This window comes from Pseudacidovorax sp. (genome assembly GCF_017991995.1).
Classification (GTDB): Bacteria; Pseudomonadota; Gammaproteobacteria; order Burkholderiales; family Burkholderiaceae_C; genus Xenophilus.
The window spans coordinates 54695-110509 of the sequence record NZ_JAGOPN010000017.1 but is presented as its reverse complement, the minus strand read 5'-3'; the positions used below and the strand labels follow the sequence as shown (position 1 = coordinate 110509).

Annotated in this window: 53 protein-coding genes (1 of these 53 running past the window's edge); 7 read left to right on the top strand and 46 right to left on the bottom strand. The window is 69.6% G+C overall.

Features of this window, described 5'->3' with window-relative positions:
* Positions 1-141: 141 nt before the first annotated feature.
* From KBC94_RS21410 to KBC94_RS21380, 7 genes are all read right to left on the bottom strand, one after another.
* Positions 142-1149 carry a tripartite tricarboxylate transporter substrate binding protein gene (locus KBC94_RS21410; RefSeq protein WP_294374833.1) on the bottom strand — a complete coding sequence of 336 codons (1008 nt, stop codon included), beginning with the start codon at positions 1147-1149 and terminating at the stop codon, positions 142-144.
* 47 nt (positions 1150-1196) lie between these two features.
* Positions 1197-3125, bottom strand: a complete 1929-nt coding sequence (locus KBC94_RS21405) for an acyl-CoA synthetase (RefSeq protein WP_294374831.1) — start codon at positions 3123-3125, stop codon at positions 1197-1199.
* Positions 3125-4117, bottom strand: coding sequence for a tripartite tricarboxylate transporter substrate binding protein (locus KBC94_RS21400; RefSeq protein ID WP_294374829.1), 993 nt, complete (start codon positions 4115-4117; stop codon positions 3125-3127). The genes KBC94_RS21405 and KBC94_RS21400 overlap by 1 nt, the downstream gene beginning before the upstream one ends.
* An 89-nt stretch (positions 4118-4206) precedes the next feature.
* Positions 4207-5406: a CaiB/BaiF CoA-transferase family protein gene (locus KBC94_RS21395; protein WP_294374827.1), complete on the bottom strand. Its 1200-nt coding sequence runs from the start codon at positions 5404-5406 to the stop codon at positions 4207-4209.
* Positions 5403-6545, bottom strand: a complete 1143-nt coding sequence (locus tag KBC94_RS21390) for an acyl-CoA dehydrogenase (RefSeq protein ID WP_294374825.1) — start codon at positions 6543-6545, stop codon at positions 5403-5405. Before KBC94_RS21390 ends, KBC94_RS21395 begins: the two co-directional genes overlap by 4 nt.
* Positions 6542-7738, bottom strand: coding sequence for an acyl-CoA dehydrogenase family protein (locus tag KBC94_RS21385; protein ID WP_294374823.1), 1197 nt, complete (start codon positions 7736-7738; stop codon positions 6542-6544). The genes KBC94_RS21390 and KBC94_RS21385 overlap by 4 nt, the downstream gene beginning before the upstream one ends.
* Before the next feature lie 80 nt (positions 7739-7818).
* Positions 7819-9945 (bottom strand): 3-hydroxyacyl-CoA dehydrogenase NAD-binding domain-containing protein, encoded by a 2127-nt coding sequence (locus tag KBC94_RS21380; protein WP_294374821.1) that lies wholly within the window; start codon positions 9943-9945, stop codon positions 7819-7821.
* 122 nt (positions 9946-10067) lie between these two features.
* Between KBC94_RS21380 and KBC94_RS21375 the strand changes: the two genes are divergently transcribed.
* Positions 10068-10967 carry a LysR family transcriptional regulator gene (locus tag KBC94_RS21375; protein ID WP_294374819.1) on the top strand — a complete coding sequence of 300 codons (900 nt, stop codon included), beginning with the start codon at positions 10068-10070 and terminating at the stop codon, positions 10965-10967.
* A 25-nt stretch (positions 10968-10992) separates the two neighbouring features.
* Here KBC94_RS21375 and KBC94_RS21370 read toward each other — a convergent pair whose 3' ends face one another.
* The 3 genes from KBC94_RS21370 to KBC94_RS21360 form a co-directional block, all read right to left on the bottom strand.
* Positions 10993-11334 (bottom strand): hypothetical protein, encoded by a 342-nt coding sequence (locus KBC94_RS21370; RefSeq protein ID WP_043114793.1) that lies wholly within the window; start codon positions 11332-11334, stop codon positions 10993-10995.
* Between the two features lie 20 nt (positions 11335-11354).
* Positions 11355-12116 carry a 23S rRNA (guanosine(2251)-2'-O)-methyltransferase RlmB gene (gene rlmB, locus KBC94_RS21365; RefSeq protein WP_294374817.1) on the bottom strand — a complete coding sequence of 254 codons (762 nt, stop codon included), beginning with the start codon at positions 12114-12116 and terminating at the stop codon, positions 11355-11357.
* 173 nt (positions 12117-12289) lie between these two features.
* Positions 12290-13933 carry an FAD-dependent monooxygenase gene (locus tag KBC94_RS21360; protein ID WP_294374816.1) on the bottom strand — a complete coding sequence of 548 codons (1644 nt, stop codon included), beginning with the start codon at positions 13931-13933 and terminating at the stop codon, positions 12290-12292.
* A 99-nt stretch (positions 13934-14032) separates the two neighbouring features.
* On the opposite strand from KBC94_RS21360, the gene KBC94_RS21355 reads away from it, so the two are divergent.
* Together KBC94_RS21355 and KBC94_RS21350 are read left to right on the top strand one after the other, a co-directional pair.
* Positions 14033-14932: a LysR family transcriptional regulator gene (locus KBC94_RS21355; protein ID WP_294374814.1), complete on the top strand. Its 900-nt coding sequence runs from the start codon at positions 14033-14035 to the stop codon at positions 14930-14932.
* 173 nt (positions 14933-15105) lie between these two features.
* Positions 15106-16068, top strand: coding sequence for a tripartite tricarboxylate transporter substrate binding protein (locus tag KBC94_RS21350; RefSeq protein WP_294374955.1), 963 nt, complete (start codon positions 15106-15108; stop codon positions 16066-16068).
* A 103-nt stretch (positions 16069-16171) separates the two neighbouring features.
* Here KBC94_RS21350 and fghA read toward each other — a convergent pair whose 3' ends face one another.
* The 4 genes from fghA to KBC94_RS21330 all read right to left on the bottom strand — a co-directional run bounded on the left by fghA (position 16172) and on the right by KBC94_RS21330 (position 19239).
* Positions 16172-17008, bottom strand: a complete 837-nt coding sequence (gene fghA, locus KBC94_RS21345) for an S-formylglutathione hydrolase (RefSeq protein WP_294374951.1) — start codon at positions 17006-17008, stop codon at positions 16172-16174.
* Positions 17009-17021: 13 nt separating this feature from the next.
* Complete coding sequence (locus KBC94_RS21340) at positions 17022-18134, bottom strand: S-(hydroxymethyl)glutathione dehydrogenase/class III alcohol dehydrogenase (RefSeq protein WP_294374811.1); 1113 nt, start codon at positions 18132-18134, stop codon at positions 17022-17024.
* Between the two features lie 45 nt (positions 18135-18179).
* Complete coding sequence (locus KBC94_RS21335; RefSeq protein WP_294374809.1) at positions 18180-18455, bottom strand: metal/formaldehyde-sensitive transcriptional repressor; 276 nt, start codon at positions 18453-18455, stop codon at positions 18180-18182.
* 85 nt (positions 18456-18540) lie between these two features.
* Entirely contained in the window at positions 18541-19239 is a 699-nt protein-coding gene (locus KBC94_RS21330; protein ID WP_294374808.1) for an ATP-binding cassette domain-containing protein, read from the bottom strand.
* 72 nt (positions 19240-19311) lie between these two features.
* On the opposite strand from KBC94_RS21330, the gene KBC94_RS21325 reads away from it, so the two are divergent.
* Entirely contained in the window at positions 19312-19926 is a 615-nt protein-coding gene (locus KBC94_RS21325; RefSeq protein WP_294374948.1) for an arylesterase, read from the top strand.
* Between the two features lie 27 nt (positions 19927-19953).
* On the opposite strand, the gene KBC94_RS21320 is transcribed toward KBC94_RS21325, so the two are convergent.
* The 22 genes from KBC94_RS21320 to KBC94_RS21215 form a co-directional block, all read right to left on the bottom strand.
* On the bottom strand, positions 19954-20157 hold the full coding sequence (locus tag KBC94_RS21320; RefSeq protein WP_294374806.1) for a hypothetical protein: 204 nt from the start codon (positions 20155-20157) through the stop codon (positions 19954-19956).
* 130 nt (positions 20158-20287) lie between these two features.
* The gene (locus KBC94_RS21315; RefSeq protein WP_294374803.1) at positions 20288-21481 is read right to left on the bottom strand and encodes a PLP-dependent transferase; all 1194 of its coding nucleotides are present in this window, start codon (positions 21479-21481) and stop codon (positions 20288-20290) included.
* Positions 21482-21502: 21 nt separating this feature from the next.
* Positions 21503-22027 (bottom strand): phosphoribosyltransferase, encoded by a 525-nt coding sequence (locus KBC94_RS21310; protein WP_017760720.1) that lies wholly within the window; start codon positions 22025-22027, stop codon positions 21503-21505.
* A 22-nt stretch (positions 22028-22049) separates the two neighbouring features.
* Complete coding sequence (locus KBC94_RS21305; protein WP_043114796.1) at positions 22050-23381, bottom strand: adenylosuccinate synthase; 1332 nt, start codon at positions 23379-23381, stop codon at positions 22050-22052.
* A gap of 15 nt (positions 23382-23396) precedes the next feature.
* The gene (locus KBC94_RS21300) at positions 23397-24557 is read right to left on the bottom strand and encodes an ATP phosphoribosyltransferase regulatory subunit (protein WP_294374798.1); all 1161 of its coding nucleotides are present in this window, start codon (positions 24555-24557) and stop codon (positions 23397-23399) included.
* Positions 24558-24676: 119 nt separating this feature from the next.
* Positions 24677-24865 (bottom strand): DUF2065 domain-containing protein, encoded by a 189-nt coding sequence (locus KBC94_RS21295; protein ID WP_294374796.1) that lies wholly within the window; start codon positions 24863-24865, stop codon positions 24677-24679.
* Positions 24865-25764 carry a protease modulator HflC gene (gene hflC / locus KBC94_RS21290; RefSeq protein WP_294374794.1) on the bottom strand — a complete coding sequence of 300 codons (900 nt, stop codon included), beginning with the start codon at positions 25762-25764 and terminating at the stop codon, positions 24865-24867. The genes KBC94_RS21295 and hflC overlap by 1 nt, the downstream gene beginning before the upstream one ends.
* 19 nt (positions 25765-25783) lie before the next feature.
* Positions 25784-27115, bottom strand: a complete 1332-nt coding sequence (gene hflK, locus KBC94_RS21285; RefSeq protein WP_294374793.1) for an FtsH protease activity modulator HflK — start codon at positions 27113-27115, stop codon at positions 25784-25786.
* Between the two features lie 76 nt (positions 27116-27191).
* A complete protein-coding gene (hflX, locus tag KBC94_RS21280) occupies positions 27192-28355 on the bottom strand; it encodes a GTPase HflX (protein WP_294374791.1) in 1164 nt (387 codons plus the stop codon).
* 61 nt (positions 28356-28416) lie between these two features.
* Positions 28417-28677, bottom strand: coding sequence for an RNA chaperone Hfq (gene hfq / locus KBC94_RS21275; RefSeq protein ID WP_196933677.1), 261 nt, complete (start codon positions 28675-28677; stop codon positions 28417-28419).
* 116 nt (positions 28678-28793) lie between these two features.
* Positions 28794-30143, bottom strand: a complete 1350-nt coding sequence (der, locus tag KBC94_RS21270; RefSeq protein WP_234194075.1) for a ribosome biogenesis GTPase Der — start codon at positions 30141-30143, stop codon at positions 28794-28796.
* A 64-nt stretch (positions 30144-30207) separates the two neighbouring features.
* Positions 30208-31356, bottom strand: coding sequence for an outer membrane protein assembly factor BamB (gene bamB, locus KBC94_RS21265; RefSeq protein WP_294374786.1), 1149 nt, complete (start codon positions 31354-31356; stop codon positions 30208-30210).
* A gap of 15 nt (positions 31357-31371) precedes the next feature.
* Positions 31372-32040 carry a tetratricopeptide repeat protein gene (locus KBC94_RS21260; protein WP_294374783.1) on the bottom strand — a complete coding sequence of 223 codons (669 nt, stop codon included), beginning with the start codon at positions 32038-32040 and terminating at the stop codon, positions 31372-31374.
* Between the two features lie 8 nt (positions 32041-32048).
* Positions 32049-33347 (bottom strand): histidine--tRNA ligase, encoded by a 1299-nt coding sequence (gene hisS / locus KBC94_RS21255; protein ID WP_294374781.1) that lies wholly within the window; start codon positions 33345-33347, stop codon positions 32049-32051.
* A 17-nt stretch (positions 33348-33364) separates the two neighbouring features.
* Positions 33365-34660 carry a flavodoxin-dependent (E)-4-hydroxy-3-methylbut-2-enyl-diphosphate synthase gene (gene ispG, locus KBC94_RS21250; protein ID WP_294374779.1) on the bottom strand — a complete coding sequence of 432 codons (1296 nt, stop codon included), beginning with the start codon at positions 34658-34660 and terminating at the stop codon, positions 33365-33367.
* A gap of 61 nt (positions 34661-34721) precedes the next feature.
* Positions 34722-35666 carry a helix-turn-helix domain-containing protein gene (locus KBC94_RS21245; RefSeq protein ID WP_294374776.1) on the bottom strand — a complete coding sequence of 315 codons (945 nt, stop codon included), beginning with the start codon at positions 35664-35666 and terminating at the stop codon, positions 34722-34724.
* Positions 35641-36492 (bottom strand): type IV pilus biogenesis/stability protein PilW, encoded by an 852-nt coding sequence (pilW, locus tag KBC94_RS21240; protein WP_294374775.1) that lies wholly within the window; start codon positions 36490-36492, stop codon positions 35641-35643. Before pilW ends, KBC94_RS21245 begins: the two co-directional genes overlap by 26 nt.
* A complete protein-coding gene (gene rlmN, locus KBC94_RS21235; RefSeq protein WP_294374773.1) occupies positions 36489-37646 on the bottom strand; it encodes a 23S rRNA (adenine(2503)-C(2))-methyltransferase RlmN in 1158 nt (385 codons plus the stop codon). Before rlmN ends, pilW begins: the two co-directional genes overlap by 4 nt.
* A gap of 25 nt (positions 37647-37671) precedes the next feature.
* On the bottom strand, positions 37672-38097 hold the full coding sequence (gene ndk, locus KBC94_RS21230) for a nucleoside-diphosphate kinase (RefSeq protein WP_017759345.1): 426 nt from the start codon (positions 38095-38097) through the stop codon (positions 37672-37674).
* A 240-nt stretch (positions 38098-38337) separates the two neighbouring features.
* Entirely contained in the window at positions 38338-39879 is a 1542-nt protein-coding gene (locus KBC94_RS21225; protein WP_294374771.1) for a pseudouridine synthase, read from the bottom strand.
* Complete coding sequence (gene scpB, locus KBC94_RS21220) at positions 39872-40618, bottom strand: SMC-Scp complex subunit ScpB (protein WP_294374770.1); 747 nt, start codon at positions 40616-40618, stop codon at positions 39872-39874. The genes KBC94_RS21225 and scpB overlap by 8 nt, the downstream gene beginning before the upstream one ends.
* Before the next feature lie 165 nt (positions 40619-40783).
* A complete protein-coding gene (locus KBC94_RS21215; RefSeq protein WP_294374767.1) occupies positions 40784-41773 on the bottom strand; it encodes an RluA family pseudouridine synthase in 990 nt (329 codons plus the stop codon).
* A gap of 48 nt (positions 41774-41821) precedes the next feature.
* Between KBC94_RS21215 and KBC94_RS21210 the strand changes: the two genes are divergently transcribed.
* A complete protein-coding gene (locus KBC94_RS21210; RefSeq protein WP_017760851.1) occupies positions 41822-42634 on the top strand; it encodes an outer membrane protein assembly factor BamD in 813 nt (270 codons plus the stop codon).
* Between the two features lie 135 nt (positions 42635-42769).
* Here KBC94_RS21210 and KBC94_RS21205 read toward each other — a convergent pair whose 3' ends face one another.
* The 4 genes from KBC94_RS21205 to KBC94_RS21190 all read right to left on the bottom strand — a co-directional run bounded on the left by KBC94_RS21205 (position 42770) and on the right by KBC94_RS21190 (position 47806).
* On the bottom strand, positions 42770-43669 hold the full coding sequence (locus KBC94_RS21205; RefSeq protein ID WP_294374764.1) for a DUF3014 domain-containing protein: 900 nt from the start codon (positions 43667-43669) through the stop codon (positions 42770-42772).
* A 148-nt stretch (positions 43670-43817) separates the two neighbouring features.
* A complete protein-coding gene (locus KBC94_RS21200) occupies positions 43818-44870 on the bottom strand; it encodes a nitronate monooxygenase (protein WP_294374760.1) in 1053 nt (350 codons plus the stop codon).
* 48 nt (positions 44871-44918) lie between these two features.
* Positions 44919-46154: a DUF1501 domain-containing protein gene (locus KBC94_RS21195; RefSeq protein WP_294374756.1), complete on the bottom strand. Its 1236-nt coding sequence runs from the start codon at positions 46152-46154 to the stop codon at positions 44919-44921.
* Positions 46155-46255: 101 nt separating this feature from the next.
* The gene (locus KBC94_RS21190) at positions 46256-47806 is read right to left on the bottom strand and encodes a DUF1800 domain-containing protein (protein WP_294374753.1); all 1551 of its coding nucleotides are present in this window, start codon (positions 47804-47806) and stop codon (positions 46256-46258) included.
* Positions 47807-48062: 256 nt separating this feature from the next.
* Here KBC94_RS21190 and opgC point away from each other — a divergent pair, with 256 nt between their 5' ends.
* The gene (gene opgC / locus KBC94_RS21185) at positions 48063-49211 is read left to right on the top strand and encodes an OpgC domain-containing protein (protein WP_294374749.1); all 1149 of its coding nucleotides are present in this window, start codon (positions 48063-48065) and stop codon (positions 49209-49211) included.
* Here opgC and KBC94_RS21180 read toward each other — a convergent pair.
* The 4 genes from KBC94_RS21180 to aroC form a co-directional block, all read right to left on the bottom strand.
* Positions 49165-49845 carry a DsbA family oxidoreductase gene (locus KBC94_RS21180; RefSeq protein WP_294374746.1) on the bottom strand — a complete coding sequence of 227 codons (681 nt, stop codon included), beginning with the start codon at positions 49843-49845 and terminating at the stop codon, positions 49165-49167. The two genes, opgC and KBC94_RS21180, sit on opposite strands and share 47 nt — an antisense overlap.
* A 77-nt stretch (positions 49846-49922) precedes the next feature.
* Positions 49923-51149: an MFS transporter gene (locus tag KBC94_RS21175; protein WP_294374743.1), complete on the bottom strand. Its 1227-nt coding sequence runs from the start codon at positions 51147-51149 to the stop codon at positions 49923-49925.
* Positions 51146-52333: an MFS transporter gene (locus tag KBC94_RS21170; RefSeq protein WP_294374740.1), complete on the bottom strand. Its 1188-nt coding sequence runs from the start codon at positions 52331-52333 to the stop codon at positions 51146-51148. Before KBC94_RS21170 ends, KBC94_RS21175 begins: the two co-directional genes overlap by 4 nt.
* Positions 52333-53469 (bottom strand): chorismate synthase, encoded by a 1137-nt coding sequence (gene aroC, locus KBC94_RS21165; protein ID WP_234194039.1) that lies wholly within the window; start codon positions 53467-53469, stop codon positions 52333-52335. The genes KBC94_RS21170 and aroC overlap by 1 nt, the downstream gene beginning before the upstream one ends.
* A gap of 101 nt (positions 53470-53570) precedes the next feature.
* Here aroC and KBC94_RS21160 point away from each other — a divergent pair, with 101 nt between their 5' ends.
* Positions 53571-53993: a cupin domain-containing protein gene (locus tag KBC94_RS21160; RefSeq protein WP_294374736.1), complete on the top strand. Its 423-nt coding sequence runs from the start codon at positions 53571-53573 to the stop codon at positions 53991-53993.
* 55 nt (positions 53994-54048) lie between these two features.
* Here the strand turns inward: KBC94_RS21160 and KBC94_RS21155 are convergent, their stop codons facing one another.
* Positions 54049-54822: an ABC transporter ATP-binding protein gene (locus tag KBC94_RS21155; RefSeq protein WP_294374734.1), complete on the bottom strand. Its 774-nt coding sequence runs from the start codon at positions 54820-54822 to the stop codon at positions 54049-54051.
* Positions 54819-55815, bottom strand: partial view of a branched-chain amino acid ABC transporter ATP-binding protein/permease gene (locus KBC94_RS21150; protein ID WP_294374732.1) — the 3' portion only. Its footprint extends 866 nt past the window's final position; 997 of the gene's 1863 nt are visible here — the last part of the coding sequence; the start codon falls outside the window, past its right edge; it ends in the stop codon at positions 54819-54821. Before KBC94_RS21150 ends, KBC94_RS21155 begins: the two co-directional genes overlap by 4 nt.

The following is a 55815-nucleotide window of genomic DNA, read 5'->3' as shown; positions in this document are numbered from 1 at the left end:
GGGTCGGAAGTCGTCGGGAAGCCATGGCCGCATTGGACACCAGCCGCTTGACTGCCAGCCGACCTGGGCCCATCGGTCCAGGCGGGTGGAAGGCGCATGCCACCCGCTGGCCGCGATGCGCCTTCGGTCCTGGCCTCCGGCTCAGTCCAGGCTGGCGCCGGACTCCTTCACCAGCGCCTCCCAGGCCGGCGCGTCGCGCCTGTAGGCAGCGGCAAAAGCCTCCGGCGTAGAGGCCGCCACCGAGAAGCCCATGGCCACGATGCGGGCCTTGACCTCGGGCTGCTCGCACAGCTGCTGCACCTCGCGCGACATGCGTTGCACGATCTCCGGCGGCGTGCGCGCCGGGGCCGCCATGCCGACGAAGCCGACGATGCGGTAGGCGTCCTCGCGCATGCCCTGCTCGGCCAGCGTGGGCAACTGCGGCAGGATCTCCATGCGCTGCTCGCCCGTCACGCCGATCAGCCGCAGCCGGCCGGTGTCGGCATGCGGCTTGGCGCCCAGCGCGCTGGCGAAGGCCATCTGGATCTGGCCGCCGATCAGGTCCTGCAGCATCAGGGCCTCGCCCTTGTAGGCCACGTGGGCCATGTCGGCATTCTGGCTGCGGCTCATGAAGGCGCCGCCCAGGTGCGCATAGGAGCCGATGCCCCAGGACCCGTACGACACCTTGCTGCGGTTGGCGCGCACATAGGCCAGCAGCTCCTGCGCGTTCCTGGCCGGCACGCTGGGATGCACGGCCAGCACCACCGGCGCCACCGCGACCTGGGACACCAGCGCCAGGTCCTTCTGGGGGTTATAGGGCAGCTTGCTGTAGAGGAACTGGTTGATCAGCAGCGACGTGCTCAGCGCCACGGTGAAGGTGCTGCCATCCGGCGCGGCCTTGGCCACCATGTCGGTGCCCAGGATGCCGCCGGCGCCGCCACGGTTGTCGACCACGATGGGCTGGCCCAGCTTCGGCGCGAGCTTCTCCGACAGCAGGCGCGCCACGATGTCGGTGGCGCCGCCGGCGTTGAAGGGCACGACGAAGCGGATCGGCTTGTCGGGCCAGCTGGACTGGGCCTGCGCCAGGGGCAGCAGGCCGGCCGCACCCACTGCGGCGGTGGCGCGCAGCAGGTGGCGGCGGGTCAGGCCGAAGGGTTGGATCGAGGTCATGGTCTTGTCTCCTTTTCTTGCTTCCACTTGAAATCGTCGGGCGGTGTTCAGCCGTCCCGCAAGTGCACCTTCACGGGCAGGGGCGCCAGCGCGGCCTTCAGCGCTTCGCGCGCAGCGTCGGTCCAGTCGGCGCCCAGGTACACGGCCACATCGGCCGCGCCCTGGGGTTCGATGCGCACGCGGCCCGCGTCTGCGCCCTGCCCCGCCACGATCTGCCGCACCACCGCCACCGCAGCCATCTGCCGCAGCTCGGGCTTGTAGATCTTGCCCACGTTGGTGGTGGGCAAAGTCGGCAGCACCGCCACCCACTTCGGCCGTGCCGGCGGCTCGTCGACGCGGGCGCTGGCGAAGGCCAGCAGCTCGGCCTCCGTGGCCTCGGCGCCCGACCGCAGGGTGGCGAAGAGCACCGGCAGCTCGCCCGCATAGGCATCGGGCGCACCCACGGCGGCGCAGGTCTGCACGGCGGGATGCGCGCCCAGGGCGTCTTCCAGCATGCCGGGGTCGATGTTGTGGCCGCCGCGGATGATCAGGTCCTTGGCGCGACCGGCCAGGTGCAGCAGGCCCTGTTCATCCAGCCGCCCGAGGTCGCCCGTGGCCAGCCAGCCATCGGGCGTGAAGGCCTTGGCCGTGTCCCGCGGGTCCAGGTAGCCCGGAAAGACGTTGGGCGACTTGAACAGCACCATGCCGGTCTCGCCCGGCGCCACCTCTCGCGCGCTGGCGCCGCCCTGCGCATCGAGCGCGACGATGCGCACCTGCGCGTGCGGCGGCACAAAGCCCACGCAACCGGCCGGCGCATGCACGCCCCTCGGCGTGACGCTGCTGATGCCGGCCATCTCGGTCATGCCGAAGCTCTCGTGCACATGCAGGCCGAACAGCCGCTCGAAGCGCGCGCCCAGTTCCGCCGGCAGCGGCGCCGCGCCGGTGCGGCAATAAGTGATGGAGGAGATGTCGGCGCCGTCCAGCGGCACGTTGGCCAGCGCCGCCAGCATGGTGGGCACGGCGGCCAGCACGGTGGGTCGGTAGCGCTCGACGAGCTTCCAGTAGTTGCGCACCACCTCGCGGTTGCGCATCAGCAGCGTGGTCGGGATCACGATCTCGGCGCCGGCCGAGAGCGAGGCCAGCGCGCCAGGCAGCACGCCCGCCACATGGAACAGCGGAAAGCCCGCGATGCCCACGTCCGCGCTGTTCGTGCCTTGTGTGACCACGCTGGCCCAGGCGGTGAAGACCTGGTTGCCGTGCGTGTGCTGGGCGAGCTTGGGCGCACCCGTCGTGCCGCCGGTGTGGAAGCAGGCCGCCACGTCCTCGGCGGCGATCACGCGACCGCTTACCAGACGGTCGGCCGGCTGGGCCGCCAGCGCCTCATGGAAATGCAGCGCGCCGGGCGGCAGTGCAGGCGCATCCGCCGGCGCCTCGTCCTGCGGCGCCACGCGCAGCACATGCCGCAGGGTGGGCACGCGCGCCTGCAGCCGAATGGCCTTGTCCCAGTAGTCCGCATCCTCGGGCGCGCCGTAGGCGATCAGCGCCTTCGCGCCAGTGGCCTGCAGCAGCGCCACCACCTTGTCCTCGGTCAGCAGCGGATTGAGCGGCTGCACGATGCAGGCCGCCTGACCGCCCCAGTGGGCCAGGTGGTATTCCAGACAGCCGGGCAAAAGCGCCGCCACGGTGTCCGTGGGGCCCAGGCCGAGCGCATGCAGCGCATTGGCCGTCTGGTGCATGCGGGCCAGCAGCTCGGCATAGGTCCAGCGCACCGGCGGCGTGTCGGGGTTGCCGTCGCGCAGGAAGGTGAGCGCAGTCTTGTCGCCGAAGGCCAGTGCCGCGTTGCGGATCAGCTCGTAGGTACTGCGCGCAGGCAGTGACTCGGCCAGCGGCGTGGCCGCCAGGCGCTCGATGTCGGCCCGGCTGCGCACCAGGAACGGCGCGGCGAGCGGCAGATGCTGCGGCGGCCAGGCCTGGGAGGAAGACGCGGCGGCAGCCATCAGTTCACCGCCACCTGCTTGTCGCGGATCACCTTGCCCCACTTGTCGAAGTCGGTGCGCATGCGGTTGGCCATCTGCGCAGGGGCCTGGTACTCGGCGATGGCGCCAGCCTGAATGAGGCGCTTCTCAATGTCGGGCTCCGCCAGGATCGCCTTGACCTCGCGGCTCACGCGGTCGATGACAGGCTGCGGCGTGCCGGCCGGCGCCAGCAGCCCGCCCCAGGACACGGCGTCGAAGCCCTTGAAGCCCTGCTCGGCCACCGTCTTGACGTCCGGCAGTTGCGCGATGCGCTGCGACGAGCCGACGGCGATGGCGCGGAGCTTGCCCGCCTGGATGTGCGGCAGGGCCGCGACCAGGTCGGCATACATCACGGGCACCTGGCCACCCAGCAGGTCGGTCACGGCCGGCGTGCCGCCCTTGTAGGCGATGTGCTGCATGTCGAAGCCGCCCAGGTCCTTGAGCATCTCGGTCGTCAGGTGGCCGAAGCTGCCGGGGCCCGAGCTGGTGTAGTTGAGCTTGCCGCCTTCGGCCTTGGCCTTGGCGATCAGCTCGGGCAGCGTCTTCACGTCGGGCAGCACGGTGGGGTTGACCACCATCACGATGGGCAGGTCGTACACCGTGGCGACGGGCGCGAAGTCCTTGGCCATGTCGTAGCCGGCGCTCTTGTACAGATGCGGCGCCAGCAGCGTCGGCGTGGCCAGCATCATGAGCGTGTACCCGTCCGGCGTGCTCTTGGCGACGAACTGCGCGGCGATGGTGCCGGAGGCGCCTGCGCGGTTCTCCACCACCACCGGCTGCTTCAGGCGCTCGGCCAGCTTCTGGCCGACCAGACGCGAAGCCGTGTCGGTGGGGCCGCCCGGCGGGAAGGGCACGATCAGCTTGATGGGCTTGTCGGGCCAGGCCTGGGCAACGGCCGGAAGTGCGGCCAGGCCGAGGGCGCCGGCCGCGGCGGCGAGAAGAAGGCGGCGGGCGATGGGTGCGCGGTGGGTCATGGGAATGTCTCCGGGTCCTCGTGGGACCGTGTCGTCAAGGCAGCAAAGGCCGGCGGCCAGCCGGGTGGGATGCCGCCGCGGGAAAGAAGTCAAAGGGCGCCGGACTGCCGCAGCGCCGCGATGCGGTCCGCGTCCAGGCCGAGCAGCTCGCCCAGCACGTCGTCGGTATGCTGGGCCAGGCCTGGCGGCACACGGCGCACGGGCACGCGGGCGCCGTCGAGGCGGTAGGGCGGTGCCAGCACGGGCACGTCCTGCGCGTCGCCCTCGGAATAGCGGGTCAGTAGCCCCGCATCCGCGGTGCGCTGGGACTGCAACGCTTCCAGCAGGCCCAGCACCTCGCCACAGGGAATGCCCGCAGCGCGCATGCGTTCGAGCAGCAGCGCACGCGGGCGCTTGGCCAGCTCGGCGCGCAACTCGGGCAGCAGCGTGTGGCGGTTGCGCGAGCGCGCCAGGTTGGTGGCATAGCGCTCGTCGGTGGCCATCTCGGGCCGCTCGATCACGTCGGTGCAGAAGCGCTGGAACTGCGTGTTGTTGCCCACGGTGATCACCACCGGCCCGTCGGCCGCATCGAACACGCCATAGGGCACGATGGACGGATGCGCATTCCCGTACTTGGGCGGATCGCCGCCCTGCAGCAGCGCTTCCATGCCGTAGTAGGCGGTGATCATCAGGCCGCAGTCGTACAGCGCCATCTCCACATGCCGGCCCTGGCCGGTGCGCTGGCGGTCGAACAGCGCAGCGAGGATGGCCTGCGCCGAATACATGCCGGTGAACATGTCCACCGCCGCCACGCCGAACTTGAGCGGGCCCTGCCCTTCCTCGCCGTTCAGTGCCATCAGGCCGGCCTCGCCCTGGACGACCAGGTCGTAGCCGGGGCGCGCCTTCTCGGCACCGCCGCGCTCATAGCCGGTGATGGAGCAGTACACCAGGCCGGGGTTGATCGCGCGCAGTACGTCGTAGCCCAGCCCCATCTTCTCGATGCCGCCGAACTTGAAGTTCTGGATCAGCACGTCGCACTTGGCGGCCAGCTCGCGCGCGAGCTGCTGGCCCTCGGCCGTGCCCAGATCGATGCCGATGGAGCGCTTGTTGCGGTTGGCGCTGTTGAAGTAGCTGGTGTTGCGCGCGCCCACGCGCAGGCCCCAGTCGCGCGTGTCGTCGCCGCGGCCGGGATGCTCGACCTTGATGACCTCCGCCCCCAGGTCGCCCAGGGCCTGGGCGCACATGGGGCCCGCCAGCACACGTGAGAGATCCAGCACGCGCACGCCTTCCAGGGGCAGGCGCATCGTCATGCCGGCACCTCCTGGCCCAGCGCCATGTAGCGCGCCAGGTGGTGGTCCTCGTCGCCGAACTGGTGGTCGATCATGACCAGGCGCTTGGCGTAGTGCGACAGCGGCAGCTCCCAGGTCATGCCGATGCCGCCATGCAGCTGGATGCTCTCTTCCGCCACCTTCGTGCCGATGCGGCCGATGCTGTACTTGGCGGCCGACAGCGCCTTCTCGCGCGCCAGGCGGTCGTCGTCGTCGATGGCTGCAGCGGCATTGATGACGGCCGAGCGGGCCTGCTCCACTTCCAGCAGCAGGTCGGCCATGCGGTGCTGCAGGGCCTGGAAGCTGCCGATGGGCACGCCGAACTGTTTGCGGGTGCGCAGGTATTCGAGCGTGTCGCGCTTGGCGACTTCCATGGCGCCAAGGGCCTCGGCGCACAGGGCCAGCACGCCCCAGCCGGTGGCGCGCTCCAGAATGGCCGCGCCCTCGCCTTCTGCACCCAGCAGTGCATCGGCGGGCAACTGCACGCCGTCGAGCGTCAGCTCGGCCACGCGGCCGCCGTCGATGCGCGGGCAGTCGCGGCGCATCAGGCCGGGCGCATCGCCGGGCACCAGGAAGAGCGAGAGGCCTTGCGCATCGTCGATGGCACCGCCGGTGCGGGCCGAGACCAGCAGCAGGTCGGCCTGCGCGCCGAGCGCCACCACGGCCTTGGCGCCATCGAGGCGCCAGCCCTCGCCCTGCCGCACGGCGCGCGTCGCCACGCGGTGGGCGTCGTAGTGCGAGCCGGGCTCGTCATGCGCCAGCGCGGCGAGGGTGCTGCCATCGACCAGGTCGGCGACGCGGGCCTGCTGCGCCTCGCTGCCCGCGGCGGCCAGCGCCTGGCCCACCACCAACGCGCCGAGGAAGGGCTCGACCACCAGGCCCTTGCCCAGGCTCTCGAACACCACGGCCACATCGAAGCCGGTGCCGCCGAAGCCGCCCACGGCCTCGGGCAGCAACGCGCCGACGGCGCCGATCTCGGCCAGCTGCGCCCAGTGCGCGCGGCTGAAGCCCTCGTCGCTCTTTGCGATGCGGTCGCGCGCCTCGAAGCCGTACTGGTCGGCGATGAAGCGGTCCAGGGAATCCGCCAGCATGCGGCGGTCTTCGGTGTGCTCGAAGTTCATAGGCCGAGGATCATCTTGGAGATGATGTTCTTCTGGATCTCGTTGGAGCCGCCGAAGATCGACAGCTTGCGGTTGTTGAAGTACTGCGCGGCCAGCGGCGCAGCCTCCTCGGGGCCGACGGCGGGCTCGTCCCAGCCTGCGTGCAGCGCGGCCTCGATGAAGGGCTGCGCATAAGGGCCCATGGCGCGGCGCGCCAGCGAGGAGATTTCCTGCCGGATCTCGGTGCCGCGGATCTTGAGCATGGAGCTTTCCGCCCCCGGCACACCGCCACCGGCCACGGCGGCGATCACGCGCAGGTTGGTGGTCTTCATGTTCTCCAGATCGATCTCGACCTTGGCGAGGCGCGCGGCGAAGAGCGGGTCCTGCGCCAACGGCCGGCCGTTGCGCTGCACCTTGGCGGCGATGCGCTTGAGCTTCTCGAGCGCGGCCACCGAGAAGCCCACGCCCGCGATGTTGGTGCGCTCGTAGGTCAGCAGGTACTTGGCATAGGTCCAGCCCTTGTCCTGCTCGCCCACCAGGTTGGCAGCCGGCACGCGCACGTCGGAGAAGAAGACTTCGTTGACCTCGTGTTCGCCGTCCAGCGTGATGATGGGCCGCACCTCCACGCCGGGCGAATCCATGTCCACCAGCAGGAAGCTGATGCCCGACTGGGCCTTGGCCTCGCGGTTGGTGCGCACCAGGCAGAAGATCATGTTGGCGTGGTGGCCCAGCGTGGTCCAGGTCTTCTGACCATTGACCACGTAATGGTCGCCGTCCAGCACGGCCGTGGTCTTGACCGAGGCCAGGTCCGAGCCCGAGCCGGGTTCGGAATAGCCCTGGCACCACCAGTCTTCGCCGCTCAGGATGCGCGGCAGCCAGTACTGCTTCTGCGCCTCGCTGCCGTACTTGATGAGCACCGGCCCGAGCATGTTGACGCCGAAGGGCACGATGCGCGGCGCGCCGGCCAGGGCGCATTCGTTCTCGAAGATGAACTTCTGCACCGCGCCCCAGCCCGGGCCGCCGTACTGCTTGGGCCAGTGGTTGGCCAGCCAGCCGCGCTCGTTGAGGATGCCGTGCCACTCGGCCATGTCCTCGCGCGTCAGGCGCAGCCCGCGCCTGACCTTGTCGGCGATGCGCGCGGGCAGCTTCTCACGCAGGAACTGCAGCACCTCGCTGCGGAAGGCCTCTTCCTCGGCCGTGAATTTCAGGTCCATCGGTGGTCCTTTGGGATGAGCACGGCCCTGCGCCTGCCGGCGCATGAACGCATGCTCGAAAAAAGAAATGAAAGACCGGCTCAGCGCGCCTGGTTCAGGCTCGAGAAGTCGCGGCCCTCGGCCACCAGTTTCTCCAGCAGCGGCGCCGGCTTCCAGAAGAGCGGGTCTTCCTTGGCGAAGCTGCGGATGTCGTCCAGCACTTTCGGCAGGCCGACCATGTCGGCGTACTTCATCGGGCCGCCGCGGAAGCGCGGAAAGCCGTAGCCATAGAGGAAGGTCACGTCCACGTCCAGCGGCCGCAGGGCGATGCCCTCCTCGACCACCTTGGCGCCCTCATTGACCATGGCGGCCATGTAGCGGCGCATGATTTCCTCGGGCGTGAATTTGCGCGGCGTGATGCCCTTCTTCTGCCGTTCGGCGTCCACGATGGCCAGCACTTCGGCGTCCGGCTGGCCGGTGCGGGCGCCTTCGGGGTACAGGTAGAAGCCGCGGCCGGTCTTCTGGCCGAACCAGCCGCGTTCGCACACGCGGTCGGCCACTTCCACATAGCGGGCCTTGGGGTCGCGCGTGGCGGCGCGGCGCTTGCGCGTGGCCCAGCCGATGTCGCCGCCGGCCAGGTCGGTCACCTGGAAGGGGCCCATCGGATAGCCGAAGCCGCGCACCGCCTCGTCGATCTCATAGGGGCTGGCGCCGTCTTCCATGATGTAGTCGGCGGCCTGCTTGTAGACGGCCAGGATGCGGTTGCCGATGAAGCCGTCGCACACGCCCGCGCGCACCGGCACCTTCTTCATCTTCCTGGCCAGCGCGAAGGCGGTGGAGACCACGTCGGCGCTCACCTTGGCCGGCACCACGATCTCCAGCAGCTTCATGATGTTGGCCGGGCTGAAGAAGTGCAGGCCGATGACGTCCTGCGGCCGCGAGACGCTGGCAGCAATGGCATCGATGTCCAGGTACGAGGTGTTGGTGGCCAGCACGGCGCCGGGCTTGCAGACGCGGTCCAGCTCCTTGAAGACGGCCTTCTTGACCTCGATGTCCTCGAACACGGCCTCGATGACCAGGTCCACGTCGGCGAAGGCCGCGTAGTCGGTGCTGCCGCTGAAGCGGGCCATGACGGCCGTCTTGGCCTCGGGCGTCATGCGGCCCTTCTTGATCAGGCCGTCGTAGACCTTTTCGACGTTGGCCTGGCCGCGCGCAATGGACGCATCGTCGCGCTCGACCATCACCACCGGCAGGCCGGCGTCCAGCGCCGACACGGCGATGCCCGCGCCCATGGTGCCGCCGCCGACGATGCCCACCTTGTCCAGCTTGCGCGGCTGCGCGGCCTGGGCCTCGGGCACCTTGACCACTTCGCGTTCGGCGAAGAAGGCATGGATCAGGCCGGCGCGCTGTGGGCTGTCGATGCAGGCCATGAAGGCCTGGCGCTCCAGCGTCATGGCCTCGTCGAAGGGCTTGTCGAGTGCGGTCTGAACGGCCTCGACGATCTTGTGTGGCGAGAACAGGTTCTTCGACTTCTTGGCGGTGTCGGCGCGGGCCGCGTCGATGGCGGCCTGCGCAGCGGCCCGATCGGCCAGTCCCTGGGCGTCGCGGGTGCGGCGAACCGAGGCGTCGGCGGCCAGCAGCGCCTGGACATAGGCCAGACCCGCCGCCACGGCATCTTCACCTTCGGCAATGCGATCCACCAGGCCCAGCGACAGGGCCTCCTTGGCCTTGACGTGACGGCCGCTGAGCATCAGCTCCAACGCAGCCGCGGCACCGATGAGACGGGGCGCCCGCACCGTGCCGCCAGCACCGGGCATCAGGCCCAGTTGCACCTCGGGCAGGCCCAGCTTGGCATCGGGCAGGGCCACCCGGTAGTGAGCGGCGATGGCGATCTCCAGCCCCCCGCCCAGGGCTGCACCGCGCAGCGCGGCGACCACCGGCTTGCTGCAGGCCTCGATGCGGTTGCAGACCTCCGGCAGCGAGGGCGGCTGCGGCGTCTGGCCGAACTCGCGGATGTCGGCACCCGCGATGAAGTTGGCGCCCTGCCCCACGATCAGCACCGCCTTGACGCGCGGTTCGGCGTCCGCGGCCTCGATGGCGGCCAGCAGACCGCGCCGCACCGCGGCCGACAGCGCGTTGACGGGCGGGTTGTCGACGGTGATCTGCAGGATCTCGCCCTGGATCTGGTGGCGGACGGCGTCGGCGGGGGTGGCGGGGGTCGATGTCATGAGGCGGCTGTCTCCGGGAAAGGCACAAGCCGGCATTGCGCCGGCACCTGCGCATTCTTGTCCCGCTCGTCGTGGATGACAATCCGCCGCTTGCTTGACAGACTGTCAAATGGGATTTGACGATGGACCTGAACATGCTCTCCCTGCTGGTGGAGATCATCGAAGCCGGCAACCTGAGCGAGGCAGCACGGCGCCTGCGCATGAGCCGCGCCAACGTGAGCTACAGGCTGGCCCAGTTCGAACGGACCCTGGGCCAGCAGCTGTTGCGCCGCACCACCCGCCGCATCGAGCCCACCGAGATCGGCCAGCGGCTCTACGAGCACGGCCGCGCCATCCGCGACGAATTGCTTGCAGCGCGCGAATCGGTGCAGATGCTGGGCCAGAGCCTGCAGGGCCGCATCCGGCTGTCCGTGCCCAGCGGCTACGGCCAGCAGGTGATGGCCGCCTGGCTGATCGACTTCAAGCGGCAGTACCCCGGCATCGTGCTGGACGTGGTGTTCGAGAACCGGGTGGAAGACCTGCTGCAGGGCGAGGTGGACATCGCCGTGCGCGTGATGTCCGAGCCACCGCAGAACCTGGTGGCGCGCGACCTGGGCCGCGTGCGCTACGTGGCCTGCGCCTCGCCGGCCTATGCGCACGCGCACGGACTGCCACAGTCGCTGGAGGCGCTGCGGCAGTCGCCGCTGATCACCGCCATGGTGATCGGCCGGCAGCTGCGCGTGGCGGCCTACCTGGGCGCCGAGCGGCACGAGGTGCTGCTCGAGCCGACGCTGATCTCGGAGAACTTCGAATTCCTGCGCCAGGCCATCGAGGCCGGCCTGGGCGTGGGCATCGTGCCCGACTACGTGGTGCGCCATGCCGTCGACCGCGGCGAGGTGCTGACCACGCTGGACGAATGGCGCCTGTCGATCTTCGGCAACCACATGTACATGCTGTACATGCCCAACCGCCACCACACCCGGGCGACCACGTTGTTCATCGATTTCCTGCTCGAACGCGTGAAGGAGACGGGCCGGCGCTGATGAGGCGGCCCGTCCGGGCCAGGAATCAGAGACCTTCGGGCCGCATGGGAATGTCGCCCATGGCTTCGTCGTTGCGCACGTCGCCGGCCACCTTGAGCGTGTCGATGGAGAGACCATCGCCCCGGCCGGCGAAGCCCTGGGCGATGCCTTCGAGCGCCGAGGCCAGCGGCTGATTGCCGTCTTCGCGCGCATTCATGCTGATGTTGAGCACGCGCGCTGCCATCTGGCGGTAGCTGACGACGCCGTTGCGCTCCAGCAGCGCCACCAGGTCGAGGTACAGCGCCAGGTTGAGGTCGAACGCCAGCTTGGCGGACGGCTCGAAGCCGGCACCACCCGGCAGGTTGTCGTTGTCGTTGTTGTCGTTCATGGCTTCTTGCTCTTTCTTCATCAGGATGCGGCCGCCGCCTGGCGCTGGCGCATGGCCTCGTACAGGCAGACGCCACTGGCCACGGACACGTTCAGGCTCTCGACCGCGCCAGCCATCGGAATGCTGACCAGCTCATCGCAGGTCTTGCGGGTGAGCTGGCGCATGCCGGCGCCCTCGGCGCCCAGCACCAGGGCCGTGGGGCGGCGCATGTCGCACTGGTAGAGGGTGCCGGGCGCGTCGTCGCTGGTGCCCACGACCCAGATGTCGCGTTCCTTCAGCTCGTTGAGCGTGCGCGCCAGGTTGGTCACCATGAAATAGGGCACCGTCTCGGCCGCGCCGCTGGCCACCTTGGCCACCGTGGCATTGATGCCGGCGGCATGGTCCTTGGGCGCGATCACGGCCTGGGCACCGGCACCGTCGGCCACGCGAAGGCATGCGCCCAGGTTGTGCGGATCGGTCACGCCGTCGAGCACCAGCAGCAGCGGCACGGTGCCCGCGGCGTCGAGCTGGTCGAGCAGCTCGTCGAGGGAATGGGTCTGGGCGACAGGCTCGACGCGGGCGGCGACACCCTGGTGCCCATGGCCGCCGGTCAGGCGGGCCAGCCGCACGCCGTCGGCTTCGATGAGGCGCACGCCGCTTTCCTGGGCGCGGGCGATGAACTGCTTCATGCGGGCATCGCGCCGCGTGGGATCGAACAGCACCTCGAGGACGGAACCCGGCGAGGTCTTCAGCCGCACGCCCACGGCGTGGAAGCCGAAGATCACTTTGGGGGAGGAAGACATATCGCGCGGGATTATCGGCGGCCACCGGCGAGCCGCCCTCCTCCGCATGCCCGGGCCTTGTCGGCCGGCGCCGCATGGGCCTGACGGCCAAGGGCGCCCCCACCCGCGCCCCGCGCCCCGCGGCGCCCATGCGGCGTGCCGGCGCCCCGCGGGGACCGCCTACCGCGCGCCGCTCAGGCGGCGGTGGCCCTGCTGCCCTTTATCGCGTCCATCACCTGCGGCGCCTGCGCGGGGCTTGCAAGGCCGTCGCCGGCCCAGGCGACGAACTGGTCCGGCCGGACCAGCACGAGCGCGGCACCGTAGCGCTGGCGCTCGCCGTCCGCCGTGTCGCGGACCACGGTCAGGGGCAGCTTCACCGCTGCCGCAGCTTCGACCAGGGCTGCGACGTCCGCATCGCTTGCGCCGAAGGCCAGCAGCGTGTAGCCCTCGCCCAGCGCCTCGAAAACGTTGCGGCCGTCGCGCAGGCCGGCCGGCGCCAGGTGATGGCCCGCGCGGGCCCGGAAGCTGTGGCTGCCCACCGCGCTGCATGGTCCGGCCTGGGCGCCGGGAGCGTGCAGCACGACCGGAGATCCTTCGTAATGGGGTTCGAAGGACTGCACCTCGCCCACCGCGCCGCTGCTGCGCGCGTTCCACGCCTGCTCGAAGGCCGCGGGGTCGCGGGCCGGGTCGTGGGCACGCAGGAAGTCGCGGTCGATCTCGATGGAGCGCGCGATGAAGTCGCGCGAGGTGGAGGCGAACACCGGCCGGCGCTCGGCGTCGTAGGAATCGAGCAGCGCCTCGCCGCCCCAGCCCTGCAGCGTGGCAGCGAGCTTCCAGCCCAGGTTGCGCGCATCCTCGAAGCCGGTGTTGACGCCATAGCCGCCATAGGGCGGATGGCTGTGGGCCGCGTCGCCCGCGATGAACACCGGGCCGGCGCGGTAACTGTCGGCGATGGCGAAGCGCAGGTCCCAGAAGCCGATGTGCTGGAAGTCCACCTCGAACTCGGCGCCGACCGCCTCGTGCAGATAGCGCTTGAAGTCGAAGTTGTCGCGCGTGGTGCCGGGCGGCACCGGCGCATGGAAGAACCAGGTGCTGCCCAGGTCGACACGGCCGAAGAACTTCCAGTAGCCGTCCAGCTCGGGCTGCAGCACGTTGTAATAGGACTTCCCGGGGTAACGAGACAGCAGCTGGTGCAGGCCTTCGGAGCGGAAGACCAGCAGCACCATCATGCGGTCGTGGTCCGACAGCGTCTGCGTGATGCCGGCCTGGGCGCGCACCCTGGAGCGGCTGCCATCGCAGCCCACCAGGTAGCGGCCTTCGATGATGCGGTGGCCCTCGCCCCCGGTCTCCGCCACCTCGGCGTAGACGGTGTCGTTGTCCACACGCACGTCCTCGGCCGTCCAGCCGTAGAGCACGCGCACGGTGGGCAACTGGGCGGCGCGGGCACGCAACACCGCCTCGGTGGCGTACTGCGGCAGACGTTCGTTGGCGGTGAAGTAGTAGGGCCGCACCAGTTCGCGCTGCAGCCAGTCGTAGTGGTAGGGGCTCAGCAGCGTGCCATGCGCCGTCAGACCGCCGATGCCGTATTCCGGTGGAATGGTGCGGGCCGCACGCAGGGCGGCTTCGGCACCCCAGAAATGGAAATGCTCCATCGTGCGCTGCGTCAGGTTCTGGCCCTTGGGGATGGGCTGCGGCTCGCGGTGGCGCTCGACCAGCGTGCAGTGGATGCCACGCTGGCCCAGCTCGATGGCCAGTCCGATGCCCACCGGGCCGCCGCCGACGATGACGACCTGTGTCTTCTCGTGCGGAATGCCGGTGCTTGCGTTGTCTGCGGTCATGGTGTGCGGTCTCGATGTCGTGTAGGCGATGGCGGTATTGGGCCGCAGGCCCAGGCATCAGACAAGTTTAGGTATGACATGCACTCATAAAATCAGCATATGAACCTGACCATGCGGCAGATCCGCGCCTTCCTGAGCGTCGCCCAGGCCGGCAGCTTCACCCGGGCGGCCGAGCGGGTGCACATGACCCAGGCCGGTCTCAGCATCCTGGTGCGCGAGGTCGAGAAGCAGCTGGGCGCGCGCCTCTTCGACCGCACCACGCGCGCCGTGCAGCTCACCGAGGCGGGTCGGCGCTTCGCCGCGGTGGCCGAGAACGTGCTGCAGCAGCTGGACGACGCCGGCACCGAGGTCGGCGCGCTGGGCCAGCGCACGCGCCAGCAGTTGCGCATCGCAGCGACGCCGCTGGTGTCTTCGCACCTTCTGCCGCAGATGCTCGCGCGCTTCAGCCAGGCGCAGCCCGAGGTGCGCGTCCAGCTCCTGGACAGCGACCTGCAGGGCGTGCAGGCGCTGGTGGAGTCGGGCGCGGCCGACATCGGGCTGGGCTTCTTCTTCAAGGTGACCTCGGGCCTGGTGCGGCGGCAGATTGCCGAATTCGCATTGATGAAGGTCTCGCCTGCGGCCGAGGCGCCCACGGCCGTCGGCCGGACGGGCTGGACCTCGCTGCGCGGCACGCGCCTGATCACCCTGCCGGCCGAGAACCCGATCCAGCGCAGCATCGACACCCATCTGCATCGCCTGGGCGTGACGCCCGAGGAGACACAACCGGTCAGCTTCATCGCCACCATGATCTCCATGGTGGAAGCCGGCTTCGGCAGCGCCGTGATCCCCACCTTCGCCGTGGCCGCCTGCCGGCGCCACCGTGTGGCCATCGACGTGCTGGGCAGCCCGCAGGTCAAGCTGGGCTTCTACCGGGTCTCGCGGCGCGGTGCGGCGCAGACGGCGGCGATGCAGGCCTTCGACGAAGTGCTGGTCGAACTACTGCCGACGATGTCGCGTTGAGCCTCGGCAGGACGGGGGCCATTCATTGCCATGGCTAATCAATGCATGTGATTCCTGAATTTCACTTCATGGCCGCCCGCTGGCCCAATAGCACGCATCCCGACGCGCCGCCTTGCGCTGGCGCAAACTGAGATTCGACCGCCGCATGAAGCGGCAGGAGTGGAGACATGAAGATGAAGTGGATGCGCTGGCTGCCCCTGGTGGCCGCCGCAATGACGAGTGCGGCCCCCGCCTGGGCCTGGCCCGACCGCCCCATCACGCTGGTCGTGCCCTACACGCCCGGCACGGGCATCGACATCGTGGCCCGCCAGCTGTCGGCCCGCCTGCCGAAGACCCTGGGCCAGCCGGTGGTGGTGGACAACGTGCCCGGCGCCAGCGGCAACATCGGCAGCGAGCGCGTGGCGCGCGCCGCGCCCGACGGCTACACGCTGCTGGTGCAGGTCAACACGCTGGTGATGAACAAGAGCCTGTACAAGTCGCTGCCCTATGACCCCGTCAACGACTTCGCGCCCGTGGCCCTCACGTCGTGGGGCACGCTGCTGCTGGTGACCAACCCGCAGGTGCAGAAGGCGCACACGGCCGCCGAACTGGTGGCCCAGGCCAAGGCCAAGCCCGGCCAGCTCACCTACGGCACGCCCGGCGTGGGCACGCCGCACCATCTGTCGATGGCGCTGCTGACGCAGACCTCGGGCGTCGACATGCTGCATGTGCCCTACAAGGGCACAGCCGGCGCCGTGACCGACCTGCTGGGCGGCCGGCTCGACGCCATGTTCCTGCCGGTGCATGTGGCCCTGCCGCACATCAAGGCCGGCAAGCTGCAGGCACTGGCGGTGGGCAGCGACAAGCGCGTGCCGCAACTGCCGCAGACGCCCACGCTGACCGAGGCCGGTCTCAAGATGGGCAGTGTGGACATGTGGTACGGCGTATTGGCGCCCAAGGGCACGCCGCAGCCGGTGATCGATCGCCTCGACCGGGAGATCGCCGACGTGCTCAAGCAGCCCGAGGTGGCGACCATCTTCGAGGCGCAGGGCATGGTGCCCGCCCAATCGACGCCCGCCGACTTCGGCAAGCTGATTGCCAAGGACGCGACGCGCTGGGCCGAGGTGGTCCGTACCGGCAACATCACCGCCGACTAAGCGTCGGTGCGGCGGGTGGCGCCGTGATGCAGCCTCCGTCTTGCGCAGCCCCTGGCACGAAGGCTGGCCGACGGGCACCGCCCGCCAGCCGGCAGGCTGCAGATCAGGCGCCCTTGAGCGCCGCAGCGTGGTGCGCCACGTGGTCGCCGATGAAGCTGGCGATGAAATAGTAGCTGTGGTCGTAGCTCGGCTGCATGCGCAGCGTGAGCGGATGGCCGGCAGCCTCGCAGGCCTTCTGCAGCAGCTCGGGCCGCAGCTGGCCGGCCAGGAATTCATCGCCCTCGCCCTGGTCCACCAGCAGCGGCAGGCGCTCGGTGGCGGTGCCGATCAGCTCGACCGCGTCATGGGCTGCCCACGCACTGCGGTCCTCGCCCAGGTAGGCCGCGAAGGCCTTCTGGCCCCAGGGCACCTGCGTCGGCGCCACGATGGGCGAGAAGGCCGACACGCTCGCGTAGCGACCCGGATGGCGCAGGGCCAGCGTCAGCGCGCCATGGCCGCCCATCGAATGGCCGGAGATACCGCGCCGCGCGGTGGTGGCGAAGTGCTGCTCCACCAACGCAGGCAGCTCCTGCACCACGTAGTCCTCCATGCGGAAATGCGGCGCCCAGGGCGCCTGTGTGGCATTGAGGTAGAAGCCCGCGCCCTGCCCCAGGTCGTAGGCCGGGTCATTGGCGATGGCCTCGCCGCGCGGGCTGGTGTCGGGCGCCACCAGGATCAACCCGTGCTGCGCTGCATGCTGCTGCGCGCCGGCCTTGGTGATGAAGTTCTGCTCGCTGCAAGTCAGGCCCGACAGCCAGTACAGCACCGGGCAGGCCTCGCCGGCCAGCGCGGCCGGTGGCAAGTAGACGCCCAACTTCATCTCGCAGCCCAGCACTGCGGAGGCGTGCTTCCACACCTCCTGGCGGCCGCCGAAGCTGGCATGTTGTTCGACGCGTTCCATCATGGTCACGCGCTCAGGCGTAGTGCACGACGGAGCGGATCGACTTGCCCTCGTGCATCAGGTCGAAGGCTTCGTTGATGTCCGTCAGCGGCATGGTGTGCGTCACGAAGGGCTCGAGCTGGATGCGGCCGGCCATCGCGTCCTCGACCATGCCCGGCAGCTGCGAGCGGCCCTTGACGCCGCCGAAGGCCGTGCCCAGCCACTTGCGGCCGGTGACCAGCTGGAAGGGCCGCGTCGAGATCTCCTGCCCCGCCCCCGCCACGCCGATGATCACCGACTGGCCCCATCCTCGATGGGCGCACTCCAGAGCGGCACGCATCACATTGACGTTGCCAATGCACTCGAAGCTGTGGTCCACGCCCCAGGTCGTCATCTCGACGATCACCTGCTGGATCGGCTTGTCGAAGTCCTTGGGGTTGATGCAGTCGGTGGCGCCGAAGGTCCTGGCCAGCTCGAACTTGGACGGGTTGGTGTCGATGGCGATGATGCGGCCGGCCTTGGCCAGCTTGGCCCCCTGGATCACCGCCAGGCCGATGCCGCCCAGGCCGAAGACCGCGACGGAATCGCCCTCCTGCACCTTGGCCGTGTTCTTGACGGCACCCAGGCCCGTGGTCACGCCGCAGCCCAGCAGGCAGACCTGCTCGGGATTGGCATCGGGGCTGATCTTGGCCAGCGACACCTCGGCCACCACGGTGTACTCGCTGAAGGTCGAGCAGCCCATGTAGTGGTAGACCGGCTGGCCGTTGTAGCTGAAGCGGGTGGTGCCGTCGGGCATCACGCCCTTGCCCTGGGTGGCGCGCACGGCCACGCACAGGTTGGTCTTGCCGCTCTTGCAGAACAGGCATTCGCCGCATTCGGCGGTGTAGAGCGGAATGACATGGTCGCCCGGCTTGACGCTGGTGACGCCCTCGCCCACCTCGAGCACGATGCCGGCGCCTTCATGGCCCAGCACGGCGGGGAACAGGCCTTCCGGATCGTCGCCGCTCAGGGTGAAGGCGTCGGTGTGGCAGACGCCCGTGTGGGTGATCTTGACCAGCACTTCGCCCTTCTTCGGCGGGGCCACGTCGAGCTCAACGATCTGCAGGGGTTCTCCGGCCTTGAAGGCAACGGCGGCGCGGGATTTCATGGTCGGTTCTCCTGATGATGGATGGGTAGGGAAACGAAGAAGGTCTCAGCGCAGGTAGCTGCGCACGATGCGCATCACCTGCTCGATCTCTGCCTGGGTATCGGCCGGCTTTTCGCCGGCGGTGCCGAAGGTTTCGCGAAGGTGGCTGTCGAGCACCTCGGCCATCAGGCCGGTGGCGGCGCCACGCAGCGCCGACAGCTGCTGCAGCAATGCGCCGCAGTCGGTGCCGGCCTCCACCGCACGCTCCAGCGCCTCCGTCTGGCCACGGATGCGGCGCAAGCGGGTGATGACGCGCTTCTTCTCTTCGGCGGAATGGGGCAAAGGCGCTCCTCGGATACTCCCGGGGAGTATAAGAGTAGCGTCGTGCCGCGTCGAGTGGCGACGCGCTCGACAGTCGTCGTCCGGGTCAGGCGGCCAATGGCGCCGACGTCGATTCGTCCTGCGCGACCCGGCCGGCGGCAATGGTGATACGCCGCTCGCAGCGTTGCGCAATGGCGCGGTCGTGCGTCACCAGCAGCAGCGTCGTGCCCAACTCGCGGTTGAGATCAAACATGAGTTGCATCACCTGCTCGCCGGTGGCGAAGTCCAGGCTGCCAGTGGGCTCGTCGGCCAGCAGCAGCCGCGGCTGCACCACGAAGGCGCGGGCCAACGCCACCCGCTGCTGCTCGCCCCCGGACAGCAGCTTGGGATAGTGGCCCAGGCGCTGCCCCAGTCCGACGCGGCCCAGCATCTCGGTGGCGGCGGCGCGGGCATCGCTGCGGCCGGCGAGTTCGAGCGGCAGCATCACGTTCTCCAGCGCCGTCAGGTTGCCCAGCAACTGGAAGCTCTGGAACACGAAGCCGACCTGGCGTGCGCGCAGTGCGGCGCGGTCGTCCTCGTCCACCGCGAAGAGGTCCTCGCCCGCCAGCCTGACCGTGCCGCGGGTGGGAACGTCCAGCCCCGCGATGATGGACAGCAAGGTGCTCTTGCCGGAGCCCGACGCACCGACGATGGCGGCGGTCTCCCGCGCGCCGAGGGTGAAATGGATGTCTTGCAGAATGTCCAGCGTGCCTGTGGAATCGGCGACGGACTTGTAGACGTGTTCGACGGCGACGATGGCTTCCACGGTGTTGGACATGAATTGGAAAGGACTCGCGTGCTGATTCGACGTCACTTTATCCTGCGCACCGCGCTGGCCCTGTCGGCGGCGGGCCCGTGGGGTCTTTCGGCCCTGGCGCAGCCGGCGCCGGCCAAGACACCCGTGATCCTGGTGGTCGGCGACTCGCTGTCGGCCGAGTACGGCCTCAAGCGCGGCGAAGGCTGGGTGGCGCTGATGGAGAAGCGGCTCGCCGAGCAGAAGATCGCCGCCAAGGTCATCAACGCCAGCATCAGCGGCGACACGACCTCCGGCGGCCGGGCGAGATTGCCCGCCCTGCTGGCCCAGCACAAGCCCACGCACGTCATCCTGGAACTGGGCGCCAACGACGCCCTGCGGGGCCTGCCGCTGGCATCGACCGAGGACAACCTGATGCAGATGGCAAAGGCCAGCCAGGCGGCCGGTGCCAAGGTGCTGGTGGTGGGGATACAGGTGCCGCCCAACTACGGGACGGACTACACGCGGCGCTTCGGGGAGATCTTCGGCCGCGTGGGAAAGGCGACCCAGTCCGACGTGGTGCCCTTCTTGCTGAAGAACGTGGCGGACGGGCCGGATGCGGCTTCGATGTTCCAGGCGGACCGAATTCATCCGCTGGCCATCGCGCATCCGCGCATTCTCGAGAACGTCTGGCCCGCCGTGCGCAGGATGCTGCGCTGAAGGGGCGAGCCTGGCCGGCGGAGGGGCTCAGCCGTCCTTGGTGGGCGTGTCGGGCACGGTGGGCGCGTCGTGCTCGAGCGAGGCGACATCCGTTTCGGGATCGCCAGGCGCGAGGCCCGGGCTGCTCGGGGGGATCTTGCGCTCCGCCTTGGCCCGCAGCTTCTCTTCCTTCTTCTGCCTCTTGGCCAGTTCCCGCTGCCTTTTCTCGTAACCGTAATTGGGTGTGGCCACGCGCACGCCTCCTTGTCGATGCCGCCGCCCCGGGGCTCGGGGCAGCCTCCGCCCCAATGTAAGCGATATCGCAGGACGTGCCTACGGCGCGCCAGGCGCTAGCGAGTCCGGCGCGAAGCCGAAGCCGCGCTCAGAGCCGGGCGAGCGCCTGCGCCAGGTCAGCCTGCAGGTCCTCCACCCGCTCCAGCCCCACCGAGAAGCGCACCAGCGTGCCCTTGTGGGGCCAGCGGCTCACGGAAGGGTCGCGCATCAGGCCGATGTCGTAGGGCACGACGAGGCTGATGGGTCCGCCCCACGAGTAGCCCAGCTTGAACAGCTTCAGACTGTCGCAGAAGCGGTCGATGGCCTCGACGGCAAAGCGGCCATCGAAAACCACCGAGAAGAGCCCGGCCGCCAGGTCGCTGGCGCCGCACAACGTCTGCCAGTGCGCATGACCGGGCGAGCCGGGCAGCGCCGGGTGCAACACCTGCGCAATTTCCTCCCGCTCGCCCAGCCAAGTGGCCAGGGTGCGCGCCGCGCGGTCGTGCGCGGCATAGCGCAGATGCACGCTGGGCAGCGCCCGCAGCAGCGTCTCGGCGTCGTTGGCACCGACACCGATGCCCAGGCGCATGTGCGTGAGCTTGAGCTTGAGGTGCAGGGCCTCATCGCGGGTGACCACGCTGCCCATCAGCACATCGCCACCGCCGCTCGGGTACTTGGTGAGCGCATGGACGGAGATGTCCACGCCCTGCCCGTCGCCCACGAGGTCGAAGGGATTGAAGGCCAGCCCTGCGCCCCAGGTGTTGTCGAGTGCGCTGACCACGCTCCGCGCGCGGCAGGCCGCGACCAGCGCGGGCAGGTCGGGAAACTCCATCGTGACCGAGCCCGGCGCCTCGATCCAGACAAGTCGGGTGCGCTCGGAAATCTTGGCGGCGAGGTCCGCGGGGTCCATCGCGTCGTACAACCGGTGGGTGATGCCATAGTTGGCGAGCTCACCGGTGGCCAGGGCCTTGTTGGGGCCGTAGGCGTTGTCGGGGATCAGCACCTCGTCGCCACGGCTGAGCAGCGAGAGCGCCACCAGCGAGATGGCGGCCAACCCGCTCGGCGCCAGCAGGCACTGGCTGCCGCCTTCGAGGGCTGCCAGCCGTTCCTCGAGCAGGAAGGTGGTGGGGGTGCCGTGAAGGCCGTAGGTGTAGCCGGCCTTGCTCTTCCAGTCGCGCGCACGCATCGCGGCGACGTTGGGGAAGAAGACCGTCGAGGCCTTGAAGATGCCCGGCTGTGGGGCTTCGAAACTCGACGGGGGAAGGTAGGGGTGGTGGATCAGGTCGGTGGCAGATGCGCTCATGCCACCGATGCTAGCCCCTCTTCAGACGGACCACTTCTTAAGCAGCTTCTCCGGTCGCATCGTGTCGTAGCCCTCGAAGGGCTGGTGGATCCAGGGATTGGTCTCCAGGTACTCCACCGAGTAGTCGGGCGTGAACACCGACAGCTGCTTGGTCCAGAGCACCGCGCTGCGCAACTCGGTGATGGGGGCGTACTTGGTGCGCAGCAGTTCCACCACGGCCTGCAGCGTGTGTCCGGAATCGGCCAGATCGTCCACCAGCAACACGCGGCCGGCGATCTCGCCTTTGGGTGTGGTGATGTAGTGGGCGATGTCCAGGTGGCCCTGGATAGTGCCGCCCTCGGAGCGGTACGAGCTGGTGGACATGATGGCCAGCGGCTTGTCGAAGATGCGCGACAGCACATCGCCGGGCCGCATACCGCCGCGGGCCAGGCACAGGATGTTGTCGAACTCCCAGCCGGACTGGTGGATCTTGAGCGCGAGCTTCTCGATGAGGTTGTGGTACTCGTCGTAGCTGACGTACAGGTGCTTGCCGTCTTCGGTCAACATGGGTCGTGGGCTCCTGGCGTGTTCAATCGGCGAGGTAGGGATGGCGCATCATGATCGTGTGGTCACGATCCGGGCTGGTCGAGATCATGGCGATGGGCACGCCCGTCACCTGCTCGATGCGCTGCAGGTACAGCCGGGCATTGACCGGCAGCTTGTCGTACTGCGTCACACCCACGGTGCTGTCGGACCAGCCTTCCATCGTCTCGTACACCGGCACGCAGCGCTCGATCTCGTCGGCACCCAGCGGCAGGATGTCGATGTGCTCGCCGTCCAGCTCGTAGCCGGTGCACAGCTTGAGTTCCTCGATGCCGTCCAGCACGTCGAGCTTGGTGATGCACAGCCCCGACAGGCCGTTGACCTGGGCCGAGCGCTTGAGCAGCGCGGCGTCGAACCAGCCGCAGCGGCGCGAACGGCCGGTGGTCACGCCCTTCTCGGCACCCACGGTCGACAGGTGGTAGCCCACGGTGCCGGGCTTCTCCCAGTCCAGCTCGGTGGGGAACGGGCCGCCGCCCACGCGGGTGCAGTAGGCCTTGGTGATGCCGAGCACGTAGTGCAGCATGCCCGGGCCCACGCCCGAGCCGGCGGCCGCATTGCCGGCCACGCAGTTGCTGGAGGTGACGTACGGATAGGTGCCGTGGTCGACATCAAGCAGCGTGCCCTGCGCGCCTTCGAACAGCAGGTTGGCGCCGTTGCGGTGGGCCTCGTTCAGTTCACGTGACACGTCGGCGATCATGGGCTTGAGCACCTCGGCGTGCTTCATCGCCTCGCTGTAGACAGCATCGAAGTCGATGGGCTCGGCACCCAGCACCTGCGTCAGCACATGGTTGTGCAGGTCGAGCAGCACGCGCAGCTTCTGCGCGAAGCGCTCGGGGTGCTTCAAGTCCTGCACGCGCAGCGCGCGGCGGGCGATCTTGTCTTCGTAGGCCGGGCCGATGCCGCGGCCGGTGGTCCCGATCTTCTCGATGCCGCCCTTTTCGCGATAAGCCTCGCGCGCCACGTCCAGCGCGGCGTGGAAGGGCAGGATCAGCGGGCAGGCCTCGGACACGCGCAGGCGCGAACGCACCTCCACCCCCGCTTTCTCCAGCCCTTCGATCTCTTCGAACAGTTTGGCGCACGACAGCACCACGCCGTTGCCGATGTAGCAGGTCACGCCCGGGCGCATGATGCCGCTGGGAATGAGGTGCAGCGCCGTCTTGACGCCGTTGATGACCAGCGTGTGGCCCGCGTTGTGGCCGCCCTGGAAGCGCACCACACCCTGGGCGCTTTCCGTCAGCCAATCGACCAGCTTGCCCTTGCCCTCGTCGCCCCACTGGGTGCCGACGACGACCACGTTACGTCCGGTTGTCACGCTCATGAATGTTCTCGTTGATCAGATGGCTTGCACTTCCCACCGGCCGCCGACGCAGTTCAGCGTGCGGTCGCAGTGGAATTCGTCGATTTCGCTCTCATGGCCCGGCAGCACGCAGACCACCGTCTCGCCGCCGGCGCGCAGCGCCGCAATGGCACTGCGCAGGCCAGCGTCGGTGTCGCTCCAGGGTGCACGGATGGCCGCGCGCAGGGGCGGCCGCGGCACCACGGCCACCAGGCTGCGTACGTCCAGGCTGAAGCCCACGGCTGGCCGGTTGCGGCCGAAGACCGCACCCACCTCGTCATAACGGCCGCCCCGCGCCAGCGAGTCGTTGGCACCCTCAGCGTAGATCGCAAACCGGGCACCGCTGTAGTAGGCATAGCCCTGAAGGTCGGCCAGGTCGAAGCTCACGCGGGCGGTGCCCAGTTCGGCCAACTGGGCCGACAGCCAGCGCAGGCCCGCCACGGCCGACAGGGCGTCAGGGAAGGCAGCCAAGACGCGTTCGGCTTCGTCCAGCACCAAGCGGTCGCCGTACAGCTCGGGCAGGACGCGCAGCGCATCGCGCACAGGCGCCGGGAATCCGCGTGTGAGTTCAACCAGCGTGCTCGCATCCTTGGCGGCCAGGGCCGCATGCACGCGCTCCAGGATGTCGCGGGGCGCCTGGGCGCCGGCCAGCAGGGCACGCACGATGCGCACGTCCGCCAGATCCACGAGCGCATCGCGCACATCCGCGGCACGCAGCGCGGCGAGAGCGAGTTCGAGCGCTTCGAGGTCCGCCTCGCGGCCGGCATGGCCGTAGATCTCGGCACCGAACTGCAGCGGCTCGCGGGTGGCGTTGGGACCGTCGGGCCGCGCATGCAGCACGGGCCCGCAGTAGCACAAGCGTGCCACGCCTTCGCGATTGAGCAGGTGCGCATCGATACGGGCGACCTGCGGCGTGGTGTCGGCACGCAGGCCCATGCTGCGGCCGGAGAGTTGGTCGACGAGCTTGAAGGTCTGCAGGTCCAGCGCCTCGCCGGTGCCCGAGAGCAGCGATTCCAGATGCTCGATGAGCGGCGGCATCACCAGCTCGTAGCCGTAGCTGCGGGCGGTGTCGAGGAGTTGGCGTCGGAGTTCTTCGATGTGGCGCGCCTCGGAGGGCAGCACATCGGCAATGTGATCCGGGAGGACCCAGGCGGACATGGCGTGTAGGCCGTGGTTAAAACGGGATTCTAACGGCCCTCGACAACGCCCCGGAGACGGCCGCGGCGGGCCGTCGCCTCAAGGACGCACGTGGAAGGCCTTCGGCAAGACGAAGGGATTCAGCTCGCCAGCCAGAAGAGCAGCACGCCGACGGCCACGCTGCACAGGGCAAAGAAGCGCAGTTGGCCGTCGCGCAGCTGGAGCAGCTGGCTGAACGCACGACGCCAGCCACCCGGCGAGAGCAGCGGAAACAGCCCCTCGATCACCAGCACGAGCGCCAGCGCCTGCCAGAGGCTGTCGCCGCTCATCAGCGCTGGGGCGAGGTGGTACTGCCGCTGCTGCGCATCGCGCGGAAGAAGTCGGTGGCGGCAGGATCCACCACCAGCACGTCGCTCTTCTTGTTGAAGCTTTGCTTGTAGGCCTCGAGGCTGCGGTAGAACTGCGCGAACTGCGGATCGCGGCCGAAGGCATCGGCATAGGCGGACGCCGCCTGCGCATCGCCCTCGCCCTTGATCTTCTGGGCGTCGCGGTAGGCGTTGGCCACCGTGACCTCGCGCTGACGGTCGGCGTCGGCGCGGATCTTCTCGCCCTCGGCCTGGCCGGTCGAACGCAACTCGTTGGCCACACGCTTGCGCTCGGCCTCCATGCGACGGTAGACCGACTCGGTGATGGCCTCGACATAGTCGATGCGCGTCACACGGACATCCACGATGTCGATGCCCCAGGCGTTGCCGCCCTGCACCACACTCAGCACCTCGCGGCGGACGTCGTTCATCACGTCCTCGCGGCGCGCGGAGATCAGGTCGCGCACGGTGCGCTTGTTAATGTTCTCCTGGAAGGCATTGCGGACCACGCGGTTGAGCTGCACAGCACCGGCGCTCTCATCGAGGCCGACGTTGCGGATGTAGGCCGACGGATCCACGATGCGCCAGCGCACGTACCAGTCGATCACAACGCGCTGTTTCTCGGCCGTCAGCATGGGTTCGGTGTCCATGCTCGACAGCGTCAGCAGGCGCTTGTCGATGTACGAGACGTTCTGCACGGGCGGGGGCAACTTGAACTTGAGGCCCGGCTCGGTGATGACTTCCTTGATCTGGCCTAGCTGGTAGACCACGCCGAACTGGCGCTGGTCCACCACGAAAAGCATGGAGCTGGCGAGCACCAGCAGGATGAGCAGCGAGGCGCCGATGAATCCGATTCTGTTCATGTTCTTGTTCTCCCCGGTTTCAGCGGACGTCACGCTCGCGCGAGCGAGCGTCGCGGGCGCGCGAATCACCCGAAGGAGCGACCGGGATGGCCGAGGATTGCGGCACGGCGGTGCCCGCCACCGCCGGCGGTGCGCCGTCGGCCGGCGCGGGCGTATTCTGCGATCCGCTCTGCTGCATCAACTTGTCCAGCGGCAGGTACAGCAGGTTCGAGCCCTGACGGCTTTCGACCAGCACCTTGCTGGTGTTGGCATAGATCTGCTGCATGGTGTCGGTGTACATGCGGTCACGCGTGACCTGCGGCGCCTTCTGGTACTCGGCCAGCACCTGGCCGAAGCGCTGCGCATCACCCTGGGCCTGCGCCGCCACACGGGCCTTGTACGCCTCGGCCTCTTCCTTCAGGCGCGAAGCCGTACCCACGGCACGCGGCACCACGTCATTGGCATAGGCCTGGGCCTCGTTCTTCGCGCGCTCGCGCTCCTGGCCGGCCTTGAGCACATCATCGAAGGCGGACTGCACCTGCTCGGGCGGACGCACGCCGCCCTGCTGCAGGTTGATGCCGACGACTTCCACGCCCACCTTGTAGCGGTCGAGGATGGTCTGCATCAGCTGGCGCACCCGCGGAGAGATCTGGTCGCGCTCCTCGGCGAGTGCGGCGTCCATCTTCATCTTGCCCACGACCTCGCGCACGGCGGTCTCGGCCACCTGCACCACGGTCTCGGACGGGCTCTTGCTTTCGAACAGCCAGGCCCGTGCGTCGGACAAGCGGTACTGCACCGCAAACTTGATCTCGACGATGTTCTCGTCCTCGGTCAGCATGGCCGACTCGCGCAGGCCAGTCGAACGCACGATGGCGTCACGACCGACATCGGCCGAACGGATCTGCGTGACCACCACGATCTCGTGGCGCTGGATCGGATAGGGAAGGCGCCAGTTGAAGCCGGCACCCACGGTCTGCTTGTAGCGACCGAACTGGGTGATCACCGCCTGCTGGCCTTCGTTGACGATGAAAAAGCCGGTGCCCAGCCAGATCAGCAACGCGACGCCGATGACGGCACCGATGCCGAAGCCCGCATTCTTCATGTCAGGCTTGCCGCCGCCGAAATTGGGCGGACGCGGACCACCGCCATTGCCACCGCGACCGCCGAACAGGCCGCCGAGCTTGCGATTGAAGTCGCGCCAGAGTTCGTCGAGATCCGGCGGCCCCTGGTTGGGACCCGGATTCCTCGGACGGGGGTTGGAAGGCGGCACGGGCGGCTCGCCCTCCGGCCGGCTCGTGGACGGGCGGTCGCCCTCGGAGGAGGACGACGCATCGTCGCCCCGACCCCAACGGCCATCGTTCAGGTTGAACATTCCCTGAACCCGTCTCCACACAGGCATTGACTTCATTCGGTGATTAGGTGTGATTGGCGCGGGCTATTGTGCCCAATCAGTGCTCGGCACTCTGCAATTCGGACTGCGACCATGGGGTGATCGCGGCCGCTTCGGCACGCTGGGCCAGCGCCCCACGCAGCGCGGGCAGGCCCTCGCCCGTGTGGGCACTCACGAAGAGGCGCGGGACGGCCTGGCCATCCAGCTCCATCTCATCGGCGAGCTTGAGCGGACGCCGCTCCTCGGGCAGGGCGTCCAGCTTGTTGAAGACCAGCAGTTGCGGCACGTCGGTCGCGCCGATGTCGGCCAGCACCTGCTGCACCTCCGCGATCTGCTCGGGATGGTGAGGATTGGCGGCATCCACCACGTGCAGAAGCAGGTCGGCATCCACCGCCTCCTGCAGCGTGGCCTTGAAGGCATCCACCAGGCCGTGGGGCAGTTCGCGAATGAAACCGACCGTGTCCGAGATCGACACGCGCCGACCCACATCGCCGAGGTAGAGATGGCGGGTGGTGGTGTCCAGCGTGGCAAAGAGCTGGTCGGCCGCATAGGCACGCGCCTTGACCAGCGCGTTGAACAGCGAGGACTTGCCGGCGTTGGTGTAGCCGACCAGCGAGATGTTGAAGGTGTCGCGCCGCTCGCGCTGCCGCCGCTGCGTACCACGCTGCTTCTGCACCTTGGCCAGACGCTCGCGGGTGCGCTTGATCGACGAATCGATCATCCGGCGGTCGAGTTCGATCTGCTTCTCACCTGGGCCGCCCCGCACACCGGCACCGCCCGTCTGGCGCTCCAGGTGGGACCAGCGCCGCACGAGGCGCGTGCTGAGGTATTGCAGCCGGGCCAGCTCAACCTGAAGCTTGCCCTCGTGGCTGCGCGCCCGCTGGGCAAAGATCTCGAGAATGAGGAAGGTGCGGTCGTACACGGCCACGCCCAACTCGCGTTCGAGGTTGCGCTGCTGGGCGGGCGACAGAGCCTGATCGAAGATCACCTCGCTGGCGCGGTGCATCAGCGCCAGTTCGCGGATCTCCTCCGCCTTGCCGCTGCCGACGAACAGCGCCGCGTCGGGTGCCTTGCGTTTGCAGCTCAGGCGGGCGACCGGGTCGAGCCCGGCAGTCTGGGCGAGAAGGCCGAGTTCTTCGAGCTCGCCATCGAAATGGGGAAGGCCAAAGTCGACGCCGACCAGAACGGCCGCGCCTTCTTGGCGGGGGATGGATTCAGACAAATGCGGGGGAGCCTGATGCATGTTGGACGGGTTGACGGTTCGCCAACCCGTCCCATGCCACTCAGGCGCTGGCGTCGCTCTCGGTGACCGAGAAATTGACGGCCCGGCCGGGCACGATGGTCGAGATGGCGTGCTTGTAGACCATTTGCGTCACCGTGTTGCGAAGCAGCACGACGTACTGGTCGAAAGACTCGATCTGGCCCTGCAGCTTGATGCCGTTGACCAGATAGATCGAGACAGGAACATGCTCGCGGCGCAGCGTGTTCAGGAACGGGTCTTGTAGAAGTTGCCCTTTGTTGCTCACGATATTCTCCGTGTTCAGAAGAAGAGTTGTTGGACCGGGCACCTTAACACAGGGTTTCCGCACTGCAACATTCGCGTGCGAAAGCCGTCGTAAAAAGAGCGGCTACTGCCCGGAGGGGACGCCATGATGACGGATCACGATCCGTCCTTGTCGGCATAGGGGTTATGCGAAGTCTTGAACTCGATGCGCAGCGGCGTGCCGATCAGGTCGAACTCCTTGCGGAAGCGCGTCTCCAGGAATCGGCGATAGCTGTCGCTCACATGTTCCAGCGAATTCCCGTGGATGACGATCACCGGTGGATTCATGCCGCCCTGGTGCGCATAGCGCAACTTGGGCCGGTACATGCCGCTCTTCTTGGGCGCCTGGAACTGCACCGACTCCAGCAGCACGCGCGTGAGCACGGGCGTCGCCATCTTGCGCGTGGCCGAACGGTGGGCCTGGATGATCGACTGCCACACCGGCCCCACGCCCAGCCGCTTCTTCGCCGAGATGAAGTGCAGCGCGGCGAACTTGAGAAAGGGCAGCCGGTTCTCGATCTGCCGCTGCAGTTGCTCGCGCTGGTAGCTGTCGACGGCATCCCATTTGTTGACGGCGATGACCACCGCCCGGCCCGCCTCCAGGATGAAGCCGGCGATGTGCGCGTCCTGATCGGTGACGCCCTGTGTGGCATCGATCAGCAGCAGCACGACGTTGGCCGACTCGATGGCCTGCAGCGTCTTGACCACCGAGAACTTCTCGATGGCCTCGAACACGCGCCCCTTGCGGCGCAGACCGGCGGTATCGATCAGCTCGAAGCGCTGCCCATTACGCTCCAGCGGGACCGAGATGGCGTCGCGCGTGGTGCCAGGCATGTCGAAGGCCACCAGTCGCTCTTCGCCGAGCCAGGTGTTGATCAGCGTCGACTTGCCCACGTTGGGGCGACCGGCCACCGCCAGACGGATAGGGCGCACGCCCTCCTCGTCCTGCGCATCGGCGTCGTCCTCCTCGACGGGCGGCAGCATGTCGAGGGCCAGATCGACCAGCGTGCGCACGCCCTGGCCGTGTGCCGACGAGACGGCATGCACGTCTCCGAGCCCCAGCTCGTAGAACTCGGCCAGGCGTCCGCTGTCCTTCATGCCCTCGGCCTTGTTGGCAGCGAGGACGCAGGGCTTGCCGAGCCGGCGCAGTTCGCCGGCGATGTCGTGATCCTGGGCCGACAGGCCCTCGCGCGCATCCACGACGAAGACGATCACATCGGCCTCGGCCACGGCCTGCCGCGTCTGCTTGGCCATCTCCTGGTAGATGCCGCTGCCGGCATCGGGCTCGAAGCCGCCGGTGTCGATGACGATGAACTCGCGCGGCCCCGCCCGGCCGCTGCCGTAGTGCCGGTCACGGGTCAGGCCGGCAAAGTCGGCCACGATGGCGTCGCGCGTGCCCGTCAGGCGGTTGAACAGGGTCGACTTGCCGACGTTGGGGCGCCCTACGAGCGCGAGAACCGGCTTCATGCAAACCTTCGTTCAGAGAGCGGATCATTGAAAAAACGGCCGGCAGGCGCCGGCCATGCGGGAATCAGTCGGGCCGGTAGCCGAACACGCCGCCGTTGCGGGTGACGATCACGACCGTGTCGGCAGCGACCGTCGGCGCGGCAGCCACGGCAGAACCGTCGGGCACCAGGCGGTTGAGCACGGCGCCATCCTGGCGCGAGAGGAAGTGCACGGTGCCCGTGTCCTCGCCGATGACCAGGGTGCGGCCCACGGCCAGCGGTGCCGTCAGATTGCGCAGGCGCAGGCGCTCCATGCTCCAGGCGCGCTGGCCGTCGGCACGACGCCAGGCCTGGACGGTGCCGTTGCTTTCCACGCCGTACACCAGGGTGTCGTCGCCGGAGACGCCTTCAGAGCCGACGGCCGGCTGGGTCCACGTCAGCGCGCCACGCTGGGCATCCACACAGCCGACGGCCGCGTAGTAGGCCCGCGCACAGATGCTGTCGCCCACACGGCTGACGGTGCCGGTCAGGTCGACCAGCCGTTCCACATCGTTCGTCCCACGCGGGGACGCGACGGGCACCTCCCAACGCGAGTTGCCATTGGCCGGGTTCATGCCCACCAGACGTGCCCCGATGCCGGTGACCAGCGTGTCACCGAAAGGCAGCAGCACGCCCGGCTTGCGCAGCACCAGGGAATCGGCGCCAGCCCGGCTCTGCTGCCAGAGCCGACGGCCGCTCTGGCCATCGAAGGCTGCCGTGGTGCGATCGGCCGTCTGCACGAAGACCCGGCGGCCAGCCACCAGCGGCGGCGTGAAGGTCTCGGCGGGAAGGCGCTCCTTCCAGATGACCTTGCCGGCCTCGATCGCGACGAGTTCGTTGTTGCGGGTCACGACCGCGGCGAGCTGGCCGTCGCTGCCCACGCCTGCCGACAGCGGCGCGCCCACCTGGGTGCGCCACAGCTCGCGGCCCTGACGGGCGTCGATGGCCACCACGGTGCCGTCCGAAGCTGCCACGGTCACGCGGTCGCCGCTGACCGCCGCGCGCAGCGGAAAGCTCACCGACGGCATCTTGACGCTCCAGGCCTGGCTCACGCCGAGCGTGGCCGGATTCGCCGGCAGCTCCTCCGGCTTCAGCTTGGGCGCGCCTGAGCAGGCGGCCAGCGCTGCCACGAGGAGGCCGGCACAGGTGGCCCGCAGGGCGGAGACAGTGGACGTGGAAAGCTTCGACAGGGTCATGAATCGGATCCGTTTTCAGGAAGTGGCCTTGGCCGAGAGCGAAGCCGGGTCGACGCCCACGGCGTTGAGCTTGACCTCCACCAGCCTGCGATAAGCCGCGTCCTGGGCCAGGGCGGCCCATGCCTTCTTGTATTCGGCCTGCGCCTCGTTGCGCTTGCCCTGCGCCAGCAGCACATCGCCACGGCGGTCGGCCACCAGGCCCTTGAATTCCTCAGGGAAGCTGCCGTCGAGCTGCTTGAGGGCCTCGTCGTAGGCCTTGGTCTCCATCAGCGCCGCAGCCAGGCGCAGCCGCGCGACAGCGCGATAGCCGGGATCGCTGCCCTTGTCCGCCACCCAGGTCAGCGCCGCGCGGCTGGCATCGGCCTGGCCCTTGTCGGCCAGCGTCTTGCTGGCCAGCAGGCCCGCCTGCTGGGCATAGACCGTGCCGCCGAAGCGGCTGGTCATGTCGTCGAAAGCCCGCTGGACCTTGGCCGGATCGCCGGCCTGCGCCGCACGATCGAGCTCGTCGTAAAGCGCGGCGGCTTGCGTGGACTGGCGCTGCTGCCAGTACTGCCAGCCGTTCCAGCCCAGCACTGCCACCGCGGCCAGGATCACGACACCGGTGATCAGATTGCCGTAGAGATTCCAGAAGTGCTTGAGGCGGTCGAGCTGTTCCTGCTCTTCGAGATCGAGATGGGTCGCCATACGGAGGGTCAGTCTTGGGAAGCGGCGGATTGTAGGCTGGGGGCCCAGGCGGCCACGTCGTCGAGCGGACGCGCGATCTGGGCGCCCGTGCCGTCGCGCAAGGATTTCACGGTGACCTCGCCACGGGCCAGTTCATCGGCGCCGAAGATGAGCGCAAACCGCGCGCCGCTGGCGTCGGCCCGCTTGAACTGCGACTTGAAACTGCCCTGGCCATCGGGCCCGGCCGCGTGCATCTGCACCTGCACGCCCTGCGCCCGCAACTGGGTCAAGGTGCGCAACACGACCGGCATGGCCGCGGCGTCGGGCACCACGGCGAACACGTCTGCAGCCGGCGTCGGGAATTCGGCGCCCTGCTCTTCCAGCAGCGCCAGCACGCGCTCCACGCCCATCGCCCAGCCCACGGCCGGCGCGGGCTTCCCGCCAATCTGAGCGATGAGATCGTCATAGCGGCCGCCGGCGCACACCGTGCCCTGGGCACCCAGACGATCGGTGACGAACTCGAACACCGACAGGTTGTAGTAGTCCAGGCCGCGGACCAGCCGCGGGTTGATGGTGTAAGCAATGCCGTTGGCATCGAGGATGGCGCGCAGGCCATCGAAGTGCGCCAGCGAGTCCTCGCCCAGGAAGTCGAGCAGCTTCGGCGCCGCCTCGACCACGTCCTTCATCGCCGGGTTCTTGGTATCGAGGATGCGCAGCGGATTGCTGTGCAGGCGGCGCTTGCCGTCCTCGTCCAGCTTGTCGGCATGCTGCTCGAAGTGGGCAATGAGCTGGGCGCGGTGTGCGGCGCGCTCGGCCGGCTGGCCCAGGCTGTTGATCTCCAGCCGCACGTCGGTCAGGCCCAGCGCCTTCCATAGCGAAGCGGCCAGCAAGATGAGTTCCGCATCGACATCGGGGCCGGCAAAGCCCAGTGCCTCGGCGCCGATCTGGTGGAACTGCCGGTAGCGTCCGCGCTGCGGCCGCTCGTGGCGGAACATGGGGCCGGTGTACCAGAGCCGCTTGGGCCCGTCATAGAGAAATGAATGCTCCGTCACCGCTCGCACCACGCTGGCGGTGTTCTCCGGGCGCAGCGTCAGATGCTCGCCATTGAGGCGGTCCTCGAAGGAGTACATCTCCTTCTCGACGATGTCGGTCACCTCGCCGATGCCGCGCACGAACAGCGCGGTGTGCTCCAGGATCGGGGTGCGGATGTTGCGGTAGGCATGGCGCGCCATCTGTTCGCGCACGATGCCTTCGAGCCATTCCCAGCGCGCCGATTCCGGCGGCAGGATGTCGTTCATGCCTTTGACGGCACTGATCTTTTCAGCCATGGGTGACGGGGGGTCGATCAGGCGCCTGCGGTGGCCGTGGCCTGGCCGAAGCGCTTCTCGATGTAGTTTTCGACGATCTGGTGGAATTCGGCGGCGATGTTCTCGCCGCGCAGGGTCAGCGCCTTCTCGCCGTCGATGAAGACGGGCGCGGCCGGCGCCTCCCCGGTGCCGGGCAGGCTGATGCCGATGTCCGCATGTTTGCTCTCGCCCGGGCCGTTGACGATGCAGCCCATGACGGCCACCTTCAGCGCCTCCACGCCCGGGTACCGATTGCGCCAGACGGGCATCTGCATGCGCAGGTAGTCGTCGATCTGCTTGGCCAGCTCCTGGAAGGTGGTGCTGGTGGTGCGGCCGCAGCCGGGGCACGCCGTGACGCTGGGCACGAACACACGCAGGCCCAGAGCCTGCAGGATCTCGGCAGCGATCACGACCTCCTGCGTGCGGGCCTCGCCGGGCTGGGGCGTCAGGCTCACACGGATGGTGTCGCCGATGCCTTCCTGCAGCAGGATCGACAGCGCGGTGGCCGAGGCGACCGTGCCCTTGGTCGCCATGCCGGCCTCGGTCAGGCCCAGGTGCAGCGCGTAGTCGCAGCGGCGGGCCAGTTCGCGGTAGACGGAGATCAGGTCCTGCACACCGCTCACCTTGCAGCTGAGGATGATCTGGTCGCCGTTCATGCCCATCGATTCGGCCAGGCGGGCGGAGTCGATGGCCGAGCTCACCAGCGCCTCGTACATCACGGCCTTGGCGTCCCAGGGCTGGGCGCGGCGGCTGTTGGCGTCCATCAGGCCGGCCAGCAGTTCCTGGTCCAGGCTGCCCCAGTTCACGCCGATGCGCACCACCTTGTTCCAGCGCATGGCGGCTTCGATCATCTGGCCGAACTGGCGGTCCTTCTTGTCGCCCTTGCCGACGTTGCCGGGGTTGATGCGGTACTTGGACAGCGCCTCGGCACAGGCCGGAAAGTCGGTCAGCAGCCGGTGGCCGTTGTAGTGGAAGTCGCCCACCAGCGGCACGTCCACCCCCATACGGTCGAGTTGCTCGCGGATGTAGGGCACCTGGGCCGCCGCCTCGGGCGTGTTGACGGTGATGCGGACCATCTCGGAGCCGGCCTGCGCCAGCTCCTTGACCTGGATGGCGGTGCCGATGGCGTCCACCGTGTCGGTGTTGGTCATGGACTGCACGCGCACCGGCGCGTCGCCGCCCACCGTGACCACGCGCGGGCCCCAGACCACGCGGGCCTGGCGCGAGCGGCGCCCTGCCGGTGAGGCCGCCGCAATGGGCAAGGCGGCGGGGTCGAGGATGCGGTCGAAGCTCATCGTGCGGACTCCTGCGCGAAGACAGCCCGGAGGCTGCCGCGCGAACGGCGCAGGCGCCGGTTCACGGCGCCTCCGCCTTGACTTCGAAGCGGGCGACGCCGCCGCCCCGGGCGATGGGCGTCAGGTCGAAAGGCTTGCCGTGCACCAATACGTCCACCGCGGACGCGCGGCCGATGATCACCGCCAGCGGCAGCTTGCCGGAGAGCGCCAGCGTCTCGCCATTGGCCAGCGTGCGCTGCTGCAGCAACCGGCCGCCCGCCTCGGACACCGACACCCAGGCCTCGCCCTTGGCCGTGATCTGGATCGCCTCCGACGACGCAGGCGCGGCCGCTGGAGCGGCGGCCGGCGCTTCGGCGACCGCAGGCTGCGACGCCGCGGTCGCTGGCACAGGCGCCGCCGGCGTGGCTTGACCGATGGCCGCAGCCTCAGGCGTCCCGCTGGTCGGTGCGTCGGCCGTGGTCGTGGATTCGCCCTGCGCGGATGGCGAGCGCCCGCCCTGCGGAGCCAGGGCTGCCGTCACCTTGTCGATGGCGCTCTGCGGCACCCAGAACAGCAAGGCCGCCGCACCCAGCAGCAGCGCCACCACAGCGATCAATGGGCGCGACAGGCCCTGCGTCGTCCGCCCGAGTCCCGCGTTGCGATGCGAAGTGGATTTGATGGCGCCGCCGACCGCACGGTCGGATTCGGCCAGGGAGGCCCGGGGCGCACCCGGCAGCCGCGCCAGCACCGGTGCAGGATCGACGCGCAAGGCGCGGCAGACACTGGCCGCCAGCGCGCGCGCGAACACGGGATCGGGCAGGAGCGCCAGATCGTCGGCCTCCAGCGCGGCGAGCTTCTGGACGGGCACCTTCAGCGCCGCGGCGACAACCTCGAGATGGAGGCCGTGCATCTCGCGCGCCTCCCGCAGCAATTGCCCTGCAGTCGGCTGGGCAGGGTTGGATGCCGGGGCGCCGCCCTGGACGGCCGCGTCGCTCGCCTGATCAGTCATTGAAATTTCCACGCTCATAGGCCAGCGTCTCGCGCGCGTCCGGGAAGCGGCGACGCAGCTGAATTCCCAGTTGGGAGACCGCCTCCGCATTGCCGAGCCGGCGCTCGATGCGCATGCCGAGCCAGAGCGACTCTGCATTCGCGGACGGGCCGTTGTTCACGCGCCGGATGTAGAACTGGGCGCGCACGTCGTCGCGGCGCTGGTAGAGCAACAGCGCCAGGTTGTAGCCGACCACCGGATTGGCACTGTCGAGCTCGTAGGCCTGCATCAGCGAGCGCTGCGCCCCTGCGCTGTCGCCGGCCTGCATCTGGCACACGCCCTGGGTCATCCAGGTGCGTGCCGCGTCGCGGTAGCCCGGCACGGCCAGGGCAGCGCCAAAACGCTGGACGGCATCGGCATAGCGCTTCTGCTGGCACATCAGCCAGCCGTAGTTGTGCAGCGCGTCGCCGTCCCGCGGATTGAGCGCCACCGCCCGGCGGAAGCTGTCCTCGGCCTGCGCCGGATCGTCCAGGCGCATGTAGACCAGACCGCGCAGGTTGTACGCCGCCCCCAGCGACGGATCGGCCGCCAGGGCATTGCCGATCTCCTCGAGCGCGACCTGGTTCTGGCCCTGCTCGAAGTAGCCCAGCGCCAGTTGCAGGCGCAGTTGCGCCCTGCGCTTGGCCTGCACGGCCGGATCGACCGGCTCCACCTGCAGCGGCGCGTTGCCCGCCGGCGGCGGCGGCGTCACCACCGCCGGCGCCGTGCTCTTGCACGCCGAAACCAGTGCCGCCATGCAGAGCACCGGAACGAGCGCCAGAAGACGCCCCTGGGCGGAATGGAAGCGCGGCCAGCGCAGGCTCATCGTGCGGCTTCTCCAACAGGCTGGCGATCCGGCGGCGGAGACTCGGCCTTGCGCATCATCACGACGCGCCGCTCGGCCATACGCTCGGCGGCCCGCGTGCGATCCTTGACGTCACCGGCCAACTGGCCGCAGGCGGCGTCGATGTCGTCACCCCGCGTCTTGCGCACCGTGGTGACGATGCCCGCGTCGGCCAGCAGGCGCGCAAAGGCCTGCACGCGCGGCGCGGGCGAGCGCAGCAGGCCGGAAGCGGGGAAGGGATTGAAGGGGATCAGGTTGAACTTGCAGGAGACGCCACTCGTGCGCACCAGCTCAATCAGCTGACGGGCATGCTCGGGCTGGTCGTTGACGCCATCCAGCATGCAGTATTCGAAGGTGATGAAGTCGCGCGGGGCGGGCTCTAGGTAGCGCTTGCAGGCGCTCATGAGCTCGGCCAGCGGGTACTTGCGGTTCAGCGGCACCAGGTCGTCGCGCAAGGCATCGTTGGGTGCATGCAGCGACACCGCCAGGGCCACGGGGCAGTCGGCGCCCAGGCGATCCATCATGGGCACCACACCAGACGTGGACACCGTCACGCGCCGACGCGAGAGGCCGTAGGCGTTGTCGTCCAGCATGGTCCGAAGCGCCGGCACCAGCGCGCCGTAGTTCTGCAGCGGCTCGCCCATGCCCATCATCACCACGTTGGAGATGACGCGCTCGTCGCGCCCCAGATGGCGGCGCAGGAAATGTTCGGCAAACCAGAGCTGCGCGACGATCTCGCCGGTGCTCAGGTTGCGGCTGAAACCCTGGTGCCCTGTGGAGCAGAAGCGGCAGCCCACGGCGCAACCCGCCTGCGAGGACACGCACAGCGTGCCGCGGTCGTCTTCAGGAATGAACACGGCCTCGACGGCATCGCCGTTGCCGACATCGAACAGCCATTTGATGGTGCCGTCGGCCGACTCCTGCTGCGTCAGCACCGGTAGGCCGGTGACGGTGGCGCAGCCGGCCAGCTTGCCGCGCAGCGACTTCGCCAGATCGCTCATCTGCTCGAAATCGCTGGCGCCACGCTGGTGGATCCAGCGGAACAGTTGCGTGGCGCGAAAACGCTTTTCGCCCAGGCCCTCGCAGAACGCGGCCAGCCCTTCCAGATCGAGATCGAGCAGGTTGGTGGCAGTCATGGCGCGGGCTCGGGCTGGTTCAGCCTCAGCGGCTGTAGACGTTCATCGAGGGGAAGAAGAAGGCGACTTCGTTGGCCGCCGTCTCGGGGGCGTCGGAGCCGTGCACGGCGTTGGCGTCAATGCTCTCGGCGAAGTCGGCGCGGATGGTGCCGGCAGCGGCCTTCTTGGGGTCGGTGGCGCCCATCAGGTCGCGGTTCTTGGCGATGGCGTCTTCGCCTTCGAGGACCTGCACGAACACGGGGCCGGAGATCATGAAGTCGACCAAGTCCTTGAAGAAAGGACGCTCCTTGTGCACGCCGTAGAACTGCTCGGCTTCGGCGCGCGAGAGGTGCACCAGCTTGGCGGCAGCGATCTTCAGGCCGGCGGCCTCGAAACGGGAGACGATCTTGCCGATCACGTTCTTGGCGACAGCGTCAGGCTTGATGATGGACAGGGTGCGTTCGATGGCCATGGGCTTTTTTCTCTGAGGTTGAATGGAGGAAACACGTTTGCCAGAGGTTCCCGCGCAGTGCGGACGGGAGACCACACTCCCGGCCACGATGGGCGCCTCTCGGCAAAGCTCTCGATTTTATCCGCGCGTCAGGGTTGCCACGCAGTGTTCGAAGGTATTACTTCAACAAAGCCGGGCGACAGCCTTGTGAAAAGAGGCCGGCGCGGCACCTGGAAGGCGCCTGCGCCGGCCCGCGATGCGTCAGCGGCCCCGCTTGCGGCCAAAGCCGCCGCCGCCACCGCCCGGCCCGCCATTGCCGCGCCGCGCATCCTTGCGCTGGCGGGTGAAGCTGTCGGCGCCGATGTAGCCGAGCGAGGTCTTCATCGGATCGGGCTGGCTGCCACCGGTATTCTTGCCACCGCCGTCCTTGCGGCCGCCGCCCTGCCCGCCCTTGTTGCCCTTGCCGGGCCCGTTGCCTTCCTTGCCGAAAGACGATGGAGCCGGGCCGCGCGGGCCACCGTTGCGGCTGACGCCATTGCGCTTACCGCCGCCATTGCGTCCCGGTCCTCCGCCTCGCCGATCGTCGGCCTGAGGCCGCGGCATCTCGGCGCCGGCGGCACGCGTGAGCGCACGGATGTCCTGCTCGTCAAGCTCCATCCAGGCGCCGCGCTTGAGGCCGCGCGGCAGCACCATCGCACCGTAGCGGATGCGGATCAGCCGGCTCACGGCATGGCCGACAGCCTCGAACAGCCGGCGCACTTCGCGGTTGCGGCCCTCGGAGATCGTGACGCGGTACCAGCAGTTGGAGCCTTCGCCCCCGCCGTCCTCGATGGTGCCGAACTGGGCGACACCATCGTCCAGGCGAACACCGTCGAGCAGCTTCTGCTTCTCTTCGTTCGACAGCGCGCCCAGCACGCGGACCGCATATTCGCGCTCCAGGCCGAAACGCGGATGCATCAGGCGGTTGGCCAGCTCGCCCGAACTGGTGAACAGCAGCAGGCCTTCGGTGTTCAGGTCCAGCCGTCCCACGGACTGCCACTTGCCCTGGTGCAGCCGCGGCAGCTTGCGGAACACCGTCGGCCGGTTCTGCGGATCGTCGTGCGTGACGACCTCGCCCACCGGCTTGTGGTAGGCGATGACACGGGCGGGCGGCGGCGCAATGCGGTAGCGGATCGGCTTGCCGTTGACCTTGACCTGGTCGCCGTACTGGATGCGCTGGCCGATGTGGGCCGGCTCGTTGTTGACCGAGATGCGGCCCTCCAGGATCAGCCGCTCCATCTCCAGCCGCGAGCCGAGGCCGGCCTGGGCCAGCACCTTGTGCAGCTTGGGAGCGTCCGCCTGGGGCAGCAGCACCCGCTTGGCGACGGCGCCGGCAGCCTCTTCTTCCTGCGCGTCGAAGTCGCCGGAGATCACATCCGCGAACTGGATCGGCTGGGCCGCCGGCGCACGCTCGCGGGCACCCTCGGAGGAATCGTCCACCTCGTCCGCCTCGTCGTCATCGACGGGGTCGTCCCCAGCGCCCTCGCCTTCGCGCTCGGCCGCATCTGCGCGCCCGGCCACGGTGGCCGGCACCGGCTCTGCCGCTTCCGCCGTGCCCGGCTCCTGCTCTGCGGTCATTGGGGCCGTGGTCTGGGTCTCGGAGGGTTCGGCGGCAAGCTCGCGCTTCCCACGCGGACGGCGCGTGCGAGCGGGCGTGCTGACGCCCTCCTCGCCGCCGGCCGGCTGCGGCACCGCCACCGACTCGGCATCGGCAGCAACGGGAGCGCCGGCGGGCAGGCCCTGTTCGGGATCGGATTCAGTCATGAGGGGCTTCCGGGAAAGTGTTCGTGTCGGGGGATGCCGCAGCGGGCGGCGGGGGAGCGGGCGCTGTCGGCTCGGCGTCGGGCGTGATGGCCGACCCCGTGGCGGCGGCCTCGGCGGAAGGCGCCTGCGGCTCGGGCACCGGCACCGTCTCCATCGGCAAGGCGGGCTGCCCGGCTTCCGGCGGCAAGCCGCGGCCCGCCAGGGCCTGGGCCATGTCGCCGGGCTGGTGCGGCGCCTCGATGGCCGGCAGTTGGTCAAGCGAGGCCAGGCCCAGGTCGTCCAGGAACTGCCGCGTGGTGGCGTAGAGGGCCGGACGGCCCACGGTCTCGCGGTGACCGATCACCTCGACCCAGCCGCGGTCCTCAAGCTGCTTGAGGATCAGCGAGTTGATCGTGACGCCGCGGATGTCCTCCATGTCGCCGCGGGTGACCGGCTGGCGATAGGCAATGATGGCCAGCGTCTCGAGCGCAGCGCGGGTGTAGCGCGGCGGCTTCTCGGGATGGAGGCGGTCGAGGAAGTCGCGCATCTCGGGCCGGCTCTGGAAGCGCCAGCCGCTGGCAACGCCCACCAGCTCCATGCCCCGCTGCGCCCACTCGTCCTGCATCTGGGCGAGCAGCGACTTGAGCGTGTCGGTGCCCACCTCTTCATCGAAGAGCACACGCATGTCGCGCAGCGTCAGCGGCTGCGACGAACACATCAGGGCGGTTTCGAGAATGCGCTTGGCATCCGCCGTATTCATGGTGGCGAGGTTCCAGGCAAGGAGCGCGCGGAGCGCGCCGGGACAGAAGAGCCGAGAGAGAAGAAGGCGCCGACGTCTGCGGCTGTGCGCCAGGACGGGCCGCCGTCCTGAAGGCGCGAACGGCCAGTCGAGAAGATGGCCGCCGGAGGTCGCGCCGCGAGGCGCTCAGCCGCGATTGTAGTCGAGCCCCCAGGCCCGGGCGGCGTCGGCAATGTCGGACGGCAGGGCCGAGCGCAGGTCCAGCGCCTGGCCGGTCACCGGGTGCGCGAAGGCCAGCCGGAAGGCATGCAGCGCCTGCCGGTGCAGGCCGGCCGCCGGTGCGCCGCCGTAGGTCTCGTCGCCCACCAGCGGATGGCCGATGGAGGCCATGTGCACGCGGATCTGGTGCGTGCGGCCGGTGTCCAGCGTGCAGCGCACCAGGCAACCGCGGTCGTGGCCGTCGAGGAACTCGAAGCGAGTGCGGGCCGGCTTGCCGGGATGCTGCCCCAGGTCGACCACGGCCATGCGCAGGCGGTTGCGCGGGTCGCGGCCGATGGCACCTTCCACCGAACGGCTGGCGGGACCGGACCACGCGCGATGGCCCATGGCCAGGTACTGCCGGGAAACCTCCCGCGCCGCGATCATGCGTACGAGCGCGTCCATGGTCTGGCGTGTGCGGGCCACCACCATCAGGCCGCTGGTGTCGCGGTCCAGCCGGTGCACGATGCCGGCCCGCGGCAGGGTGGCCGCCCTGGCGTCGCGCGCCAGCAGGCCATTGAGCAGGGTGCCGCTCCAGTGCCCGGGCGCCGGGTGGACCACCAGGCCCGCGGGCTTGTCGATGACGACGAGGTGCTCATCCTCGTGCACCACCTGCAGCGGCATGGCCTCGGGCCGGAAGGCCTGGCTTTGCGGCGTGGGGCGCAATTCGATCTCGCCAGCCTGGCCGGCCTGGACCGCCGTCGCCGACTTGCGGATCGCGCGGCCCTGCAGTTGGACCGCGCCCTCCTCCACCAGTTGCTGCAGGTAGCTGCGGGAGAACTCGGGGATCAGTTGCGCCAGGGCCCGGTCCAGGCGCTGGCCATGCAGGGCCTTGGGAATGGAAAAGGCCCGTCGCTCGCTCTCGTCGAGGTGGTCCGAGGGTTCGTCGGCCTCGGCATCGGGCCCGGGCTGGGCCAAGGGGGGGGTCGATATAATCCCGGGGGTTTGACTCACGAAAGCTTGCCTGTGACGTTTCGCACCCGATTATCGGCGGTCCCCTCGTGGCTCGCCCTCTGCGCCGCCGGGTTCCTGCTGGCGGGCTGCTCCTCCACCAAGACCGATCCGACGGCCAACTGGAGCCCGAACAAGATCTACTCCGAGGCGAAGGACGAAGCCGATGGCGGCGCCTACGACAAGGCAGTGCCGCTGTTCGAGAAGCTGGAAGGCCGGGCCGCAGGCACGCCGCTGGCCCAGCAGGCCCAGATCGACAAGGCCTATGCCCAGTACCGCGCCGGCGACAAGGCCCAGGCCCTCGCCACGCTGGACCGGTTCATGAAGCTGCATCCGGCCAGCCCCGCCATCGACTACGCCCTCTACCTCAAGGGCACGATCAATTTCAACGACGACCTGGGCATGTTCGCCTGGCTGACGCGGCAGGACTTGTCCGAGCGCGACCAGAAGGCCGCCAAGGAGTCGTTCGAGTCCTTCCGCGAGCTCGTCACGCGCTTCCCCGACTCGCGCTATGCCAACGATGCGCGCCAGCGCATGAACTACATCGTGAACTCGCTCGCGCAGTACGAGGTTCACGTGGCCCGCTACTACTACAAGCGCGGCGCCTACCTGGCCGCCATCAACCGGGCTCAGATTGCGCTGGCGGACTACCGCGAGGTGCCAGCGCTGGAAGAGGCGCTCTACATCATGGTGCTGTCGTACGACGCCCTGGGCATGAACGACCTGCGCGATGACACCAAGCGTGTGCTCACCACCAACTACCCGCAGAGCCGCTATCTGGCGCAGGGCTTCAAGACCAAGGACGATCCGTGGTGGAAGCTGTGGTGAGCGGCACCTGAGCCTGCATCGCCCTGCGTCGAAGGCCGCCATGTGCGGCCTTCTTCTTTGGGGCGCCAGTTCCGCGCTGCGGGGCAGGTCAGGATGCCCAGGCCCTCATGGCTCGGAAGCCGCGGCGCTGCATCCTCAGGGCTTCTTCGCGCCGGCCGAAGCCGGCACCGCCGTCGCCACCTGCGTCCGCAGTTCGCGCAGCTTGGCCTTCAGCCGACGCTCGTTGACCAGCCCCACCCGCACCATGAGCTTCTGGCCCGCCGACAGCGACTGCAGGCGCTCGTCGGCGTATTCGTAGCGCACCCAGGGCCGATCGCCGGGCGTGTCGCCCTTGACCTCCACCACGCGGATCTGCAAGGGCCCGGCGGGTTCGGGCGCGGCCAGCAGATGGTCGATCACCGCGACCAACCTGTCGTTGAAGTAGCGGCCGGGATAGCCCAGTTCCTCGTACGCCTGCTGGAAGAGCGGATAGAGCCGCGCATACACGCCCGCGACTCGCGCCGCGTCCAGGCTTTCGGCCAGCAGCACGAAGGGCGTGTAGCGCGCGGCGTTGTCGGGGGCGACGGTGCGCAGCTCGCCCTGTCCCTGGAGCTGGAAGCGGCCGTCGGTGGGCCGCACGGGCCAGCGCTGCACCGGGGCATGTTCGCGCGGGAGGTTGTCGATGGTGGCGACGCCACGGCGGACGAAGTCGTCCATCTGCAGGAACTGGCCCACGGCCTTGCTGCCCAGCAATTCGACCAGCGCCGACCGCATGCGGGCATCGGACTCGCCCAGCGCCGGCAGGTTCTTGTCGGGCTCGGCGATGGCCACCACCTGGTTCTGCGGCGTCGTGGGCGCAGGCGGCGTGGCGGCCAGCGGTGGCGGCGCATCGGGCGGCGTGGGCGGGCTGGCCACGGGCGCCGTGGGCGGCGGTGGCATCTGCCGTTGCTGCCACCACTGCCAGCCGAACCAGCCGGCGGCGGCCAGCGCGATGACGAGGGCGATGATCAGGCCGACAGGACGATCGGCACGGGGACGGAAATCGGGCTCGGACATGCGGGTCTCTCCTGGACTTCGGCGACAGGCCCATTGTGGGCGGCGCCCTGCCCGGGCCGGAGACGGCGCGGTAAGCCGTTGTGACAGGGCAGGTCGCTGATGGCGCGCTGGCGGTGCGAATCGCGCCGGGGCACGAGGTTCCCCGCGATCAGCGGACGCCCAGGCCTTCGGCGAGGGTGCGCGTGAGCTCGCCGGCCGGCACCGGACGGCAGCCCGCGGCGTTCTGCCCGGACCACAGGGGCGTGAAGTCGCCACGGCCTGCCGCCTCGGCCTTTGCGCGCAGGGGTGCGATGGCCGCCGTGGCTAGCGGGAAGGCAGGCGCATCCGGACTCATCGGCCCAAGTTCGCGCATGACCCGGTTGACGATGCCGCGGGCCGGCCGGCCGGTGAACAGCCGCGTGAGCGCCGTGTGCCGCGCCGCCTCGGACTGCAGCGCCGCCCGGTGCAAGGCACTGGTCGTGGCCTCCGGGCACAGCAGATAGGCCGTGCCCACCTGCACGCCCGCGGCACCCAGCGCCATGGCCGCCGACACGCCGGCTGCATCGGCGATGCCGCCGGCGGCGATCACCGGCACCTCCAGCGCGGTCACCAGCTGCGGCAGCAGCGCGAACAGGCCGCTCTGCCGGCTCAGGTCGTCCGACAGGAAGTGGCCGCGGTGGCCGCCGGCCTCCAGCCCCTGCGCGATCACGGCATCGGCGCCCTGGGCCTGCAGCCGCAGGCCTTCCTCCACGGTCGTGGCGCTGGCCAGCACACGGGCGCCCCAGCCCTTGACGCGGGCCAGCAACTCTGGCGACGGCAGGCCGAAATGGAAGCTCATCACCGGCGGACGCAGCGGCTCCACCAGGTCGCACAGCGCGGCGCTGAAGGGCTGGCGGCCGGCACCCGCACCGATGCCGGCCGGGTCGATGCCGTACTCCGCGTAGTACGGGGCCAGCCGCTCGCGCCAGCACGCCTCGTGGGCGGCGTCCGGCTCGGGCGGCACGTGGCAGAAGAAGTTGAGGTTGAAGGGCCGGTCGGTCGCGGCGCGGATGGCGGCCACCTCGCCCGCGATCGCGTCGGGCGCCAGCATGGCACAGGGCAGCGAGCCCAGCCCGCCGGCCTGCGACACCGCGATGGCCAGGGCACTGCCCTGCACGCCCGCCATGGGGGCCTGGATGATGGGAAGCGCGGTGCCCAGCAGGGCGGCGAGGTCGAGGCGCATGCGTCGGTGTCCTGGGGATGCGGAACCGCCGATTGTGCGCAAGGTGCCTCAGACCAGCTTCAAGTCGCGCGCCGCCACGCCCGGAAAGACCCGCGCCACCTGCTGGGGCGACAGCCCGTACATGCGCTGGAACAGCCCGCCGAGCACCGCGCGGTATTCGTTGAGCACCGGCCAGTCGCGGTTCTGGAACAGCGTCTGCGCCGTCAGCGCCTGCTGCGTGCCGACGATGTGCCCACCCGCCGAAGCCGCCAGTCCGCCACCGAGCACCCAGTAGACCGTGCCGTGGCCATGGTCCGTGCCCTTGTTGCCGTTCTCGCGGAAGGTGCGGCCGAATTCGCTGATGACCACCACCACGGTCTCGCGCCAGGCGTCCTCGCCGAGTTCCTCGGCAAAGCCATTCACGCCCCGGCCCAGTTCCTCCAGCCGGTTGGCCAGGTAGCCCGTGCTGCCGCCCTGGTTGACGTGCGTGTCCCAGCCGCCCACATCCACGAAGCCCAGGTCGAAGCGCTCGCGCATCAGACGCGCCATGCGGCGCGCGACCAGCTCGAAACCCTTGGCGCTGATGGCATTGCGGCTGGCCTGGTCCATCTCGGCCTGGATGCTGCGGCGCAACTCGGCCTGCAGCGCGAAGCCCTCGGAGACCGCACTCTGCAGCGGGCTTTTCGCATACATGCCGGCGATGTCCTCGACCTGCCGCGCACCCAGGCCCTGCCCGCCCGGGTTGCCCATGCCGATGTTGCCCACGCGCACCGTGCCGCGCAGCGAAAGCGGCAACTGGTCGGTGAAGGCGATGGGCGTGACCTCCTGGAGCGGTCCGCCGCCCAGCACCTGCGCCAGCCGGTTGAGAAAGCCGGAGCCGTAGTCGCGCCGCCCCGTCAGGGCCTGGCCCAGCTCGATGCCGTCCTGCGTCTCGAAATGGCTGCGCGTCAGGTCGTCGGTGCCGGCAAAGGGGATGAAGGCGGCCTGGCCACGCTGGAACAACGGCATCAGGCTGCCCGCCAGGGCCGGGTGCAGGCCCCAGTCCGCATCGAGCGCCAGGGCGCCGCCCGCCTGCCCCGGCCGGGGCACGGCGATGGACGGCCGGCTCTGGTAGTAGAAGTCGCTGCCCGTGGGCACGAGGAAGTTGCAGCAGTCGTAGGCCCCGCGCAGGAACACCACCAGCAGGCGAGTGCCTTCAGCAGCGGGTGCGGCGAGCAGACGGCCGACGGGTGCTGCCAGGGAGAGCGCGGCCCCCGCCTGCAGCAGGCGTCGGCGGGACGGCGATGAGGGTGCGGAGATGGGCATTGAAGGACTCCTTCTTCAGGCTGGGACAGGCCGCGGTACTCTCGCCCCGCAGGGCGTCCGGGCGGCGGCCAGACGCGGCCCGGCTTGCGGTGCCGGGCAGTTCATCGGTACATCCGTTCCGGCGACGCGAGCAGGTAGGTGTTCCAGTCCTGCGCGGACGCCGCCTTCGCCAGCGCCTGCCGGGTGGTGGCACCCAGCGTGGGTTCGATGCGGCGCACGGCCTCGGCCTGCGCCATGGCGGGATAGGGCGGCTTCTCCAGCGGCGCGCGCGGCTCGGCGCGGAACAGCACCGCGCCATTGCTGCCCAGCGAACGGGCAACGTCGAAGCGCGCATTCATCTGGCCGGCGCTGGCCCAATCCTGCTGCCGGAGGGGATAGCCATCGGGCGTGTCGTGCGCGTGGGGCGCCTCGCCCAGGCGATTGACCCAGCCCATGAGCGGCCCGATGTCGCTGGCCACCCGATCACCGTAGGCCAGCCGCACGCTGCCGATGGCGTACTGCAGCGGATCGCGGAACTTGCGGCCCAGCGAAGCCGTGAATTCGGGTGAGCCCAGCATGGTGCGCATGACGGCGGCGATGTCGCCATCGGTGCGCTCGAAGGTCCGGGTCATGCGCTCGACCAGGGCGGGCGGCGGATCGTCCGCGACGAAGTAGGTGGCCAGCTTGCGGGAGATGTGCCGGGCGGTGGCAGGCGCGCGGGCCAGCCGGTCCAGCGCCTCGTCGACCTCCGCCAGGCCGCTGGCGTGAAGTGGCGCGCCCAGCAGCGTCTTGGGGTTGCGGTCATGGCGGGCGGGGTTGAACTCGAAGACGCCGCGGCGCACCCACTGCCCGGCCAGCGCCGGCGGCAGGCGCGGCGGCGGCGCGTCCAGCGGCTGCAGGTTGGTGCCCAGCCCAGTGAGCACGCGCGCCATCTCCTGTACATCGCCCTGGGTGTAGCCGCCATCCACGCCCAGCGTGTGCAGCTCCATCATCTCGCGCGCCAGGTTCTCGTTGATGCGGCCGGCGGCGTTCTGCGGGTTGTCCAGGTACACCAGCATGGCCGGGTGCAGCTCGACCGCACCGAGCAGGTCGCGGAAGCGACCCAGCGCATGCGGCCGGATGGCGCTGTCCTCGTAGTCGGCGAGCAGCGCCCGCGTCTTCTGCACGCTGACATAGAAGTGGTTGGCCCAGAACCAGCTCATCACCTCGCGCAGCTGGTCGGGGCTGTAGAGGGCGCGCAGCAGGAAGCGCTGCTGCGTCTCGCGTCCCGCCTGGCCCAGGGCCTGCTGCCACGCCTGGCGCGCCGCGAGGCGCTCGCCCTCCTCCGGCAGCGCGTCGGCGGCGCGGCGCTGGGCGTCCAGCCTCAGCGCCAGGGCACCGCCCGGCTCGGCGCTGATGCTCATGGCGTCGATCTTCTGCTGGGCCGCGGGCGGCAGCGGCGCACCTGCGACATCCGGACGCAGCTGGTCATCGATCCAGCGGGCCAGGCCCAGGCGGTCGACCCGGGCCACGGTGTCGCTGCTGACGCCCCAGCTCAGGCGATCGATCCAGGCCAGTTGGGCGACAGGCGCAGACGGCACCGGCAGGGAGCGGCCGGGCGACGCGCAGCCCCACAGCAGCACGGCCGCACACAGCGCCGCGCCACAGGCACGAAGACGGGAAAAGCGCTGCATGGGATCTCCTGACGAGGTGGCCTGCACGATGCCGGATCAACCCGCGCGATGCCGCTGGCGTTGACGCGCCGCCACCGCAACAAATGTAAAGATCTGGGAACAGGCGAACCTGACCGGCCGGCACTCCTCACACACAGGCAGGCCCGGCACGGCGAGCGGTGGCGCGCGCCCCATGTCCTACACCGGCCGGGGGCCCCGGCGCACCGCGGCCCGACCCGGGCCTTGCGATGCTCGCCGCCTTTCAACCGGATCCACCATGCGCCGCCTCTGGGAAATCGACGCGCTGCGCGGGCTGATGCTCGTGCTGATGACCGTCACGCACCTGCCGTCGCGGCTCACCGACCCGTTGGGCCAGCCCTTCGGCTTCGTCTCGGCGGCCGAGGGTTTCGTGCTGCTGTCGGCCTTCGTGTGCGGCCTGGTGTACGGTGGCATCGGCCACCAGAAGGGCGTGGCGGCCATGCGGCAGGCCTTCTGGCGGCGCGCGGTGACGGTCTATCTGTGCCAGGCGGCGCTGCTGCTGTTCCTCTTTTTCGTGATCGCAGGGCTGGGCCTGCGGGCCGATCAGCCGGCGGTGCACGAACGGGTGCGCTACTTCATCGCCTATCCGCACCAGGCCTTCGTCTGGGCACTGGCGTTGGTGCACGAGCCGGCCCTTCTCGACATCCTGCCCATGTACATCCTGTTCATGCTGGCCAGCCCCTGGGTCATGGCCTACGGCATGCGCCATGGCTGGAAGCGGCCGCTGATGGTGAGCGCCGGCCTTTGGCTGCTGGCGCAATTCGGCTTCACCAACCTTCTGTACCGCGCGGCGCAGGCACTGCTCGGCATTCCAGTGCCCATCGACGAGACGGGCTCCTTCGATTCGCTGGCCTGGCAGTTCCTGTGGTTCGCCGGGCTATGGTTGGGCTGCAGCCGGCACGATGCGCTGCCCCCGAAGCTCGAATTCCCGGCGGGCGTCGTGCGCGCGGCCGTGGTCACGGTCATCGTGGTGATGCTGTGGCGCCATCTGGGCCCCACCGGCCAGGCGCCCTTCGGCAGCCACGATACGCTCAACGAGTGGTTCGACAAGTGGCGACTGGCGCCGCTGCGCCTGCTGAACCTGGTGGCCATCGGCATCGTGGTCCTGCGCTACGGACCCACCTGGCTGAAGCACCTGCCCCGCCCGCGCGTGCTGGAGACGCTGGGCAGTGCCTCCCTCTCCGTGTTCTGCGCCCACCTGGTCGCCGTGTTCGTGGTCCTGGTGGTCTGGGGTGGCGACTTCCACGTCCGGCCCTGGTGGGGCGATGCGCTGATGCTGGGCGTGGTCTTCGGCGCCCTCTATGGGGTGGCCATCGGCGTGGCCCGATGGGAGGCGCGGGTCAAGCCTCCATCACGGAAGAAGGCTGCGCGCCCGCAATCTGCCTGAGCGCCCGCTCGAACACCTCGGGCGGCTGGCCGCCGGAGATCAGGTGCTGCCGGTTGAGGATGATGGCCGGCACCGAATGGATGCCCGCCTGTGTGAACATGCGTTCGGTCGCACGCACCTCGTCGGTGAACTCGTCGCTGGCCAGGAGGGCCCGGGCACGCTCGGCGTCGAGGCCCGCCTCGGCCGCCAGCCGCACCAGCAGTTCATGATCGGCCGGGCTCAGGCCGTCGAGGAAGTAGGCCTTGAACAGCGCCTTCTTCAAGGCCAGCTGCTTGTCCGAGCCTTCCAGCTCGGCCCAGTGCAGCAGGCGATGGGCATCGAAGGTGTTCCACACCCGCTTGCGCATGTCGAGGTTGAAGGGAAAGCCCACCGCCTCGCCGCGCTGGCGCAGCACCTCGCCGTTGGCACGCACCTGGGTCTCGTCGATGCCGTACTTGCGCATCAGGTGCTCGATGGAATCCTCGCCCTCGGCCACCATGTCCGGATTGAGTTCGAAAGGCTGGAAATGCAGGTCGACCTGGACGTCCGGCGCCACGCGCGCCATGGCGGTCTGGAGCGAAGCCAGGCCGACGGCGCACCAGGGGCAGGACACATCGGAGACGAAATCAATGCGCAGGGTGTTCATGCGCGCCATTCTGCGTTCGGCCGGCCACACCTGCACCGTCCAGGCCTTTGGGTCATCCTGCCTGAGGACGCGGCCAGGCCAGGCGTTCAGCTGCGCCGGGTGCGCTGCAGGCGAGGCAGCCAGCCATAGGCGATGCCGACCAGCGCCGCCCCCGCCAGCAGCAGTGGCAGCACCATCGGCCAGGCTCCCGCCGAATAGCGCGCATCCACGAACAGCGCCGCCGTCTGCCCGGCGCAGAAGGCCACCAGCATCATCAGGAAGCCCGACCACGACACGGCCCGTCCCGCCAGGTGCGGCAGGTCGCCCACCGCGCCCGCCTGGCCGCAGGGCTGGTGGATGCCATGGCCCATCACATACACCGCATGTCCGGCCAGCAGCGGCAAGGGCGAATGCGGCAGCAGCAGGCAGCCGAGCGCCTGGATGCTCGCACCGGTCAGGCTGAGCACCGAGCCGATCTGCACCGTGCGCACCGGCCCCACCCGGGACAGCAGCCGCCGGCACAGCAGCGTGCTGCTGATGTAGACGACGGAACCGCCCGCCGGCACCCAGCCGTACATGACTGGCGACATGCCGAGGTAGCCGATGTAGACCATGGGCGACAGCAGCAGGAAGCAGAACAGCCCGCCATAGGTGCAGGCCGCCAGCGAGGCCCAGGCGCGGAAAGGCCGGTTGCGCCAGACCTCCCGCGCGCTGCCACGGGGCGCGGAGGCATCGGGTGCGTCCAGGGCGCCGGCCAGCATCGGCCGGTGCGTCTCGGCGAAGGAATGCCAGCACAGCCCCAGCAGCACCAGCGCGTAGATCGCCATGCCCACCAGCACCCAGCGCCAGCCCAGGGCCTCCACGCCCCAGGCGCCCAGCAGCGGTGACATCAGCGCCACCACGCCAAGGCCCGTCAGCCCGCGGGCCATCACCTGCGGCCCCTGGTGGGCGGGGTACAGGTCGCGCACCGCGGCCCGCGAGCACACCAGGATGGCGGCCATGGCAAAGCCCTGCACCGCCCGGCCGGCCGCCAGCAGCAGCACGCTGCCCGCCAGCGCGCAGCCCAGGGCCGCGACGGCATAGGCGCCCAGGCCCGCCAGCAGCACCGGCCGCCGGCCGAAGCGGTCGGCCAGCGGGCCGCACAGCAATTGCGCCACGCCGAAGGCCAGGATGAAGACCGTCAGGCTGCTGCTGGCCGAGCCCAGGTCGCGCGCGATCTCGGGCAGCGCGGGCAGGTAGCTGTCGGTGGCCACCGGCTGCGCGGCCAGCAGCAGCGGCAGCAGCATGGCGAAGGCGATGCCGCGGCGCGGGCGATCCGGGGCAGCGTCACTCATGCGCGGCCCTCCTCGACCTTCGCGCGCCACGCGCACAGGCTGCCGATGACCGCCAGGGCCGTCGCCGCCCAGAACATGACCACATAACCCATCTGCTGCGCCACCGCCCCGCCGGCCAGCATGCCCAGCACGCCACCCAGGCCGTAGCCGATCACGGTGAACAGCGCCTGCCCCCGCCCGCGCAGCCGCCCCGGAAAGTGCTCCGTCACCATCGCGATGCAGGTGGTGTGGTGCGCCGCGAAGCTCAGGGCATGCAGCATCTGCCCCAGCACCAGCGCCCAGACCCACTGGCCCAGCCCGGCGGTCAGGCCCAAGCGCAGCACGGCGGCCACGCCGCACAGCAGCAGCCACTGCGGCATGCGCAGCCGCCGCACCACTCGGCCCTGCAGCCCGAACCAGGCCACTTCGGCCGCCACCGACAGCGCCCAGAGCGCGCCGATGGCCGCCTTGTCGTAGCCGATCGAATCGAGGTAGAGCGAGAAGAAGCCGTAGATGGCGAAGTGCGCCGTGACATGAAAGAACAGCGAGGCGAAGAACCAGCGCACCACCGGCCGCTGCAGCACCGGCCCGACCGGCTCGTGCACTCCGCCGCGGGCAGCCACGGGCTCGCGGTGATCGGGCAGCCTGAGCGTGGCGAAGAGCACCAGCCCCAGCGTGACCAGCGCCCAGCCCGGGAAGTGCCCCATGCCGAAGCGGTCGAACCAGGCCCCGGCCAGGAACACGGTCACCAGAAAGCCCGCCGAACCGCACAGCCGGATGCGTCCATAGCGGCCCCAGTCCCCCGCCACCAGGTGCGCCAGCGCCGCCTCGGTGAGCGACATCATCGAGCTGGTGTGGGTGAACATGACCAGCAGCACCAGCGCGATCCACCAGTGCCCGCCACTCCACCAGAGCCCCAGCGATGCCGCCATGGCGACCGCCGCACTGATGCGCAGCAGCTTCACGCGCTCGCCCGTGCGGTCCGACAGCGTGCCCCAGGCATAGGGCGCGAACACCCGGGTGAAGGACTGCACCGAGGTCAGCAGGCTGATGGTGAAGATCGGCAGCCCCAGGCTCTGCAGCCACAGCGGCAGGTAGGGATTGAAGAAGCCGATGTGGGCGAAATAGCTGGCCGACAGCCCCGCGAAGGCGAGCAGCGGACGCCGGCTGGCGGCGGCAGAGGGCGTGGTGGCCGGGTCGGCCACTACAGGAAGGAGGCCTGCAGGCCCTCCGGTCGGTCGGCCTGGGCCTTGTCGCCTCGCACCACAGGAAAGGCCGCGCCCGGCTCGCCGCACTGGGCGCGCTGGCGCAAGGCGTGTTCCATCACCACCAGCGCCAGCATGGCCTCGGCGATGGGCGTGGCGCGGATGCCCACGCACGGATCGTGGCGGCCCTTGGTCACCACCTCGACCGGCCGGCCGTCCACGTCCACCGAAGTACGGGGCGTGGTGATCGAGCTGGTCGGCTTGATGGCGATGGCCACCTCCAGGTCCTGCCCCGTGCTGATGCCGCCCAGCACGCCGCCCGCGTTGTTGCTGTCGAAGCCGTCGGGCCGCATGGCGTCGCCGTGCATGCTGCCGCGCTGCGTCACGCTGGCGAAACCGGCGCCGATCTCCACGCCCTTGACGGCGTTGATGCCCATCATGGCGTAGGCGATGTCGGCATCGAGCTTGTCGAACAGCGGCTGGCCCAGGCCGGCAGGCATGCCGGTGGCCACCACGCGCAGGCGGGCGCCGCAGGAGTCCTGCGCCTTGCGCAGCGCGTCCATGTAGGCCTCCAGGGCCGAAACGTCGGCCACGGGCGCGAAGAAGGGGTTGTTGGGCACGTGGTCCCAGCTCTCGAAGCCGATCACCTGCTCGCCGATCTGCGTCATGCAGCCGCGGAACTCGGTGCCGTACTGCTCGCGCAGCCACTTCTTGGCCACCGCGCCGGCCGCCACCATCGGCGCCGTGAGGCGGGCCGACGAACGGCCGCCCCCGCGCGGATCGCGGATGCCGTACTTCTTGAAGTAGCTGAAGTCGGCATGGCCGGGGCGGAACTGGCGCGCAATCTCGCCGTAGTCCTTGCTGCGCTGGTCGGTGTTCTGGATCAGCAGCGCAATGGGTGTGCCGGTGGTCTTGCCTTCGTACACGCCGGAGAGGATCTGCACCGCATCGGGCTCGTTGCGCTGCGTGACGTGCCGGCTGGTGCCGGGCCGCCGGCGGTCCAGGTCGGGCTGGATGTCTGCCTCCGAAAGGGCCATGCCGGGGGGGCAGCCGTCGATGACGCAGCCGATCGCGGGGCCGTGGGATTCGCCGAAGTTGGTCACCGCGAACAGGGTGCCGAAGGTGTTGCCGCTCATAGGCGCCCGATTATCGGTGCGTGTCGATACCGGGGCGTCCTGCTGCGGGAACGCTTTATGCATGTTGCGGCGCAGCACCCACCCAGGAAGGAGCGCGCCCCATGTTGGATCGGACCACCACGGAGTTCTCGCACGTCAAGCCCGGCGACACCGACTACCAGTCGGGCGGGCTGCGGGACTTTTTCCTCTACCGGGACCTCGGCATCGCCGAGGCCACCCATGGCAAGGTGATCGCGCACCTGGTCAAGGCAAACATGGCGCCCGAAACGGGCACGGGCTGGCACCGTCACGAGGCGGACTTCCAGATCGTCATCATGGTCAAGGGCTGGGCCCGCTTCATGTACGAGGACAAGGAAACGCTGGTGGAGGCCGGCGACGTGGTGCACCAGCGCCCGGGCATCCGCCACTACCTGTTCGACTACTCGCCGGACATGGAGTACCTGGAGATCGTCTCGCCGGCCGACTTCAAGAGCGTGGACGTCGAGCCCGTCTGCGAGGTGCCGACCCCCACGCCCTGGAAGTAGCCATCTGCCGGCACGTCGTCGGTGACCACGGGCACGAGCCCCAGGGCCAGCCCATTCACGCGCCGCGCTGCCCCAGGCCCAGGTAGGTGTCGATGATGCGGCGGTCATGCAGCAGCGCGTCGGCCGGGCCTTGCAGCGCCACGCGGCCGGTCTCCAGCACATAGCCGCGGTCGGCCACCTGCAGGGCGGCGCGTGCGTTCTGCTCCACCAGCAGCACCGACACGCCCTGCGACCGCAACGCCCCCACCACCTGCAGCACCTCGCGCACGATCAGCGGCGCCAAGCCCAGGGAGGGCTCGTCCAGCATCAGCAGTCGGGGGCGCGCCATCAGGGCACGGCCGATGGCGAGCATCTGGCGCTCGCCGCCCGAGAGCGTGCTGGCCCACTGGGTCCGCCGCTCCTGAAGCCGCGGAAAGATGGCGAACACCTCGGCCATGCGGGCGCGCTGGTCCCGGCGGCCCGTGCGCCAGCGGTAGAAGCCGCCGAGCAGCAGGTTGTCCTCGACCGACATCTCGCCGAAGAGCTCGCGCCGCTCGGGCACCAGCGCCACGCCGCGCGCCACCATGGCCTCGACGCTGGGCCGCGGGATCAGCTCGCCGGCCAGCCGCAGCCGGCCGCGCGAAGGCAGCAGCCCCATGGCCGCCGCCAGCAGCGTGGTCTTGCCCGCGCCGTTGGGCCCGATGACGGTGACGATCTCGCCCTCGTCGATGTGCAGGGCCACGCCGTGCACGGCCTCGACGGAGCCGTAGGCGACGTGAAAGTCCTCCAGCGCGAGCACGGGCCGGGCGGCACCGGGCCGGGCCTCGGCGGCGGCCAGCCGGGCGCTCATGCGGCCGGCTCCAGCACCGCGGAGGCCGCGGGGGCCGAGGTCGGAGGCGCGGCCGGTTCCGCACCGCCCAGATAGGCATCCAGCACGCGCGGATTGCGCTGCACCGCGTCCGGCGTTCCCTCGGCGATGACGGTGCCGAACTCCAGCACCGTCACGCGGTCGGCCAGGTTCATCACGAACTCCATGTCATGTTCCACCACCAGGATGCCCAGGCCCTCGCCGCGCAGTTGCGCCAGCAGGCCGGCCAGTGCCTGTTTCTCCAGGTGGCGCAGGCCGGCGGCGGGCTCGTCCAGCAGCAGCGCCACCGGGTTGCCCGCCAGGGCGCGTGCGATCTCGACCACCCGCTGCTGGCCCAGCGCCAGCGAGGCCGCCGGCCGGTCGGCGAAGGCCCCCAGGCCGCAGCGCTCGATCTGCCGGCGGGCCTCGGCCAGCAGGGCCGCCTCTTCGGCCCGGTCCAGCCGCAGCATCGCAGCCCACCAGCCGCGCCGGCCGCGCAGGTGGGCGCCCAGCGCCACGTTCTCGAGCACGCTGCGCTCGCCCAGCAGGCGCACATGCTGGAAGGTGCGGCCCAGCCCGCGGGCCGCGAACTCGCGCGAGGGCCGGCCCTGCATGGGCGCGTCCAGCAGGCGCACCTCGCCCTCGCTCGGGTCGTCCACGCCCGACACCATGTTGAAGAAGGTGCTCTTGCCCGCGCCATTGGGGCCGATCAGCGCATGCACCTCCCCGGCCCGCAGCGTCAGGTCGACGGCGCTGTTGGCCACCAGGCCGCCGAAGCGCTTGGTGACGGCACGCGCCTCCAGCAGCAGCGCGCCCGCCGGCTGCATGGCCCGCGCCGGCAATGCGCGAGCCGGCGCCGCGGCGGGCCCTTCGCGTTCGGGCCGAAGCCAGCGTCCGCCCCACCGCGCCAGCGTGGGCCACAGGCCCTCGGCGAAGCGCTGCAGCACCAGCACCATCAGCAGGCCGAAGACGATCTGCTCGAAGTTGCCGCTGGCG

Excerpts from the sequence above, each read along its gene's own strand:
- KBC94_RS21305 (WP_043114796.1), bottom strand. The coding sequence starts at position 23,381 with ATGAGCGTGACAACCGGACGTAACGTGGTCGTCGTCGGCACCCAGTGG.
- KBC94_RS21375 (WP_294374819.1), top strand. The coding sequence starts at position 10,068 with ATGGACCTGAACATGCTCTCCCTGCTGGTGGAGATCATCGAAGCCGGC.
- KBC94_RS21350 (WP_294374955.1), top strand. The coding sequence starts at position 15,106 with ATGAAGTGGATGCGCTGGCTGCCCCTGGTGGCCGCCGCAATGACGAGT.
- ispG (WP_294374779.1), bottom strand. The coding sequence starts at position 34,660 with ATGAGCTTCGACCGCATCCTCGACCCCGCCGCCTTGCCCATTGCGGCG.
- KBC94_RS21155 (WP_294374734.1), bottom strand. The coding sequence starts at position 54,822 with ATGAGCGCCCGGCTGGCCGCCGCCGAGGCCCGGCCCGGTGCCGCCCGG.
- der (WP_234194075.1), bottom strand. The coding sequence starts at position 30,143 with ATGAAGCCGGTTCTCGCGCTCGTAGGGCGCCCCAACGTCGGCAAGTCG.
- pilW (WP_294374775.1), bottom strand. The coding sequence starts at position 36,492 with ATGAGCCTGCGCTGGCCGCGCTTCCATTCCGCCCAGGGGCGTCTTCTG.
- KBC94_RS21295 (WP_294374796.1), bottom strand. The coding sequence starts at position 24,865 with ATGAGCGGCGACAGCCTCTGGCAGGCGCTGGCGCTCGTGCTGGTGATC.
- KBC94_RS21370 (WP_043114793.1), bottom strand. The coding sequence starts at position 11,334 with ATGAACGACAACAACGACAACGACAACCTGCCGGGTGGTGCCGGCTTC.
- hflK (WP_294374793.1), bottom strand. The coding sequence starts at position 27,115 with ATGTTCAACCTGAACGATGGCCGTTGGGGTCGGGGCGACGATGCGTCG.
- KBC94_RS21260 (WP_294374783.1), bottom strand. The coding sequence starts at position 32,040 with ATGGCGACCCATCTCGATCTCGAAGAGCAGGAACAGCTCGACCGCCTC.
- KBC94_RS21360 (WP_294374816.1), bottom strand. The coding sequence starts at position 13,933 with ATGACCGCAGACAACGCAAGCACCGGCATTCCGCACGAGAAGACACAG.
- KBC94_RS21405 (WP_294374831.1), bottom strand. The coding sequence starts at position 3,125 with ATGGCTGCCGCCGCGTCTTCCTCCCAGGCCTGGCCGCCGCAGCATCTG.
- KBC94_RS21340 (WP_294374811.1), bottom strand. The coding sequence starts at position 18,134 with ATGAAATCCCGCGCCGCCGTTGCCTTCAAGGCCGGAGAACCCCTGCAG.
- aroC (WP_234194039.1), bottom strand. The coding sequence starts at position 53,469 with ATGAGCGGCAACACCTTCGGCACCCTGTTCGCGGTGACCAACTTCGGC.
- fghA (WP_294374951.1), bottom strand. The coding sequence starts at position 17,008 with ATGGAACGCGTCGAACAACATGCCAGCTTCGGCGGCCGCCAGGAGGTG.
- KBC94_RS21200 (WP_294374760.1), bottom strand. The coding sequence starts at position 44,870 with ATGCGCCTCGACCTCGCCGCCCTGCTGGGCACCGCGCTTCCCATCATC.
- KBC94_RS21390 (WP_294374825.1), bottom strand. The coding sequence starts at position 6,545 with ATGAACTTCGAGCACACCGAAGACCGCCGCATGCTGGCGGATTCCCTG.
- KBC94_RS21300 (WP_294374798.1), bottom strand. The coding sequence starts at position 24,557 with ATGTCCGCCTGGGTCCTCCCGGATCACATTGCCGATGTGCTGCCCTCC.
- KBC94_RS21225 (WP_294374771.1), bottom strand. The coding sequence starts at position 39,879 with ATGACTGAATCCGATCCCGAACAGGGCCTGCCCGCCGGCGCTCCCGTT.
- KBC94_RS21310 (WP_017760720.1), bottom strand. The coding sequence starts at position 22,027 with ATGTTGACCGAAGACGGCAAGCACCTGTACGTCAGCTACGACGAGTAC.
- KBC94_RS21395 (WP_294374827.1), bottom strand. The coding sequence starts at position 5,406 with ATGACGATGCGCCTGCCCCTGGAAGGCGTGCGCGTGCTGGATCTCTCA.
- KBC94_RS21190 (WP_294374753.1), bottom strand. The coding sequence starts at position 47,806 with ATGCAGCGCTTTTCCCGTCTTCGTGCCTGTGGCGCGGCGCTGTGTGCG.
- bamB (WP_294374786.1), bottom strand. The coding sequence starts at position 31,356 with ATGACCCTGTCGAAGCTTTCCACGTCCACTGTCTCCGCCCTGCGGGCC.
- rlmB (WP_294374817.1), bottom strand. The coding sequence starts at position 12,116 with ATGTCTTCCTCCCCCAAAGTGATCTTCGGCTTCCACGCCGTGGGCGTG.
- KBC94_RS21380 (WP_294374821.1), bottom strand. The coding sequence starts at position 9,945 with ATGACATCGACCCCCGCCACCCCCGCCGACGCCGTCCGCCACCAGATC.
- KBC94_RS21195 (WP_294374756.1), bottom strand. The coding sequence starts at position 46,154 with ATGCCCATCTCCGCACCCTCATCGCCGTCCCGCCGACGCCTGCTGCAG.
- hisS (WP_294374781.1), bottom strand. The coding sequence starts at position 33,347 with ATGGCTGAAAAGATCAGTGCCGTCAAAGGCATGAACGACATCCTGCCG.
- KBC94_RS21400 (WP_294374829.1), bottom strand. The coding sequence starts at position 4,117 with ATGACCCACCGCGCACCCATCGCCCGCCGCCTTCTTCTCGCCGCCGCG.
- ndk (WP_017759345.1), bottom strand. The coding sequence starts at position 38,097 with ATGGCCATCGAACGCACCCTGTCCATCATCAAGCCTGACGCTGTCGCC.
- KBC94_RS21160 (WP_294374736.1), top strand. The coding sequence starts at position 53,571 with ATGTTGGATCGGACCACCACGGAGTTCTCGCACGTCAAGCCCGGCGAC.
- hflC (WP_294374794.1), bottom strand. The coding sequence starts at position 25,764 with ATGAACAGAATCGGATTCATCGGCGCCTCGCTGCTCATCCTGCTGGTG.
- KBC94_RS21175 (WP_294374743.1), bottom strand. The coding sequence starts at position 51,149 with ATGAGTGACGCTGCCCCGGATCGCCCGCGCCGCGGCATCGCCTTCGCC.
- rlmN (WP_294374773.1), bottom strand. The coding sequence starts at position 37,646 with ATGACTGCCACCAACCTGCTCGATCTCGATCTGGAAGGGCTGGCCGCG.
- KBC94_RS21385 (WP_294374823.1), bottom strand. The coding sequence starts at position 7,738 with ATGGACCTGAAATTCACGGCCGAGGAAGAGGCCTTCCGCAGCGAGGTG.
- KBC94_RS21205 (WP_294374764.1), bottom strand. The coding sequence starts at position 43,669 with ATGTCCGAGCCCGATTTCCGTCCCCGTGCCGATCGTCCTGTCGGCCTG.
- KBC94_RS21180 (WP_294374746.1), bottom strand. The coding sequence starts at position 49,845 with ATGGCGCGCATGAACACCCTGCGCATTGATTTCGTCTCCGATGTGTCC.
- KBC94_RS21410 (WP_294374833.1), bottom strand. The coding sequence starts at position 1,149 with ATGACCTCGATCCAACCCTTCGGCCTGACCCGCCGCCACCTGCTGCGC.
- KBC94_RS21315 (WP_294374803.1), bottom strand. The coding sequence starts at position 21,481 with ATGAGCGCATCTGCCACCGACCTGATCCACCACCCCTACCTTCCCCCG.
- KBC94_RS21245 (WP_294374776.1), bottom strand. The coding sequence starts at position 35,666 with ATGAGCGTGGAAATTTCAATGACTGATCAGGCGAGCGACGCGGCCGTC.
- KBC94_RS21355 (WP_294374814.1), top strand. The coding sequence starts at position 14,033 with ATGAACCTGACCATGCGGCAGATCCGCGCCTTCCTGAGCGTCGCCCAG.
- scpB (WP_294374770.1), bottom strand. The coding sequence starts at position 40,618 with ATGAATACGGCGGATGCCAAGCGCATTCTCGAAACCGCCCTGATGTGT.
- opgC (WP_294374749.1), top strand. The coding sequence starts at position 48,063 with ATGCGCCGCCTCTGGGAAATCGACGCGCTGCGCGGGCTGATGCTCGTG.